Genomic DNA, 57,671 nt, shown 5'->3' on the forward strand with positions numbered 1-57,671 from the left:
TTGCTGATTAGGCAAGTCCTCTTGTCAACAGGGTTTGAGATGCGCTGACCCTGTCAGTATCTTGTTGTTTAACACAGTCAATGTATGTTAGTAGTTCTTGATTCTCAGCTTCGGTAATTTCTCCATTCTCTTTTTGCTGACGCAGATCAGAAAATCTATTTTGTTCTTCCAGAGATAACCGACGTTGAATAATTTGTAATAAAGCTAAACAATAAAGCCAGCAGACAGAATAACTCTATCTTACTGGCTAAAGAAAATAGGGGAATGATCACGAACCACAGAGGACACGAAGAGATTAGCTTTAGACTAGTTTCAAATCGGGATACTCTGCCAAAATATCATCAGTTGTGAGAGTATCGCCTTCAGCTTGGGGAGTCCACAGCACTTCAATTGCTAAAAGTTGCTCACCACTCATTCCCCCAATTAGCCGCAACGCTTGACGCAAATCATCAGCACTGTTGATTTCGGGAATTTGCATTTTTCCTAATGTCGCCGCTAATAAGGTGACAATCAAATATTCTCCAGGCCCTTCACTGATTAAACGGGTGGGGTTGTCTATGTCGTCAGCAGTGGGTAAAGCATCTTGATTCAAGGCTGCTTTTAGCTGATTGTTGACATTAGATAGAGTTTCTTCACTAAACTTGCTGCGTTCCGCTAATGACAAGCGGTTAAACTGACTTTCAGCCCCAGTTAATTTGACTTGCTCGGTTCCACCACCAGCATATACCCAGTATTCTGGATGACGAAGTAAGGCTAAACTGGCTTCTTGCAAAATTTCTGCTCTTCCTTGGGGGGAGTTAGTATCAGCAGATTCGGCGATTTTGTTGAGTTCGCTTTGCAAACCACGCGCTTGTGCTAATAAACCCACTTGTAAACGTGTGACAGACACAGAGGGATTGCTGCTGTAACCAACGTTGTCGCCTTCTCCATTATCGGTGACACGGCGGAAGGTCTGCATGAGGAAGTTGGCGATCGCAAAGAAAATTAAAATGCTGAATAAACCCCCAAAACCGCCACCAATACCCCAAAAGGGAATCAAGAACGGAAAGCCAAAGCCACCACCACCAGGATAATAACCGCCACCACCAGGGGCGTAAGTGCGGGGTGTATAAGTACGGCTAGAAGGCGCTCTGAATGAGCCTCCACCAATTCGACCACCACTGCGGGCGGCTAATGCTCCATCCGCATGGCTCAGTGCTAAAGTTAACACCAGTCCGAAGACAAAGGCAATTTTCAACAGGGGTTTGAGAGTTTGTTTTAGTTTGTTACCCATAAGACAGGTGCTTAAAATGTTACTATTTATGATTCTTTACTCAGATCGGACAAAAGTTGTACCGTCTGGAATCATGCCACATTGGCATGAGTTTTTGGTTATTCATCTTTTTTGGCTACATTTCTAATTTACCGCGTCTAATCAAGATCAGACAGTCAGCCCAGGGTGGATTTCTCTAGTAGATAACCGTACATCAGCCATACTCACATAGCCTAAGTGGTGTAATTACAACGGCTCCCATACACGGGTATTCACTATAGGACTCTTATTTGATTTCTGTTGGCGTAGTCTTATAACTGAAAAAGCTCTTTCCCATTCCCTACTCCCCACTCCCCACCTAAGTAGTTCATCAGATAACTTGATGCTGATCATTCAAACAGCACAAATTCCGCAAAATTATTGAAAATCCATGATATTTGCCATCCTATATTTTTGGCAATTTGGCATCACAGCTACAGAGATTTAGGATAGTCTAGGAACATCAGCAATATTGAGTAATATTTGTGGCAGTTTGTTAGTTATAACTTTGATTATAATTTGGATTTTATCATTATTTTTTGTTGATTCAAGTTTGATGTAAGTTAACAAACACTTCACAGAAATAATAAACAATTACCCCTACTTAATGTTCTAAGATATTAGTAAGATATGTATCATGATTGCGCTCAAATAGAGGTAGAAATTATTTTCCTGGGTATATCCTACAGAGTAGTAACCATGTATAGCAGGGAGCAGGGAGCAGGGAGCATAGAGCAGCCTTGAAAATCCTTAATTGCAAATTTTTCATGCTCTGTTTGTCTCCTACATTCCTTTGCAGTTGCTATATATAAATATCTCGGAATTGTGTGTATTAATTACAAAATTGGCAAAAGGGAAATTATTACAAAGAATTATCGCCCCCTCAGAGATAAGATATATAGCCAGCGTGATTTGAGGAGCTAATACGTTGCTAAAAAACCTGAAACATACCAAGATTGCCAATTTCCACTTTCCAGGTTTACTTCCGTGGTAGCAGATATTTTTGGGATATCAAATAGAAGTTAAGTATTACTCAATGCTGTACCTGAATTTCAGTATTAAGACTTGCATCTTACCGGAATTAAACTTAGAGAAATTAGCATGGAAAACATCTCAAAAATACCAACAAAAGTCCGAGAGCAAACCACCTCTCCGGACATTCTCGTAATTTCCCAGTTCTTCCTCCCAAAAAAGGCCGTAATTGGGGAATATCTCTATAATCGCTGTCTGCAAGATCCAGAAAGGGTAGTCGTTTTAGCGGCTGGTTGTGCTGGCGATCAAATATTTGACCAAGAGCAACAATTTCCCGTATATCGCTGGCTCAACTCTCGATACTGGCTGGGGGGTTGCTTACAGCCGATGATGGATTTTGTTTGCTCATTTCTGTTAGCTATTAAACTCTATTTTCGCTATCATTATCGTTATATTGAGTGGGGTCATGGTTATCACTTTCCGGTGTTATTGTTATTGAGCTATATCCTCCCCATTCGCTTTTTTATTCATCTGCATGGTAGCGATATTCTGAATACTTTACACAATCCTCTATGGCGATCACTCTTAAAATTGACCCTGACACGCGCCGCCGGAATTGTGTGTAACAGTTACGTAACTCAAGATTATCTCCGCAAAACTTTTCGCTTACAAACTCCTACCCATGTCATTCAACCTGTGGTCAGACCAGAAAAATTTGGTCTAGACAAAAATCAAGGTAATTTTGATGATTTACGTCAACGGGTGCGACAAGCGTATAATATTCCAGAAACATCAATCGTGATTCTGTCGGTAGGAAGATTAATTAAGCAGAAACGCTTTCAACAGGTAATTGAAAATTTACCCCTACTGCTAACTAATGGAATTGACGTTCACTATATACTCTGTGGACAAGGTAAATGGGAAACGCCATTAAAAAATTTAGCCCAGCGCTTGCGGGTAGATAAGCGGGTACACTTTACAGGATATATACCCGATAGTGAATTAGCTGGATATTATGCAGCCTGTGATTTATTCGCTATGCTGACTTCCTTAGATAATCAAGAATATATTCAGGGTTTTGGGATTGTTTATTTAGAAGCCAGTTACTTCGGTAAACCAGTGATTGCTTCTCGTTTAGGTTCGGTGATTGATATAGTGCGCCATGAAGAAAATGGGATTTTGGTAAATTCCCAATCTGGTTACGAAGTTTTTCAAGCTTTTAAACGGTTGTGTAATGACAAACAGTTAAGGGAAAAACTCGGTCGCAAAGGTAAAGAATTAGCGAGACGGAAAACCCTGCACCGTTCCATTTACCTCTCTGAACCTCTCCCTGATGGTTTGTTGAATTAACCACCACCAACAATGGTGACAATTTCTAGGCGATCGCCTGATTTTACCTTTGTTTCTGACCAAAATTGACGGTGTAAAATATCACCGTTATACTCCACTGCAATTAAACGGGGATTAAAACCCAACTGTTGGAGTAAATCTGGTAAAGCAGTTTGGGATAAGCAACTCCGATTTTCCCCATTTACCTGGAGAGTAATTTTATCAGACATCTTCAAAATAAGAATTAATCAACTGGTTATGGTTTAATGCGGTGCATCTGAGAAAGCAAATATTGTGTGACTAAAGTCGGCTGTTCAGCTTCGATGATAGCTCTTACCACCGCTACACGTTCCGCTCCCGCCTCGATGACATCGTTAATATTATTCGCATCTATACCCCCAATGGCAAACCAGGGAAGAGAGCTATTTTGGGCAGCATATTTGACATATTCTAAACCGGCGGCGGGCTTATCTGCTTTTGTGGGAGTTTCATAAACTGGACCGACACCAATATAGTCTGCACCCTCAGCAATGGCTTTTTGCATTTCTTCAGCATTGGTAGTGGAACGCCCGATTAAACGCTGATGTCCCAGTAATTGTCTAGCCATAGCAATGGGCATATCTTGCTGTCCCAAATGTACCCCATCTGCATCCACCGCCAAAGCTAAATCAACTCGGTCATTAACGATAAACAAAGCACCATAGGAATGACATAATTGCCTTAATTTTGTCGCCTGTTCTACCCGCACAGTATCATCACCAGTTTTATCCCGGTACTGTACCAGAGTTAATCCACCTTTAAGGGCTGCTTCTACTGTTTTGAACAAATTTTCTGTGGGAGAAGTCACTAAATATAAATGCGATCGCCACAACAATTGATGGCGCTGGTAGCCCATTAAACTACTTTCTAAAGTATAAACACGATAGCGCATTTGCTTAAAGGCTTTCCCCATATTGGGATGATAAAGCTTACCGTATTCTTCCAGCACCCGCATGGCTTCTTGCACACGACAAAAATTAGCTTGTAACAGTGCTTTGATACTAGAGCGTTGTTCTTCCTGGGGATGAGTCAATTCTGTACCCGGATCACCTGGGGTATCTCGCGCCGCTCGCAATTCAGACGTATGCCAATGCGCCAACTCTTGACGTAAGTATTTACATTCTCCCAACAATTGCGCGTTATTTAAGCCAAAGCGACACCATTCTTCAATAATTCGCAAGCCTTCACGGGCGCGGTCTAAATTAGCATCTAAAATCCGATAAACAACTTGCTGTATTTGTGCTTTTTGGCTGTGTGGCTCTACCATGACAACAACCCTATTAGGACTTTCGTTAAATGACGTAATATCAACACTTTTAGACATTTTGATTAAAAATTTCTGGTACGGGGATGGGAAAAAGAAGTAAAAATTGACTATATCTAAGTAGCTGATTACATAGCCGATCAACATTGAGGGACGACTTTATAATATAGCAGGGAACAGGTAACAGAATTGAAAGTCTCTAATTATCAGGATTTAATTATCGGTTTTTGTCTTCAGAGACCTCATCACTGCTATATATCTGAAAGTAGCAAAGAACTATATATAGTAATCCGCTTTGATTTTTTAACTTACTTGCGTAGGTGGGGAGTGGGGAGTGGGGAGTGGGAAAAAGCGATTTTAATTTGTACTAAGTTGCTTCAGAAAACAAATATAAATCCTATATAATATTCTCAATTCAAATAAATATATGGTAGCTACGACAATAATAAAAATTCCCGTGTTCCCCTTGGTTTTTATTATCAGTCATTGCAGCCTAAAATTTCCTGCTTTTTGGGAATAACCACTTACTCAGAGGAGAAACCAGAAACAATTATCCACTATCGACATTCTACTCTCTCAGCGAATAAAACTTTAGTATAAGGATTTTATGAAATTGATTAATTCCATTATGTATTCTCAATATCGTCAAGTAGGTAGCCGAGCAGTTTGTTCCCTGTTATCTCTCACCCTGGGGTTAGGAATCGTCGGTATCACTTCCGGTAGAGTGTTGGCTCAAATACCATCCCCAGCGCATCAAATCGCCCAGACTGAAGGTAGGGTTACTGAAGTTAAAATGTTATTTGTCAACCCCAGTACGGGAAATAACACTTCCGGTAATGGTACTGAAAGCGCTCCTTTACAGACCATTACTCAAGCGTTGCGGGTTGCTTCTGGTAATACCATGATTATGCTCGCTCCTGGTACTTACAGTGCTGACACTGGAGAGGTTTTTCCTCTCAATCTTAAACCAGGGGTTGTGATTCAAGGCGATAGCCTCAGCAAAGGACAGGGAATTACAATTAGAGGCGGTGGGAGATATCTGAGTCGCAGTTTTGGCGGTCAAAATGTCACTGTTGTCGGCGCAGATAAATCTGAGTTAAGTGGGGTAACGGTAACAAATTCTAATCCCCGTGGTTATGGTTTGTGGATTGAATCCAGCAATACTGTAGTTACAAACAATACATTTACTGGTAATACTCAGGATGGGGTTTCTCTGGCTGGTAGCAGTGAGGCGACAATTAGACAAAATCACTTTCATCGCAATGGGGCGAATGGGATTACAATCGGTGGTTCTTCCCAGGCGGAAATACTAGAAAATGTCTTTGATCAAACAGGATTTGGCATCAATATTACTCAAAATGCGGCTCCTTTAGTGGCGCTGAATCAAATTCAAAACAACCGCTCTGGAATTGTAGTCCAAGCCAATGCTCGCCCGATGTTACGCAATAATTTAATTCAAAGTAATCGAGAAGATGGGTTAGTGGCGATCGCCCAAGCAATCCCCAACTTAGGTACTATTGCTGAACCAGGTGGTAACGAATTTCGTAATAATACTCGCCATGACATTAATGCTGCTGCGGCTAGTCAAATAATTCCGGCTGCGGGTAACAACCTTGCCCAAAATCGCATTGCTGGTAAGGTAGATTTCAACGCTCAAACCGCACCCACAGCCTATAAACCGCAGCCTTCCACCGTGGCTAATCGACTGATGTCAGAAACTTCACCAAGTCGGGAAGTTACCTTCTCTGCATCCACTCAGCCCCAACAAGCTAATCAGTCACAGATCAATTATGTCAACACTGATCCCAATGTAATTGAATTTACTGCACCTCAAGCATCCTCTCCCTTTAGAGAAACACCTCTGTCACCAGCTGCGAATCAGAATACTCCCCCAACTCAGACCACAGCAGCTAGGCCAAGTTCTGCTCTACGTTATCGTGTCATCGTCAATGTGGCTAATGATCGGGAACGAAATTTAGTCCGTAATTTAGCACCTGGGGCATTTCCTACTACCCGCCAAGGTCGTGGAGTGATGCAAGTGGGAGTTTTTAGCGATCGCACTAATGCCGATTCCATTGTTAGAGTCCTCAATAATAATGGTTTGAGAACTACACTTGAGCCATTAAATTAATACTTCCCAAAGCATAACTTAGTGTCTTGGTGTCTGAGGAATTAATTATTTTTTCACCACCAAGGCACAAAGTAAATTAAACCTAAACTTTTTGGTTCAGGGGACAAGGCATAGTAATTTTTCCTGCCCAATCTGTCAACGTATTTTCATCTTGATAATGGCGAGGAGTTGCCAACAATAAGCGCCATGCTTCTTGGGCATCTAATAAATTATATTTCTCGGCATAATCAGCTTTTAACAACTCTCTAACCATCACATAATAATCAGAGTTCATCCCTGGAAAAATATGATGTTCTGTATGGTGGGAGAAATTAAAATGTAGCAGGTCAATAAATTTATAAACCCGCAAAGAGGTAGAATTTACCAGGGGGTCATTAATCTCGGTCATTGGACACATCAGATGATTTGTATAAATATAAAACATCAAGCCTGCATGACCAATTCCGATGGGTAAAAAGTATCCAAGTATGAGTTTTAAAGGGTCAAATTGTAGATATGCTACAATAGCTAGATGGATTAGTGAAATCAACAGTAACTCACCTGCGATCGCCCGCCGATCTTTAGCACTAACTGTAAATGCTGCCGGCACATAATCGACGGATTTATGATTAAAAAATAGCACCGAAGTCAGAGTCCGAATATTATGTCCACCCCAAGCAACTGTCATTCCCAAAATTAAACATAGGGGATTCACTTCTAAAGAAGGCACAACTAAATTATTAAACCATTTACCCCAGTTTTTCGGCTGTGTTTCTAAGTAATTGCGATCTGGATCACCCAAGCCATTAGTGTGATGATGATGCACCCGGTTATGAACCGACTTCCATAGGGTTGGGGGCATCCACAACATTGTTAGTCCTGGAAAACTGAACAAATAAGCTAGTTTTGAGTTTTTAATCACGCCACCGTGCATCAAATCATGGGAACTACATCCCACAGACATGACGCTATTAGCCATAATAATAGTTAGGGGTAAATATAACCATAAAAGATAGACAGGCCAATTATCTAAATGAGCCGCTATCATCCATCCCAGGATTAAAATTGCTATATTAATTATCAGAATAATTAACTTACTGGGATCGGGTGCAAATGCTTCAGGTGGAAGCTGAGAACGTAATGATTTCGCGTATGTTCCCTGATTAATTAGTCTCTGCTCAGTATTCAAATTCATGGATAATTTTTTTTGCAATAATCAAGCTAGATGCTTATTCACAGTAACATAGTCTGTATCCATGAAAGTATATTTAGTCTTGTGAATTTTATATGCATTCTCATAGTAGGATAATTTCAGTTTTAAATATGCCGAAATCAAAATTTCACAATGGTGAAAACTTTGGTTTTAATCAACCAAATCTATATTTATTCATAATTTCCCTACACCCTACACCCTCTCACTGTTCATCCGACATCGCTTTCAGTTTTAAGGTAAACGAATCAGAGTGTCCGCTCGTTGCTGGGGTAAATTGTCCAATGGGTGGATGATTAGCTGATGGTGGGAGTAATTTTGTCTGCTGTTGAGTTTGTGGTAGGGGGGAACTTCTCTGAAGATAATGTTGTGAATTGACTCTCGTTTGGGTCTTAGTCGCAGTGGCGACAGTGGCAGATGCTAAGAGACGTTGTACTGGTTTCTCCTCGGCTTCGGCATTCATCACTTGTCGGTTTGCCCTTTGAGTTTGCCGATAACCATTGCCCACGGTAGCAGGTAAGGAATGGGCGATCGCCGGTTCAGGAAGAGATGCTGGTATTTGCGGCTTAATGGCAGGTAAAACTGGTGCTGCTGGAGTCAGGCTTTCAGGAAATTTGCTACAAATCAAGCGTTCAAATTCCATATTGAAATGATGAATTACCTGTCCTCGTCGCTGCCAAAATGCTAAAATTTGCTGCACAGAAATTCCTTTATAGCGACCTTGATATAAGGCTTCTACCACTGCTAGGTGCAACCAATTGGCGGGATATTCTGTTTGCCAACTTTTAACTAGCTCACTGGCAGTATGCCCACTGAGATCAAAACTATAGTGAGTTAAGAGAGCCGTTGCTAATTCGGGAAAGGACTGGGAGGCTATTGTTAACATGGGATTATTGGCTTCAGACGAAAGGTATAAATTATTTACCCCGCGCTTATAGCCTATCGTGTTTTGAGCTATAGGATTAGTGACCAAGATTCCAGGCTGATAAACAGTGTATTTCATTTTACTGGGTTAGTTGGTAACTTAGTCAACAATATAAGCGGAATTAATCTGAGAAGTGCGCTTGGTAGCAACTAATGCCTGATAAACCATTGCGGCTACTTCACCCCTTGTTGCTTCACGCGTGGGTGCAAGTTGTTTGGGATCTGGATAATTGACTACTATTCTTTGTTGTGTCGCAGTTACCACTGCTTGACGAGCATAATTAGGAATTGTTTGACTATCAGTATAAGTGAGTACAGGATTGTGATCTGCTGTGGGCAAGTTAAGTCCATTTACTAGGGAGAGAATTACCTGTAACTTTTGCACATTTTGATTGGGGCGGAAGGTGCGATCTTCAAATCCACTCAGAAAACCGCCTCTAGTGGCAATTTGTAGGGCTGGATAAGCCCAAAAATTTGGGGACACGTCTGTAAAATTTAGTGGTGGGCGTTGGGGTGCAGGATTAAAGGCTACTGCTACTAAGGCGGCATATTCGGCGCGCGTCATGGGTTTATTGGGCTGGTAGCTACCATCAGCAAAACCATTAGTTAAATTCATGCTGGCTAACCCCCGGATAAATGGTTCTGCCCAATGTCCGGTAATGTCGGTAAATCCGGGGATATCTGCATCGGGGCTAACAATATAGGGTGATGCGATCGCCTGTTGGGGAGTTGTGGCTACTAAGGCTTGATAAATTAATGTTGCTACTTCTCCACGGGTCATATCTCGCATTGGTTCTAGTTGTTCTCGTTGGGGATAGTTCAGCACTAGCAAGTTTTGGGTGGCTACTGTCACAGCATTAGTACCATAACTGGGAATTTGAGCGCGATCGCGGTACACGTTTAATACCTGGGGATTTCCCCCTCTCAGTTGTAACCCATTGACTATAGATACTATGGCCTGGACTTTGGTCAAATTTTGTCCTGGGCGAAAACTACCATCAGGAAACCCACTAATAAAACCCATTTCCGCCGTTTGCAAAATCGCCGATGTTGCCCAAAAACCGGGAGGGACATCTGTAAATTTAATCCCAGGATTTTTTCTAGGTAACTGAAAAGTCTTGGCAATAATTGCCGCATATTGAGCGCGGTTAATCGGTGCATCTGGGGCAAAAGTCCCATCAGGGAAACCGCTAATTGCACCCCGATTCACTAATGCGGCTACAAATTCGGCTGTCCAATGTCCCGCTAAATCAGCAAAAATACTACTGCTACCGGATATCCGCCCAGGATTTTCTTCTAGCACAGCCAGAAAATCCACCCTTCCCTGCACTTGGGTAGGATTCAACTGATTACCGGCTGAAACTAAGGGCTGTGATGTGGTGTTGTGGATATCGAAGCCGCCATTATTGAGAAAAATATTACCCGCAGCATCTTGGTTATTTCCTAAATCAGGAATAGCATTACCATTGACTAACATCCCGCCTTGGCTATTTTTAGTAATCACATTCTGTCGTAGTACCGGTTTAGCGTTGCGAGACAGTGCGATCGCCGAACGGTTATCTGATATGGTGTTATTTGCGATTAATGGCGCTGCATCATCACTAATAGCTAAGGCTAAAGGGTTATTTTGAAAGCGATTTCGCCGCACTTCTCCCTTGCTATGACGTGCCATCATTAACCCACTGGCGGCATTTTGCCTAAACAGATTATCTACAATAGTGGGTTTAGCATTCCCAGTCACAAATATTCCTTCTCGACCACAATTAATTAAAGTATTATTAGCAACATTTGCAATGGCTGACTCAATCCAAATTCCAGTACCTCTAGCCCTGGGATTACTCACAGTCACACCCAAAACACTGCTATTACCTGCCAAAACTAATGTCACACTTTGCATACCAAAGCTAGGACTTTGATACTCACCACTCCCAGAAATTAAAATTCCAGTACCTTTGTTAGCTTCATTACCTATGACTGTCACCCCCGCAGAAATGACAATGGGAAACACTTCACCATTAGCTGTGCTATAAGTGCCAGATGTCAACTGAATAATTACGGGTGTTTTAATAGTTTTTAAAGCATGGGTGAGACTTTTAAACGGACTCGACCGCGAACCAGCATTGCGATCATTCCCCTGCACAGGATTGACATAGATTGTGGTGGGGAGGGTAGAGTTAACCATTGATTATTGTGTTCTGCGTTCCCTGTAAATATAGCAGGGGGCAGGCTTAAAACTCCTTAATTACAAGGGTTTTATGATTCATTTTTGTCCTAACCACCTTGGCGGGTGCTGTAAGCAAAAAATAAGGAGAGCTACTTACGCAACTCTCCAGATCATTAGGGTTCTACTACACACACAATAGCTTTTTTGGTGTGAGGGGTGTAACCTACTTTTCTGCGTTCTTTGTAAAGATTTGATGAAATTTTGCAAAAAACTCGGTAAAAATCTAACAATTCAGTTTTTTCTCGACTAATTCATTCGTTAGTTTTGGGTCAGCGCGTTTGTCAGTTTTCTTCAAAACTTGACCGACAAAGAAGCCTTTTAACTTTGTATTACCAGCGCGATACTTTTCTACTTCGTTGGGGTTAGCGGCGATCGCCTCATCCACGATTGGTTCTAGTACAGTAATATCAGTGATTAACTCCTGACCTGCAAAGGCTTTCTCTGGAGAAATACCATCCAGCAAATCTGGCAGCTTTTGTTTAGCTTGGGCATTACTAATTTTACCAGATTCAATCAGAGTAATTACCTTAGCTAAATTAACCGGAGTCAAACCGATTTCAGTAATACTCAGCTTTTGCTTATTGAGGTAAGCGGCGATATCTTGAGTAATCCAGTTAGCAGCCGCTTTAGCATTTGCGCCAGCTGCAATCGCCTGTTCAAAATAATCAGCCACAATACTGTCTTCTGTCAATACCCCTGTATCGTAAACCGATAAACCCAAATCATTTTCATAACGATGGCGTTTTTGGGCGGGAAGTTCGGGAAGTTCCTTGCGCCATTCCTCTAATTGATGGCTAGATACCACAATAGGTGATAAATCTGGTTCCGGAAAATAGCGATAATCACTAGAACCTTCCTTAACCCGCATACTACTGGTGCGTTGCGCGCCTTCTTCCCACAAGCGAGTTTCTTGGATAATCGGTTCCCCCGCTTCTATGGCTGTAATTTGGCGTTCAATTTCGTAATCTATCGCCCGTTGAATAGCGCTGAAGGAGTTCATATTTTTAATTTCCACCTTCACGCCAAACTGTTCTCGCCCCACTGGACGCACTGAGATATTCACATCACAGCGTAGAGAACCTTCTTGCATATTGCCATCACTGACACCGAGATAACGCACAATTCTACGGATTTCTTGGGCGTATTCCGCCGCTTCTTCACCAGAACGCAAGTCAGGTTCCGAAACAATTTCCACCAATGGCACACCTGCGCGATTGTAGTCTACCAGAGAATAGGTAGATCCAGACAAACGGTCACTTCCCGCGTGTACCAATTTTCCCGCATCTTCTTCCATGTGCAGACGAGTTACACCAATACGTTTACGACTTGGGTTCCCCTCAGCATCTAGCAATTCAATTTCTAACCAACCATGTTCAGCAATGGGGAGGTCATATTGAGAAATTTGGTAATTTTTGGGAAGGTCAGGATAAAAATACTGTTTCCGGTCAAATTTACTATACTTAGCGATTTCGCAATTCAAAGCCAAGCCGGTTTTTACAGCATATTCCAAGACTTTTTCATTCAGTACAGGTAAAACCCCAGGTAAACCCATACACACAGGGTCAATGTTAGTATTAGGGTCAGCACCGAAAGCTGTAGAGCTATTGGAGAAAATCTTGGTATTGGTACTCAGTTGACAATGGGTTTCTAGACCAATAATCGCTTCGTACTCAGTTTTTACAGTCGTAGCAGCAGTCATACTATATTTTTCGCTATTTAGTCTAATTTTTAGTTTAGGTTACTATTTTAGCCCGTCTTTAGCCTTCTCTAACCGTTGTAATTACCATACTTTTTTTAGTGATACCCCACAGTTTATGAATAGCAACACGCGCTTACAAAATATTTTAGCTGACACACCTGTGGGTCTAGTCTTACCTGCCATCGCCCAACAAAATCTGCCTAACTGGTGGTTAGCCGGGGGTGCAGTACGAAATACAGTTTGGTGTGCCGTATTTGGTGAAAAATGTCGTTTATTCATCAAAGACTTTGATATTGCCTTTTTTGATCAATCAGGAAACCGTTCCCAAGAACTAGCAGCAAAGGCACAATTAACCGCACAATTTCCTCATTATGAGTTTGATGTCAAAAATCAAGCTAGTTTTGCGCGGTGGCGTTCTGGACGCACAACCTACAACAGTACAGAAGATGGGATTGCCAATTGGTTACACACCGCCACTACTGTGGGTGTCCGAGTCGATGCACAAGGGGAATGGCAATTTTTCACCCCCTACGGCTTAGATGATTTATTTGGGGGAATTATTCGACCCACACCAGCATATATCAATAACCCCGATGCTAAAAATAAAGCCTCTGATTTTCTGGATAAATGTCCTGAACTCAGGTGTATTTAGAAATTTCCTTTGCTTCCGAAAATACGGGTGATTTCACCTACCATTATTAATAACACTATCTTCTCACAAAAGATTTATAATTTTGTTATAAATCTGATTAGTAGGACTTAATAGCCCATGCAATTTTAGATAAGTTTGTATTTAATTGAACAGAGAATACTGTGCCATTAAAATAAATCCTCTTTTTCTATGAAATTTTCTGTTGAAAACAAGATTAGAAGCGTTTTTGGGCTGGCTATGCTGATTTTAAGTATAGTTGGTGGTTTTTCTTTTTGGAGCGCCATACAGCTTAGTAAAACAGTTGCCAGCACTGCCGATAGTCAGAGAGTAGCTGAAAAATTAAAAGACTTGTCATTACAAATTGAGGCTGCTGACAATGGCATAGCTGATTACGTAATTACGGGCGAAAAACAATATTTACAGCCGTATTTATTTGTGGTTGAGAATATTCCTCCACAGTTAGAAGCTTTATATCAGAAGAGTAATAATCATCCTAGCTTGCAGCAACTAACAACTCTGGAAACTTTAATCAATAAACAACTTGCTGTAAATAAAGAAATCATAGCTGTAAGAGAATTACAAGGTTTTGTGTCTGCACAAAAAATTATGTCACTGGATGGAAGTCAGAAACAGACAAGTGCTATCCAAAAGATAATTAAGGAGATGCAGCACCGGGAAAATCAACAATTAAAGCAATATTTATTGGCAGTAGGAGCAAATTCTCAGACTACGAAAAATGTGGTATTGATCAGCAGTGTACTAGCGATCGCCCTCATCCCTTCTGGTATCTTTATTATTGATCGAGATATTGCTTACATGAACCGGATCAAAGCAGCACTACGTGAGAGTGAAGAGCGCTTTCGGCGTGCATATAATGATGCTGCAATCGGTATGGCATTGGTAGCACCAGATGGACGTTGGCTGTCTGTAAATTCTGCCTTATGCGACATTGTGGGTTATTCTGAAGCAGAGTTATTAAATATTACCTTTCAAGCAATTACTCATTCTGAAGATTTAGATACGGATCTCAATTATGTGCAACGCCTCCTGTCCGGTGAAATTCGTAGTTACCAAATGGAGAAACGATACTTTCACAAGCAAGGTTATATAGTTTGGGTGCTTTTAAGTGTGTCTTTGATGCGTGAAACTCCAACCCAATCACCATACTTGATAGCTCAAATTCAAGATATAACTAAACAAAAACTCGCACAAGAAGCTCTGCACGAGAGTGAGCGACGATTCCATGCTATTTTTAATCAAACATTTCAATTTATCGGTCTGCTAAAACCAGATGGGACTTTACTAGAAGCTAACGAAACAGCCCTAAATTTTGCCGGGATCAAATCGGTAGATATCGTCAATCGTCCGTTTTGGGAAGCGCGATGGTGGACAATTTCCGCCGCAACCCAAGCGCAATTACAAAAAGCGATCGCATCTGCGGCCGCAGGTGAGTTTGTGCGTTATGAAGTAGACGTACTGGGTGCAGAAGATACAATCACAACTCTTGATTTATCTCTTAAACCAGTTTTTGATGAAACGGGAAATGTGGTGCTGATTATTCCCGAAGGTAGGGATATCTCGCGGCGAAAACAAGCAGAAGAAGAGATGAGAAAGGCGAAAGAAGCCGCAGAATTGGCGAATCAAGCCAAAAGTATGTTTTTAGCTAATATGAGTCATGAATTGCGGACTCCTCTCAACTCGATTTTGGGTTTTACTCAAGTGATGAAACGCGATCGCTCTTTGACTCCCAAACACCAAGAATATCTCCAAATTATTAGCCGCAGTGGTGATCACTTACTGGGTTTAATTAATGATGTTCTCGACTTGGCAAAAATTGAATCGGGATACATCACTCACGATCACCAGAGGTTTAATTTACATTTACTATTACAGTGTGTTTTCCAAATGCTGAAGCCAAAAGCCGAAGCCAAAAACTTGCAATTCAATTTTTACCGTGATCCTCATGTACCCCAGTATGCGATCGCCGATGAGAAAAAAATTCGCCAGGTACTGATCAACTTGCTCAGTAATGCGATTAAGTTTACAGAAAATGGTAGTGTAGTTTTGCGTGTGCAACCGAGTAACAAGGAACCGCAAACCAATCAAATCCTCTGGCTATCCTTTGAGGTAGAAGATACGGGAGTGGGAATTGCTGCTACGGACATCCAGACTATTTTTCACCCCTTCTTTCAAACCCAATCTGGTAAAAATATTACAGAAGGTACAGGTTTGGGACTCAGCATCAGTAATAAGTTAATTCAATTTATGGGTGGTGAAATCACTGTTAAAAGTAACCTGGGTCAAGGTAGCAAGTTCACGTTTGATATTCCCGTGGGTTTAGCTGAAACTGACTTAGTATTGTCGCCAAATCACTATGATCAAGTAACTAAATTAGCACCCGGACAGCCATCTTATCGCGTTTTGATTGTCGATGACCAAGCAGAAAACCGTTTACTTTTAGTAGAATTATTGACTGATTTGGGTTTAGAGGTGCGTGAAGCCACCAATGGACAGGAAGCACTCACTATGTGGAAGCAGTGGGAACCCCAGCTAATTTTAATGGATATCCGAATGCCGGTGATGGATGGTTACGCAGCAACTAAACAAATTCGTGCTACCCCAAAAGGCGCAGAGACTATTATTATTGCACTTACAGCATATAGTTCGACGAGCGATCGCACCTTGGCAATCAATGCAGGTTGTGATGATTTTGTTACCAAGCCGTTTTCCGCAGAAGTATTGTGTGCTAAAATTGCGGATTATTTAGGATTACGGTATGAGTAACTTAAGCCCTAATTAGTTCCTTAAAACTTTTATCATCGGCAATTTCATCAAAATCAATGTCAAATGCCGCATCTTCTCGATATCTGGGATTCAGTTCAATTGCTTGTTGCAGATTTGCTAAAGCTAATTTCAGTTGTCTTTGCAGCGCATAACAAGCGGCTTTATTATAATAAGTGCTGGCATAGTTGGGATTAATTTCTAATGCTTTGTCAAAACTAGCGATCGCCTGATCATCCTCTCCTAATCTTACCAAAGCATAACCGCGTTTATCCCAGACTTTGGCAGAATTTGCATTAATATCAATAGCTTTGTCAAAACTGGCGATCGCATCTTCATATCTTTCCAATTCTATCAAAGCCAGACCCCGATTCAACCAAGCCACCGGATCATCAGGTTTAACTTGAGTCGCTTTGTCAAAAGAATCGAAAGCTTTTTGCTGTTGTCCTAGTTTACCAAAAGCCACACCGCGATCGCACCAAGCCTGATGATAATCTGGCTGAATTTCAATCGCCTTTTCATAGGCTGCGATCGCATCCTTGTAGCGTTGCAATCTCCCCAGAGTTAAACCCTGTTTTAACCAAGCAACATGATTCTCAGGATTAGCTGCTACCACATTATTATATAGTGCGATCGCCTCCGCATATTTTTTGGCAGCAAACAACTCATCTCCCCCTTGGAGATCATCATTAACTAACTCTTCAGCTTCTAGCTGAACTTCCTCAACTTCCGCCTTTTCCGGAACAGATAGCGGCGCACTATTCGCCAACTCCTGCAAAATTATATGTTTCCGTTCCTGAGCATCCAACTGTAACTCCGAAAGTTGAGATACAAAATCCGTCTCCAACCTTTCCAACTTTTCCAAAATTAGCAGCTTTTGTTGTTGAGCATTCAACTGTAATTCCGCAAATTGCGCCGTAAACTCCGAACCCGACACTTCTAAATTTGCAATAATTAGCTCTTTGCGCTTTTCCGCATCCACCTGTAACTCAGAAACTTGAGCTTCAAAATCAGATTTTAACGTAGTTAAACCTGCCAACACACTCTCTTTGTGTGCCTCTACCTCAGAATTTAACTCAGCTATTTGAGACTGAAACAAATGCTTTAACTCCCCTAAACCTGCCAAAGTTTTATCCTTCTCAGCTTCAGCATCTCCTCGCACACCAGCCAAGCTAGCCAAAAACCTCTCTTTCTCTTCCCTAGTCTCCGACTCCAAAACCGCAACTTCTGATTTAAATAACCTTTCTAACTCTCGAATATTCCCCAATATATCATTCTTCTCTGCCTCAACCTCCCCCTGTAAACTTGTCAAATTCGCCACAGTCCTCACCTGTTCCTGCTCACTTTCAGACTGCAACCTAGAAAGCTGTAAAATAAGTTCTTGCCGAGATTTTTCCACATCTTCTAGAGTTGTATGCTTGTGTTGTCCCACCTCCATCTGCAAATCATCAAGTTTCTGGATAAAATCAGACTCTAAATTTTCTAACCCCGCTATTGTTCTATCTCTTCTTTGTTCTGCTTCCAACTGCAACTGAGATAATTTCGTTACCAATTCCGACTCTAAATTTGCTTGTATCTCTTGAATTTTGGTTTCTAAATCTGCCAAAATATCATCTCTCGACTGCAACAACTCAGATGTCAAATTAGCTAAATTTTCTTGTTCTTTTGTAATATTTTGTTGCAAAGTTAAAACTTCTTGCGCCAATTCCCGATTCATCTTTTTCGATTCTTGAATCAGGTGTTCAGCATCTTGCTTCACAACTCGCAACTGATTTTGTAAATTTTCCACTCCTTCCAGCTGTGCCATTGCCCTATGGACAATCTCACGAATTGCCACCCTCCGCAACAGCCAGAATAAAGCAATCACCGCCACAGGAAACAGACTCAATATCACCAACCAGACATTAAATAAAACAGTTGTACTATTCAATGCAGGCTCTACCACCGCAGGAAGTGGCTCTGGAATCAGTTGTTGTCCCTGTAACTGAGCCAAATTTTCCGACTGCTGATTCCTCCCTCCAACTTCAACGGATAGTCTAGGTTGTCCACCAGCAACATCAGCAAACAGCAGCAATGGCGAAAAGACAACAGCGCTTTTCAACACTAAAGTCAGGAGAACTTGATTTTTGCGCTTCATAAGAACCATCCTGATTCTGGAGTCAGTTGTGGAAATGGCTTGCCCATATCCAATCTATACCAAATTTCATAGCCCAGGATATAAAAACCATAGTGACGATTGTGTTAAATTAGTATAGAAAAGAATTATCTGCAATATTGAATTGAGAGGAAACCATTATCGTAGTTAAAAAACAACTAATCAACTCCCAAATTAAGTCCAGTCAAGTCTACTTGATTGATCATGAGAACAATAACCGTGGTCTCATTGACACATCTGAAGCCCTAGCCTTAGCTGAAAGCGTAGAACTGGATCTAGTTTTAGTCTCCGAAGGTAAAGATGCACCAGTTGCCAAGATTCTGAACTATGGCAAACTCCAGTATCAAAAGAAAAAACGTCAGACCCAGAGTTCTAGACCCACTGTGAAAGAAGTTAGGTTCCGTCCTAACGTCGGTGCAGCTGACTATAATTTACGCATTGAACAAGCAGCTCAATGGTTGAGCAAAGGCGATTCAGTCAAGTTCGCTATTCGCTTACGTGGTAGAGAACATCAACATCGAGAGCAAGCTGGAGAAATGCTAGACCGTATCGTTAGCGCTCTCAGTGAAGTAGGAAAAGTCCAGTCCTTAGATAAACGCTCACTGATTGTTCAAGTTATTCCCGCTTAAATTAATTTTTCAGGGCTGTTGTATCCGTGACCAAAATTGTTGGTCTTCAGTAGCCCTGAGACATAGCGCTGGGGTTCCTATTCAGGTTCCGCAACGCCAAATTGAAACCTCTGGGGTGGCTGATATTAAACAGCTGACCCAGAGAAATTATTCTTGAGGTTCTTCAACAATGGGTTCAGATTCGCTTTCGGGTTCAGCTAGAACAGGAGGCGCAACTTTTACCGGTTTTGGCCCACGGGCTAGAGCCGGATTAACCTTTTGCCGAGTCTCCTCTTTAAAATTAGATTTTTTGTCACTGTTAGATGAGCGACGAGCAGGTTTCGAGCTTTTACGATCAGATTCCACCGGGGATAAAGCATCTCCATTTTCGGAACTGTCGCCTGTAACTGCTGGGGACTGACGTTCCGATTTCTTGATTGGGCGTTCCACCATTGTTAATTTTTATAAACTTATTCGTATATTACATCGGTTTGTTGACAACTGGCGATAAGTAGGCTGCTAATGAGTGCCAGAAGACTTAAGGCGATGAGCAAAAATAGAACCAATTACAGAAGTTAATCATATTTTAATTATCTACTATGTACAGATAGTTAGCTTGTGTGTAATCTTAAGAATATTAGGATTTATTCGGTGACAGTATTTGTTTTTAGTATTGACAGGTTTTCCCTTTTGGTCTTGACAAATTTAATTCTCCGCAATTTAAATCTATACTCAGTCATAATTTTGGAGACTATCCGATGTCGATTTACGTAGGCAACCTTTCTTACGAGGTTACAGAAGCAGACCTTAGTGGAGTATTCGCTGAATATGGCACTGTTAAGCGGGTTCAAGTACCTACTGACCGTGAAACAGGCCGGATGCGCGGCTTTGCTTTTGTAGAAATGGATACAGAAGCTGAAGAAGCAGCCGCCATCGAAGCTCTAGACGGTGCTGAATGGATGGGTCGTGGACTCAAAGTTAATAAGGCTAAACCCAAAGAAGACAGAGGTTCCTTTGGTGGTGGCAACAGAGGCGGCGGATATGGTGGTGGCGGTGGTGGTGGACGTAACCGCTACTAAACTTTAAACACGAAAATTTAACTTAGGGAAGAACAAAAACTAATTAACCAAGATTTCTAGGTGGACTGACTGCATTGAGTCTTATTATATTGCCTGTGTATTAACGACTTCCCGTTTACCCATGCAGAATTTCCCCCTAAAGATTGGACATTTTTTTTAGTTGTGATTCCCTAACCACCCCAGAAAGTCAGATATTAAGTCTGGCTTTTTTGTGTAAGGGTGATTGGCTAAAGTCTTAGCGCTCATCTTGTGAACAACATTTGTCAAATGCTACCGTCTACAAATCAACATAGGAGTTCAAGGTTTCTCTAACTATGAAGCGTAGACACAAAGTAGCTTACTGTTTGACATCACTAATCAGTTTCAGCTTAATTTCTAATTCTGCCATTGTCGCTGCACCACCCAGAAACCCAGACAAAACCGTCAACTGTGAAATTTTAGTTGTAGGCGGTGGACTTTCCGGCGTAGCTACAGCTTATGAGGGGTTACTAGCAGGGCGCAGAGTTTGCCTCACAGAAATCACCGATTGGTTGGGGGGTCAAATTTCTGCTCAAGGGACATCTGCATTAGACGAACGCCCCACCCAGCGCAGTCGGCAATTTTATTCTCGCGGCTACTTAGAATTGCGAAATCGCATTGAACGCAAGTATGGTCAGCTTAACCCTGGGGAATGCTGGGTAAGTGACTCTTGTTTTCTACCTCGTGATGCTCATACCGTCATGACTCAGATGCTGAAAGATGCAGAAAAGAGGGGTAGAGGCAAGTTAGAATGGTTTCCCAATACGGTGATCAAGGATTTAGAAGTTACACCTTCCACTGTTGAAGGCGGTGGACAATTAATTAGTAGTGCAGTTGCAATTCAATATCAGCCAGCCCCAGACGCACCACCACTTAACACCCTCACTCTAGCTCAGACAATTGAAGATGCTTATCGCTACGAAAACTCATCTCAGTTTACTAAAAATATTATTCGCTTATTACCCCAAAACACCGCCGGTAATGCTCCTAAATGGTATGTTGTAGACGCTAGCGAAACCGGGGAAATTATCGCCCTAGTTGATGTTCCCTACCGCCTGGGTATTGATCCTCGTTCCCACCTAGAACCTTCTTCTTCCAGCACCCAAAATAATCCTTATTGTACCCAAGGCTTTACTTACACCTTTGCAATGGAGGCCACCAAGGAACCCCAACCCCAAGAACAGCCACCATTTTATTCACAGTACGCCCCATATTTCAGCTACGAATTAGAGCGACTGGCAAACTTTGACTTAGTTTTTACCTATCGCCGCATTTGGAGTCCCCAACAGGGAGAACCAGCAACTTTCCGTGGGGTGAGATTTTCCACACCCACACCAGGGGATATTTCCATGCAAAACTGGACTTGGGGTAACGACTATCGTCCAGGAACCGCGCAAGATAACCTAGTTTATACTCGCCAACAGTTACAAGCTACCGGACAGTTGCAATCAGGAGGATGGATGGGGGGACTGCGGACAGAAACCCTCCGCAAAGGTGAAGAAAATGCCCTAGCTTACTATTATTGGCTAGTAGCGGGGACTACAGATTCCCAACTAGGTGAAGGTTTCAAACAGCAACACCCAAATAATCGCTTTATATCGGGCTTAGATTCCCCTATGGGAACAGCCCACGGCTTATCTAAATATCCCTATATGCGGGAAGGAAGACGCATTATTGGCCGTCCCAGTTGGGGTCAACCTGGAGGTTTTACCATTTGGGAAACTGATATTTCTCGCCGCGACTACAACGATGAGTATTACCGAAATACACTTCCTGCTGCTATGTACCGCAGGTTACAAGCAACACTGGCTGGTTTAGAAGCCGTATCTGTAATTACAGGTAAAAAACCACCTGAACAAGTCATGCGGCGAACACGTTCGACTATTTTCCCCGATTCTGTAGGTATTGGTCACTATGCCATAGACTTCCATCCTTGCATGGAGAACAGCCCCCCAGAAGCCCCTGGTAACAGAGAACTTCCCGGAGAGAGGCGAGGTGCTGGTCAAGCATATCCCTTCCAAATTGCCCTCAGAGCCATGATTCCCCAGAACATCGATAATTTGATTGTAGGGGGTAAAAGCATCGCCACCAGTCACATTGCGGCGGCTGCTTATCGGGTACACTCATTTGAATGGTCGGCTGGTGCTGCGGCGGGAACTACTGCGGCTTTTGCTTTGAAAAATCAAGTAGCACCTTACCAACTGGTAGAGAATTTACCGAAACCAGCACCACAATTAGAAGCCCTCAAGCGTCTTTTAGAGCAAAATGGCAATCCTACAGCTTTTCCTGATACTTCCATTTTTAATGAAGACTGGGAAAACTGGCGTTAGTTTTAGGGAGTAGGGAAAAGAGACAGGGGTGCAGGGTGCAGGGTGCAGGGTGCAGGGGGGAGAAGAGGGGTGTGGGAGGTGTGGGAGGTGTGGGGAGGGTGGGGAGAAAGATTTTTAGTCCTCAATACCCAGTTCCTAGTTTCTAGTCCCTAATTCCCAGTCCCCAATCCCCAGTTCCTAGTCCCCAGTCCCCAATCCCCAGTTCCTAGTCCCCAGTCCCCAATACCCGATCCCCAGACAATATACTAAACTAGTTATTTGTAGTGTAGTTTTGTAAAATTCTGTTGGCTTTCTGTTTTATGGTTACAAGACTTTCAGCAGCTGTATATGGAGCAAGTACAGCCCCAACTGTAGCTCCCGGAAAGACTACTCAAGTTACCCGCAAGATTTATCCCAATTACAAGGTGATTGTTTTAAACGATGATTTTAATACTTTTCAACACGTGTCTGAGTGTTTGATGAAGTATATTCCGGGAATGACCGGTGATTTGGCTTGGGATTTGACAAATCAGATACACTATGAAGGTCAAGCTATTGTTTGGGTGGGTCCCCAAGAAATGGCGGAACTGTATCATCAACAACTACGTCGAGCTGGTTTAACAATGGCTCCTTTAGAAGCGGCTTAATTATCATGGGTAAACCTGCTAAAGACGGGTCTGGCAAAGATGGCAGATTAGTCTGGAATCACTCAACTCATATTTCTGGTCTGATCCCAATTTTAGAACGTCTCTGTCAGCAGGATGGGATTCAAACTGTCACGCCTGGGGTAATTGGCCGGTCGAAGGGTCATTGTCCCAAAATGCAGCTGCGGGTATCTGTACCTATTCGTGGTGGTTACAAAGTTATTGCTCGTCATGGTAAGACCGTACAAGAGGTTTTTATCCTGACCACTTTAGACCAGGATAAATTTAAAGATTCGATTGCGATCGCCATGAAAATTAAATCAGTTTAATAGTCTATCTTCCATCATGCATCGATTGTTGACTATTCTTGCACACGGCGGATAGAAAATTTATGTAATGGCAGACTGAGAACGCAAGAAAAAGTTAAAAAATACGACAAAGCAATAGTGATTTTTACAGACATGAGTACAGTTTCCCACTCAGGTAAAATCAACTTTTCTAGCCCAAAGGCGAAACAGTACACTAGCCAGTAAGAAAAACTCATTCTAAAGAGAATTTTCTCTGTTTCTTCTAGATTATCTTTTGGCTGTTTGCCATCCCAAAGTAATAGCAGACCAGCAATACAAGCAACAAAAGATACAGCAACTACAAATTCGTGGCACATCAAATTGATTGAATTCATTTGCATAGATCCAATACTTTCCCGTTGAGATTCAGTCTAAAGGAATAATCTCACAATCCCCAAAATATATTTACAAACTGCAATAGATGCCTGCAATTTGCTTTAAGTAATGCAACGAAAGTTTGAGTTAGATTAATCTGACTAATTTTGATAATTTTTACTTTAAATTAAATAGTTTTGTAAAGCTAGCTTATAAAACTTATACACAGTTAATATGAAGCTGTATAAAAAAAAGGAAATGGATTGATCTCCAATTTAATATGAGATTTACACAAGACTGTAAGGATTCATAATTTTAACTGGTGTCAATTAGATAAGTCATAGTTCCACATTCCTGCCTGTGTCTCTATCACGTTCAAACAATGAGGCGATATCATCTTCGGTAGATTCTTCATCTATAAAACGTAGTCGCTCAAATAAAGGTAGTTCTTTTTTTTGTTGCTGCAAGTAATTAGATAATATTTTAATGACCGCTTCCTGTGGATTTTTATAGTGACTGACTGCGATAATTTCATTAATTAGTTCATCATCTATTGAGATAATAGTCATCGCTTTGCCCTCCGTTATGTAAAATCTAATTTATGCAATCTGAATAATTTTTTTAAGCTGATTGCATACTTGTAGAAATCAATCGTGTTTTTATTTTACGCATGGATGTAGTTTCTGGCTATGAAATAGATACCCTCTCTGAACCCCTCTCGCCTACTAGATATTATTGATGTTCACAAGCAGCAATACTTACCCAGGTACTAGAACCATCAAGCCAGTGTTCTTTTTTCCAAATGGGTGCATTATGTTTGAGAGTATCAATAGCATAAGCACAAGCGTCAAAGGCTTCACTACGATGGGGACAACCAACTGCTACTAATACGCTGATTTCTCCTACTTGCAAACGCCCGACGCGATGATAAATTACTACCCGATTTACATCAGTCCAGGAGGAACGAATATCAGCAGCTATTTGGTAAAAAACTCTTAACGCCATTGGTTCATAAGCTTGATATTCTAAAGCAACTACAGGTTGTCCATCGGTTTGATTGCGAACCATCCCACTCATTACCACCACCGCCCCGTTAGCTGCGTCGTTAGCTTTAGCGTAGATTTCTTCTAGGGACAATGGCGCAAAGGTGATGGCAAAACTATCTTGAGTTTTTGGTTTAATTGCAGAGGCTAGTGTATTGGACATAATTGATTTTCTAGAGATAGAGCATTTCCTAATTTAATAAAGTACAAAATTATCTGCGTTTATCTGCGTTCAATTATTACTGCTTTGAAATCACTTGCATGAGAATTGCTATACTGAGGATATATAAAAAGTTGTTTAATCTTAGAAGTTTTTGGGACGTCTATTATTAGATAAATTTACATTTAGAGTATACAGCAGCTTGACCACAATACTGATGTTGATCATCGAAAAGATTCCAGAGAATACCGTCGTCGATTTGAAAGCGTTTACCTGTGCTGGTGATTCGCACACCAGAAAAATAGCTAAAGCCTTTATTTGCAGCTTCTGCTAATAACCGATCTCGTTCTTCCTGTACTACTGCTTCAGCTGTTTTTCGTGAAGGTATGCTGGTAAATTGCTCCCAAGACATTTCCCATTGTTCTAAAGCTTTGCGGTTTCCGTAATTAAAAATCGGATTTGCTTGTGTACCGTGACTCGCTAAAATAAACGGCGCTTCAAATAACCGTTGGGCTATTTCTGCGGATGAACCACTCACATCCAACAAAGAATATCCTAGCCAATGCTGAAAACTGTGAAGAATGTGTTGACTGTGAATGATTATAGTCTCTTGCTGCCAAGGAAATTCAATGATGCTATTCATGGTTAAGGTAATTACAAACTTATACACTAGTTCTGAGGATAGCTTACTGGCGATCGCGCATATTGGATTATATACAGGATTCTCTCAGGCTGATTATAAAAACAGGTGTAATCTCCTTTAAGTTTTTGTAATATAATTTCAAAGTTTTGATACTAATTTAAATTTTACTGTTATTAATGGAAAATATGGCTTTTTCATACTATGGAGGGATAGCAAAAATCACCAATAATATCTTCCTTCTGGATAATTTAAACTTTTATGATAATTATGCTCAAAATTATGAGAATTTCTGCCTAGAGTTTAAATTATGTTACATAAGTGGAGTGCTTACTTTAACTGTATGCTAAAGTATATTCAAATATCTAAAAATATGTTTATTAAATATTCTTTAGATGTTGACATTACATCCCTAAAAATTGATGCTTGATTTCAATGCCTTAGCTGAATTTTCCCGCTCCAATTGCATAAGCATTTGTGCGTTTCTTGTGCCAGCCAACATCATTACTTCATTGGTAACTGTTATCCTGACAGTATTGCATCGCCCAATGCATCAAGTATGGAAAGCTGCGGGATTGGCCAGCATTTTTGCTGTAATCATGATCTTCCATGTCTTTACTTGGTTTATGATTGGGGTGGTGATGTTGCCTACATATATATTACTTTCTCTGGCAATCAGTTGTTTGCTGACTAACTTTGTCGCTATTCTTTGGCACAACCGCTACATTCAAAGTCAAAGTCAGCCTCAAACTTTAATTCTCTGCACCTCTGCGCCTCTGAGTGAAGAACATTAATTAAACAATGCCTTTAATAGTGTATGCTGCCCAATAATAAGGATGACTGTAAACTATTGTGTCGGGCGGCATTTTGCTAGTTCTATATAAATATGTAGCTAAATAAGCCTTAAGTGTTAAATCTTCAACATCTAAATTATTTAATAAGTCTTCATACCACTTTGTGAGTTCAAATGCAGTCAGTTCTTGCAGCCATGATGTAGCCTCAGCTAAGGCGATAACTGGTGATTTATTTAGCTGTAGTCTTCTGTAAAATTCAATCATGACTAAAGTGTTAGCAGGTGATTCTACTTCCCAGAGGGTAGTTACGACGTGGGGGACTCCTTTGGATACAAGACTATTGGCTAAATCTACATATTCGCTGGTAATGGGATATTTTTTATTGTTGTTATTTTCATGGGCGGAGAGATTTACTAATTTGTAATTATTTAAGTTAGTTAGGTAGATTTCTTCTAAGGTAAGTTTCTCTTGATTTAGTAATAGTAATGCTGATTTTTTGGGATCACTGAGATTGTGATGCACACGCCCGATAAAATGCAAGATATGATATTCTGGTAAGGCGGTTAGGACTTGATTTTTTGTAGCATGATCTCCTGGGATAATGCGGGAATTATTAAACATTTCGCTGATAATTTCCGAGGCAAATTTAGCGAGTGTGATTGAGGAGTTGTTTTCAATACTCAGGAAGTTTTGCTGACTTAATGGGGATATAGTTTGAGGTGTGAGAGATAAGCCTTTCTGTACACTAGGTAAGTAGCTAATGTTTAAGTGATGGGAGGGCGGATTTAGGGAAAACAGGCTATGAAGAGGTAGTTGATGTAAGTCTCGGTGGGGAATTAATATCAGTTGGCTGATGTCTTCCAATTCTTGGGTAATGGTGGCAATTTGCAGAATCTCTTGGAGTTGCGCGAGTTTTTCTGCCATTTGGACTCGCCAAATATGCTGAGTTTTGCTGTGTTTATCAGGGTTTTGATGCAGATATGTTTGGTATTTTTGATGCCAATCTTCTAGCCAATTTTCAAATTCAATTAACCGTCTGACACCTTCTGGTAAAGGTAATTCTTCAGAGTCTATTATGCCGATATCTTGGATGGGTGTAAAGAGTAAGATGGGTGATGGGGCTTGGTCTTTGATGATGAATGTATGTAAGGAGACTGGGCTAATATGCCAGTAAATTATTGCTGTGTGGGGATTGAGGAGTTTTTGAACTGAACTGTAGTAGTGTGAGTAAATCTGTTCTTGCCAATCAGATAATAGCCAGGTGATGCAGGAGTTTTTGCCTTGTTCTGCCATTTCCCAGGCTTCTACTAGGTCGCCGGACTCGACTGCTAAATCAACTTCTAATTGACCAATTCCAGCAAATTTCAGGGCTAGTTGTTTTTTATTGGTATCAGTACGGGGTGATTGGGTGAGGAGTTGGGCTAATAAGTCTGCGGCTTGTTGTTGTAGTTGTTGTGCTTGTGCTGTGTCACCTAAACCCAGGTATGTTTTGGTGAGAGATTGCAAAACTTCTAAGTGCAATTCGCTAAAGTCTTCTATGGTTAGGGTTGATAGGGCTTGCTGATATTCTGCTATGGCTTGATGCCAATAGTAACGGGTTTGGGGGGATTTTTTGCCCTGTTCGTAGTGTGTATTCCCTGTGGCGATGTGTAGTCTTCCCCAACCTTCTGGGTGGGTGTCTGGGTAAAGATGTTTTAATGCTTCTGCATAGGTTGCTAGTTGTCCTGTATAGCCGGTTTGCTGTAGGGCTGAATTGCTGTTTGGGGTGGGTAGATGACCTATGGCTGTTCCTCGTCCCATCCAGGCTTCCCAATAGTCGGGTTTGATTTCTAAGGCGTTGTCGTAGGCGAAGATGGCTTGGTCAAATCTGTCTAGGTAAGATAGGGCTAAGGCTTGGTTGTACCAAGCTAGGTGAAAGTCGGGTTTGATTTCTATGGCTTTTTGATAGGAGGCGATCGCCTGTTCTCGTTCTCCTAAGTTTTCTAAGGCGATACCCCGGTTATACCAAGCTAGGTAGAGGTCTGGTTGCTGGGCTAGTGCTTGATCCCAGGAGGCGATCGCGTCAGACCAATGACCTAAAGTAAATAACACTACACCCCGGTCAATCCAAACTTCATGGAAATCGGGTTGAATTTCTATGGCTTGGTCGTAAGAGGCGATCGCATCGGTAAATTGTTCAACTACAGCTAAGGCGATACCTCGGTAATACCAGTTGTCTGCATTTTCTGGTTCTAGATGTAAGGCTTGGTCATAATTGGCGATCGCTTCGGGAATTTGTCCTAATTTTAATAGGGCTAAAGCTTTGCTGGATAAACCTTCTGGATGTTGCGGTTTAATTGCTATGGCTTGGTCAAAACAGGCGATCGCATCGGTAAATTCTCCTAACTCGCCGTAAATTCTCCCCCGATGACACCATGCTTTGTAGTGATGGGGTTTGAGTGTGATGGCTTGGTCGTAAGCGGCGATCGCCCCTGTAAAATCTTGTAAATGAAATAAAGTTAAACCCCGATTAAACCAATATTCCGCCACATCAGGATTAATTTCTATAGCTTGATCATAAGCGGCGATCGCTCCCTGTAAATCACCTGTTTTCGCTAACTGAAGACCATGATAAAACCAATCTTCCCCCGCATCCTGGTGATTAACCATAGTAGGAGACAGATTAGCAGCTAGCTGTTGGACTAAACTGGTACTTTGATCCAACCTCACCAACAACTCATCCAAGGTTTCCGCCACATTAGGTTGTAAATTCACCAAGGACTGATACCAATTACCCGGAGAAGATGTAATTACTGTTGGCGATGCTAATGGAATCATCTGATTTTTTTCTACTTCTGCAACTGGCTTTTCCGGGGGTGTAGCTACAATTGGCGCAGTAGTTGCAGTTGCTGGAACTGCATATTCCCAAATTACTTCTGCTGGATTTTCCGCAACAGGATCAACTTCAGGTGCTGGTGGTTCATTCCCTAACCATTCACCTAAGTCTGTAACTAAGTCCTGTCCTGGAGAATCTAAAGGATCATTGACAATTTCCGACTTTCTAGATTCTTCTTGATAGGGAACACCCAATTTCCCAGTCAATAACCGGATACCAATATCATAAGAGAGTTCACCCACTGTCCCAATGCCCAATTCCCCCAATTGCATCATCTTTTGGGCTAACTGATGATTAGGGGATGGTGATAACAGCAATTTTTCCCCAAATATCAGCAGCCAATCGATCCAGCGATCAACACTAATCCGATCCTCCATGCGTTGGAGATATTCGATCGCCCATTGTTGTCCTCTTCCTTGCTGTACCCCAGTCAACAACTCGTTAAATAAAACCTCCAGATCCGCATTAGTTAACTGAGGGAGTGGTTGTTCTACCTCTAACTCCCTAGAAGCCTCAAAAGAAAGACTCTGATGATGATCAACGGGATGGTTTAAAAACTTGTTAAGCCTCTGGAATAGCTGCGTGAGCATCTGCCATAATTGTGGGTTGGGTCTCTCCTTGATTGTAGCGATCGTTGTGTCAAAAAAAAATCAGTAATTCAGAGACGTGATGAATAAAGTCGCCATGATCAATGTGGGAAATAAAAGGGAATCACCCCATAAATCCCGCCACACAATACTCAGAGACTCATAAACAAAAGCCATTCAACACTTAAGTCTGGTCTGTATTGGATGCACTGGGCGAATGATATTGATTGATCAGTTCCTGAATAATCTTTTCTGGATCATCAGTTTCAATTCCCAGTTGTTGGGAAATTTGCTGACGTAAATTCTGATCTTGCTGCAACATGACAAACAGCTGATCCAGAGTGACAGTTTGGGTTGTTCCCTCTGCGGGCAAATTTTCATCCTGACTGACTTGTTCTGGGACTGGATGGTTTTCTGGGAGGGGTGAAGTTGTGTTGACTGCATCTGGTCCGTCATATTCCCATATTGGTTCCCCTTGATTGCGTCTCAACAACTGCATTCCAATATCTAAGGACACATTTCCCACTTCACCAATACCAACTTCCCCCAGTTTCACTAAACGAGCTGCTAATTCATTATTAGGTGTAGGTGAGGCTAATAATCTTTCGCCAAAGCGCCGTAACCATTCTACCCAACGTTCAGTAGAGACACGATCTTCAATATTATGTAGCCACTTTTGCGCCCAATCCTGTCCTCTAGCCTGATACACTCCTTCTACCAGTTGATTGAAGAGAAATTCTAAATCAGTATCGGTTAAAGGTGGTGCTGGTTTTTCCGCACTATGATCCCTAACTTTGGCGCGAGTGGGTTATCCGCCAAACAAGTTACGAAAAAGACCTTTTAACCATTGAATGAGCCGCCTAAACATTTTGGTTGCACCCTTGAGTATTGTTTACTAAAATTTGTAGACTGGAAAGCTTGTGTTTTTTCTAGGTTATGACAGATACATGACTGATGTACAAAAAGTTTAGAATAGTCCCATCCCACACTCGACCGAGTGCTACTAACCAAAGTTGAAAGGCACTGAAGTCTTCCATCCATGTCTTACGAACCCCTCCACCATAAATATCGCCCCAAGAGTTTTGCTGAACTGGTGGGACAAGAGGCGATCGCTACTACCCTCACCAACGCGATCCGCACAGCTAAAATTGCCCCAGCCTATTTGTTTACAGGCCCCAGAGGCACGGGAAAGACTTCTAGCGCCCGGATTCTCGCTAAATCTTTAAATTGTCTCAACAGTGACCAACCCACTGCTGAACCCTGTGGAGTGTGTGATGTTTGTCAAGGCATTACTAAGGGTTATTCTCTCGATGTGATAGAAATTGATGCTGCTAGTAATACTGGTGTTGATAATATCCGTGAGTTGATCGAAAAGGCGCAGTTTGCCCCGGTACAGTGTCGCTACAAGGTTTATGTGGTAGATGAATGTCTGACTGGAGATTCTCTGGTTTTAACTGATCAAGGACTCGTCAGAATTGATAATCCTAGTATCAAGGGTAAGAAGGTGATGAGTTACAACGACTCATCAGGCGAGTGGCAATTCAAGCAAGTTGTCAGGTGGTTAGATCAAGGAGAACGTCAAACCCTGGTTATCAAGACGAATAACCGAGAAATTAGATGTACGGGTAATCATCTAATCAGAACAGATCAGGGATGGATAGCAGCAAAAGACGTAAAAGAAGGAGCGAAGATACTATCTCCTGTGAATGTGGGTGCGGTACCCTCATTTATAAATTTGGTGTCGATGGACGCATCCGGCGATTCGTTAGCGGACACCAGTTTAAAGGCAATACATCCGGGCAAAAATCTTATAACCTGGAATCTATTCTTCAACAAGCTGAATTATTTAGACCTTTCTGTGCTTGCGGGTGTGGCGAAAAGCTTAATATCCCCACATTTTTACAAAAAAAAGGTAGGGGAATTGGCAGCATCCAGTCTCACTGGAAAAGACATCCATACAAAAAAGGACACGGAAATTGGGAACTCAGAACAGAAAAGTTTCTTGCCAATGCTGCGGTTTTACAACCCGATGCCCTTGGACTTATCTATGGAACCTTACTGGGAGACGGCTCCATCTCTTACCCTAATAAATACAGCCGATTCCCCAGATTGTGCTGGACACACGCACAAAAGCAGCAAGAATGGTTGGAATACAAAGCCAAGCGCCTTCAAGAATTACGTCCACAACTGCGAATTGTCATTAACAAAGGGTACGGAAACACCTCAGTTACCTGCAACACCGTTTGTCATCCCCAACTCAAAGATGTCTTTGAAGTTGTCAAACCAAATGGGGATCAAAAACTTGTCTCTATGGACTGGCTTAATCGAATTACCCCAGAGGGACTGGCTTGGTGGTTTTGCGATGATGGATCACTCAGCCTTACTCCACAAGGCAGTCCACAGATTCAATTGCATACTGAAGGATTTTCTGTCACAGAAAATCAACTCATTGCTACTTGGCTTACCTCAATGGGATACCCAGCCGCAAGTAAGTTTTACACCAGAAGTAGTACAGGACAGAAATACTACTACATCTGGATGGGGGCAAGAACTAGTAGACAATGGTTGGCAGACCTCAAACAATATTCAATCCCCTCAATGGATTACAAGTTTGGAGACGGTCGAATCTGTTCACCTCGCTGGAGTTGAACGAGTCTATGACATTGAAGTGGCAGATAATCACAACTTTGTGGCAAATGGGCTTTTGGTGCATAATTGCCATATGCTCAGTACGGCGGCATTCAACGCGTTACTAAAAACATTAGAAGAACCACCGAAGCACGTAGTTTTTGTTTTAGCGACAACAGACCCGCAGCGAGTCTTACCAACGATTATTTCACGCTGCCAAAGATTTGATTTTAGACGTATTCAGTTGGAGGCGATGGTTAATCATTTAAGTGCGATCGCCTCTAAAGAAAGTATTAATATTTCTGCTGATGCTGTCACCTTGATTGGGCAAATTGCTCAGGGAGGATTGCGAGATGCAGAAAGTCTACTAGATCAATTAGCTTTGACTGTGGGTGAAGTGACACCTGACAAAGTTTGGGATTTAGTCGGTTCGGTGAGTGAACAAGACTTAATTGCCTTATTGAATGCGATCGCACAAAATCGAGCCGAAGGAGTTTTAGATTGTAGCCGGAAAATCCTCGATAGTGGAAGAGAACCGCTAATTATTCTGCAAAATCTCGCCGCTTTATACAGAGATTTGCTCATAGCCCAAACAGCAGCTAATCGCCAGGATTTAGTTACTTGTACTCAGCAAACCTGGACAGCGTTGCTGGAATTGTCCCAAAAACTCGACATGAGTACAATTTTGCGGGGACAGCAACACCTACGCACAGCAGAAGTGCAAATTAAAAATACTACTCAGCCCCGCTTATGGTTGGAAGTAACACTACTAGGATTATTGCCGAGTGCAAATGTTCAAACCCAAGCTGCAAGCACACCTCAGCGAGTAAATGCGCCGACTGTAGCTCCAAATTATTCCCCAGTTGCTGCTGCACCACCTCAGCCGACAAATCATAATCAGACGGTTAACCCAGTATCTGCACCTCAGCCGACAAATCAAAATCAAACGGTTAACCCAGTATCTGCGCCTCAGCCGACAAATCAAAATCCGGTTCATCCAACTCCAACCACACCAGAACCTCAAACTCAAGCACCAGCACCTGTAAATAGTGAACCAGCACCACAGGAAGTTACTACACAATCAGAGTATGACTTAACTCAAGTTTGGCAACAGGTGTGTATAAATATTCAGATGCCTTCTCGACAAGCTTTACTGGGTCAAATGTGCGAGATTTCAGAGTTTACCGGGAACGTGGTTCGGATTGCTGTCAAAGGCGCTTGGTTAGACACGCTTAAATCTGATCTACCAGTTATTAAGGCTGCTTTCCAACATATTTTTCAACGCGAAATTCAGGTTTATCTGGAAAAAGGAAATTCTTCTACTTCTAAATCAACAAGAACAAATCCTCAACCACAAAATCCTCCTCCCGTTCAGCAACCACCAGCACCCAACTATAATCAGCAAGTTCAATCCTTTGCACCAGCTACGCCAACACCAGCAGCAACACCAGCCAAAAACGAATCAACGACAAGTACAGCTAGAGTACAAACCTTACCCCCGCAACAAACACAAAGGCCTCTGGCTGAATGGGAAACTGATGAAGTGGTAGTTGCAGCCAAGCGTCTAGCGGATTTCTTCAATGGTCAGGTTATCCGCCTCACAGACGATGCAGTTGATTCGCCTGAATCTATAGCTATATCTGATGGCTTGGATGAACCAGAAATAGATGATGATTAAATTAGGATTTATGCTTAAGATTCTTTTTGTTAATACTTTGAAATTCTTTTAGAGTTTTAACTATTTTCTTAAAAGTCTTTATTCTCACCCCAAAGCGGCGTTTAAATGCTCTTGGTTTTAGTTGTTGGATGTATTTATAGTTCATTTTTTCATCACCTCAGATTCTGATAATGACAGAATGTGATTTTATCTTTTTTTGGTGATGTTTTTTCTGTCAGACGTTCCGCGATGACAACTATCGCTACAAATACCCCAGACATCAATTTAGTTATCTCATCCCATTAAGATTAAGAAAATTAACCATCATAAAACAAAATCAATTCTGCAAGAGATCTATTAACCAACTATTATCTCGTATATCTAATCAGGAAATACTAGATATCTTGACAATAATTTTAACAATTGCACCCGATGAGAATGTAAAAAGAAATGATTTCCTGGTAGCATTTCCATAGAAAAATTACCAGTTGTATGTTGTTTCCATGCTGCTAATTCTTCTGGGGTAACTTCCGTATCTTCCAAACCTCCCAATGCTGTGATTCCACAGGATAATGGTGCTGATTCTGTATAAATATAAGTTTCTAAAACCGCAAAATCTGCCCTTAAAGTTGGTGATATCAGTTCCATTAATTCTCTATTTTCTAAGACTGATGCTGGCGTACCATTATAACGGCGTAATTCTTGGATAAAATCTGGCTGTGGTAAATTATGAATGGGTGGCTTTGTTTCGGGAATATGAGGCGCAGTTGCACCAGATATGAATAAATGTAATGGAGTTAAATCATGTTTTTGTTGCAAATAACGTGCTAGCTCAAAACATATTAAACCACCCATGCTATGACCAAAGAAAGCAAAGGGTTGATTTAAATTTGGTAATATTGCTTGGCTGAGTGCATTTATTAAAGGTTGTAGATGATTAAAAGGTGTTTCAATTAGCCGATTTTCTCTTCCTGGTAACTGCACTGCACAAATCTCTATTTTGTGGTTTAATTGTTTGTACCATTCCCGAAAAATAGATGCTCCACCTCCAGCATAGGGAAAGCAAAATAACCGTAATTTTGCTTGGGGGTTTGGTTGAGGAAATATTAGCCAAGGATTTTGGGTTTTAATAAAGTTCATCATCAAAGGTGGTAATTTTTTATGCTGATTTACAAATAGGTACTAGAAGAATTGTTTGATGTCTCCCCTTATTGGGCTAGGGTATATAGCAATTCCCATTCAAGTGAGGTACAAGCAGTAATAATTAAACGCAGATGAACGCAGATAAACGCAGATAAACGCAGATAATTGTGTAGCTTCTTAGACTAGGAAATGCTATACACACAAGTCGGTAAATTCTCTTTTTTGTTATAACACCCCACCCCTAGCCCCTCCCCGGAAGTGAGGATAGGAACTGGATTTACATCTTTGCTGAATCAAAGTATGAAATGCCAAAATTACCATTATTTTTCTTTGTACTTTTGGGCTTTTGCGTGAGGTAGATACAAATATATTATATTTAGGACTTACGCAAAAATTGCTGAAAAGCTTAATTTATCGTTCGCGTAGCGTGCGCGAAGCGCATACCGCCAAGTCGCCAAGAACTCGTAGAGTGTGCGTAAGTTCTAATATTAAAGATGGTTTTTTTCTGGTTTCTGCTTTCTGGGTTTGATTAATTTTAACCATTCTCTAAAAGGTAAAATGGCTGCTTCCCAAAGATGATTATGAGTTTCTCCTGTTGTTAGTCCGGTTGGGGGAAACTCTCCCTTTTGCGGATGATAATAAGAGCCAAAGATAATGTCCCAAATGGGAAAAAATACGGCATAATTTTTATCAATGTGTTCTGGTTGATATGAGTGATGGATTCTGTGGTGTTGTGGACTAGCAATGATAGGGGATAATTTGCCTGATCCTAAGCGTAAGTTCATGTGAATAAACTGTAACCACAAAATTTCTATGAATGCTAATAAACCAGCTTGTATGGGTTGAATATTAAATAATAATGTCATAGGCAGGATTATAAACAAGAGAACTAATGGCTCTTCTAACCAATGTACTCTTCTAGAACTGGTGACATTTAAGGAAACTTCGCTATGATGAAATTTGTGCTGTTCCCATAAAAATGAATTGGTATGTTGACATCGGTGGAACCAATAATAAAAAAAGTCAACAATCAAAAAGTAAAGTATGATTCCAAAAAATGTTTCTATCCCATTTCTTGGTTCTGGTAAGGTTAAATAGGCTCCACCTAACCAATTACGTGTTAATTCTACTAATGTGGCAATACCAATAGCATTCATTAAAAATGCCAATAAAGTATAGACAATGTACCACTTTAAGTTAAAAAGAATATGACGAAATGGCTGGTTTGGCTCGGCTGGTCGCAATCTTTCGATGAGAAGAAATACACCATACATTAGAAGTCCTTGCAGCACATATTTCACGAAGATGGAGATATTATCAATCCATTCCATAATTAATAACCCTATTTTTTGTGTGGGGAATACGGCGGAATACGGTTCATTTAAAGAACCACACTCTTTGTTAAAGTCATGTCTTGACGTTAGAGTAGTGCTATTATTTCTTAATATAGCAACTGACAAACTTTTTCTGTGGGACTAATGATTTTACTAATTTACCACAAGTATACTAAGTTAGTTGCAAATCTATCTCAATTTATGCGGTGAGATATATGATTAATTGGAGTATTTTTTTGGCTGCACTTGGCAGTACAGGGATTGAATTTTTAGAAGTGGTGGCGATCGCCTATGCTATTGGTAGGTCTGGCTATGTGAGAGAGGCTATTTGGGGTTCCCTCGTCGGCTTAATCTTAGTCTTATCTGTGGCGATCGGACTAGGAAATGGGTTACAATTTTTACCACTACAACCATTACAAATCCTGATTGGATCATTGCTGTTGTGGTTCGGCTGGGGATGGGCAAAGAAGTCTGTACGCAGACTAGCAAGCGGAAGACGAGCAGGCTGGATTGACGACGATGTATTAGAAAAAGAAGGTATTACATTAGACCAAGAATCTCCAGGATTTAGCAAACTCAATTTCTTGATTATGACCAAAAGCGTGGCTCTGGAAGCCTTGGAAATTGTTGTCATTGTCATCACTTTAGGTTTAGCAACCAGTGCATGGTATGAGGCGATCGCAGGTACAGGCTTTGCTTTATTATTATCCTTAGTGGTGGTAATTTTCTTACATCAGTATTTGTTAAAACTGCCAGAAGTGTTAATCAAACTAGGTGCTGGAGTCATGCTCAGTGCAATGGGAACCTTCTGGTTAGGGGAAGGTATAGGGCTAGAATTTCCCTTAGATGAATTTTTTATCTTAATTTTAATCGCATTTTATGGTTTCACGGCGGGAATTTCCGTGTATTGGCTCAAAAATCAACTGGTGACATGAAAAAATTAAATGATGATTGTCGCTACTGCTCCGTAGTTTCTCAAGCTAACCGCGAAGATCCCATTGGTACAGCCGGGACAGTAGATGAATGGTTGCTGGTGGAAGTACCCCAACCTTGGAAAACCGACCTTTGGCAAGAAAAACCGCAGTTTCAACCATTGCTGCAAGTTGTAGAAAAGTTAGCATCTCAACCTTTACGATACTTCAAAACTAGACTATTAGCGATCGCACCGAATAAAATTCACACTCATCCAGAACTTGTCCGCATTTTCCACTACAAACGTCCAGCCAAGTTATTTGCTCAATACACCAAGCAAGAATATTTACTTCCCCTCGCTGAAATCGCGCCCCTTGCAGAAGCTATATTATTTCAACCCCGTCAACTCATCCACTTTCAAACCTACCAACAACCAACAGCAAACATTCGGGAAATTCTCATCTGTACCCATGCTAACTATGACCGAGCTTGTGGAAGATTTGGTTATCCCCTATACCAACAACTACAAAAAAAATATGCCACAGCTACAGAAAATCTGCGAGTGTGGGAAACTAATCATTTTGGCGGACATCAATTTGCTCCCACATTAATTGACTTTCCTAACGGACAAGTTTGGGGACATTTAGAACTTGATATTTTAGATTGTTTAATTTATCGTCAAGGTGATGTTTCTCAATTGCGCCCTTTCTATCGTGGGTGGACGGGTTTAAGCAAATTTGAGCAAATAGCAGAACGGGAAATTTGGATGCAGCAGGGGTGGAACTGGTTGGAATATCCCAAAAGTGGGCGCATATTAGCCCAGGAGCCAGGAGGAATCGTAAAAATGCTCCTGAAACCTATTTTTAACAACCTTCCCTTCCCCAAATTAAAGCTTTTAGTTGCACGTTGGAATGAGCAAGCAACATGGGCTAAAGTTGGAATTAATTACAATGGGGGTGAATACTCAGCCCTCGTCAAACAAACCGGAACAGTGACAACAAAACTCAAATCCGGCGATGATGTCCCTTTGACAAGGGTTAATCAGTATGCTGTGGAAAAACTGCGAAAAATAGATTAAATTTTTTCCACACTCAAACCCGACGCAATAACCGCCTTTTGGCACAAATCTAAAGAAGGATCACCGGCTATTACCAGTCGCTGCAAATTATGTGCGATCGCAATCATATCTTCTTGTGGCAACCAGGGAAACACTACCAACTCTCCTGGCTGAGAAAACATCGTAATTAGTTGCTCTAAAGTATTTGTTTGGAAATCCGCAGGTTGAAGCACAATCAATGTTCTAGCTTCCTCAATCAGCCACTCATGATCCCAATCATCCGCAGTCACAGCCACAGCCAAAGCAATAAGAGGAATATTGGCAAAAAACTTTGGTGAAGCCGTATCTCCATGAAATATCAAATGCTGCTTACCTAAGCGTAACCATTGACTACTACTTGGGTTCGCAGTAATTTCTTGAACTTTTTGCTCAATAACATCACTATGATTAGTAGTTTTTGGGCAATTAGGGATAATAGAGATAATTTCTGATGTGGGATTCAGTGGTAATTCTTCTGGTTTTTCAGCTACTTTTTCTTGTTGATGCTTAATATTGTGGACTAATTCTTTATGGGTGATGCGCTTACCTGTTTTCGCTTCTTGTAAATATTGCTCCCGCAAATTTTCAGGTGTGGAAGGCGCAGCTAAGAGATAAAGAGCTGAAGTAGCAATATCAATTTGTGCAAGATTTGCACGATTCCCAAAAGTTTCGTACACGTTAATAAAATTATAAGCCGTGCGACGACTCCAACCAAATTCGGCTTTTAGCCAAGTTTCAAACTGGCCATGCTTCAATTGAGCGCGCACCTCCGCCAAACTTTGTCCAATCTCCCAAATATCTTGAGCAGTTTTTCGTAACTGTTCTCTAATTTCGCTGGTGCGTTGTTCAACAAGCGATCGCTGTTCGGGAGTGAGAATGCCATAATCAAAACTAGCTAAAATATTCTCTTTCGGATTCTGACGCTTTGAATTAATCATAATTATCAGTTTGTAAATCCATTAAATAAACATTTCACCTACCTTAGCTCGCTGACAGGATAAAAAAGCACAAGTTTATATTACTCAGTTGCAGCTACAATCACTATGTTACAACAATTTTCATGTATTTAGACCACACTCAAGTATTTCTCTCTGCGCCTCTGCGCCTCTGCGTGAGATAAGAAAGATTTTGCAAGCAGCATTTTTAACAGAGTCTTCTGTGCCTATTAATTCAGGTGACAACAAAAAGACTTGACAAAGTAGACTATTTATTGATTTATTGAGAATAATTACTAAACAGAAAAATAGATTCTAAGCAATATTTGCCAAAAAACATCGGTGTAAATGAATACCTACAACCAACATTTTTTTCACTAGTTTATGAAAACCCCCTTGCTACCATCGGTAAACAGTTCCTTGTTAGAAGTTGATCATGTTTTTATCTGTCTGGAGACAGCACCGGAAGTAGAATTTTTTGCGAAACATGGACTAACTGTTTCTCGCACTTCTGTCAAACAACCGGAAAGAGGTACAGCCTCGCAGATTATTTTTTTTGAGAATTTTTATTTAGAGTTTATCTGGGTTGAGGATGAAATCGCTGCGGAAATTTATGCAGTTCGTACAGGGATAGATTTTTTAGGGCGGACTTATGACTATAACAATAAATATTCTCCCTTTGGGATTGCTCTACGTCAGCAATCTGGGAGAAAACGCTTTTTAGAAGAGTATAAAATTAGCTATTCATCGCCCGGAGAATCAGAATTATTACTGAGTTTTTCCAGTGAAAATTTAGTCACTCAAACCGAACCGTTGTGTTTTGTCATTCCTGATGCGATCGCTCTCCCTACACTAACAAGAAATTTTCCCCATTTACAATACCAGTGGATGTCCCATAGCTTGGGGCTAAAAAAAATGACAGGAATGGAGATTTCTAGCACTTGTGAAAATGCTTTCACTCAACCTTTGGCGCTGTTATCACAAGATGGCGTAGTGCAAATTGAGTATGGTTCACCTTGTATACAATTAAACTTTGATAATTGTGTAAAACGAGGTGTCATAGATGCGCGCAAAATTGATATACCTCTGATATTGAAATTTTAAATACAGAGGTTATGATCTCATGGGTTTGAGAAATCGTCAAATATGGCAGCAACTATGGCAAATTGTCCAACCATACTGGTTATCTCGTTGGCGTGACCAAAAAATAGCGATCGCTCAGTTAATCATCCTGATAATTTTATCATTGGGCAGTAGTTACTTCATAATTTTTGAAATTTTCCAACGTGGTGAACTCACATCTTCCTTAGCAGCGCAAAACGTCAATAGATTTTATCAAGCATTTTGGTTTTTTAGTGGCGTTGTCATAATTAACATTATATTTATATCCCTAAAAAACTATATTCAAGCCCAACTCAGCCTTGACTGGCGCAAATGGGTTACATCTGACTATCTCCAAGAATATTTTCAACAACAAGCTTTTTATCAATTGCAAGCTAACTCTAACATTGATAATCCAGATCAACGTTTAGCTGAAGATATAAAAAATGTCACCCAAACTTTAGTAGCATTATTTGTAATTTTACTAGATTCGTTAGTGCAGTTAATTGGTTTTATCGGCGTACTGTGGTTGATTTCTCCCATCCTAATGTACTTTTTAGTAATTTACGCCGGACTTGGTTCCCTGGTGACAACATTGGTATTTGGCAAAGTTTTAATGGGAATAAACCTTGAGAAACTAAAGCGAGAAGCTGACTTTCGCTATGGTTTAGTTAGAGTTAGAGAAAATGCCGAATCTATCGCCTTTTACGGTGGACAAAACCAGGAATCACAACAACTTAAACAAAAATTTATCCGCGTATTTGCCAATATAAAACGTTTAATTCGTTGGCAATTTCAGCTAAATGTTTTTCAGAATAGTTACCAGTTGCTCACCTTTATTTTACCCTTTGTTATTCTAGCACCGCGCATATTTGACCGTGAACTAGAAATAGGTGCTGTCACCCAATCGCAAGCAGCCTTTGAAAGAGTAGGATTAGCACTGGGATTAATTATTACTCAATTCAATCAAATCAGTGTCTTAGCCGCAGGAACTCAACGACTGACAGAACTTAAAAACGGCATAAAAAAATTATCCTTCCCCCCCCCAGAAGGTAAAATTAAAATAGTAGAAAATAGCTATATTACAGTTAAAAGCCTGACTTTAGAAACTCCCCAACAAGGCAGTTTAATTAAAGATTTATCCCTAACTGTACAGCTTGGTGAATCATTAATTATTGTTGGAGTTAGCGGTGTAGGTAAAACTTCCCTATTGCGTGCTATTGCTGGGTTATGGGTACATGGAAAAGGCACAATAGAACGCCCACCTAATGAGCATATATTATTTCTTCCTCAACGTCCTTATATGCCTTGGGGAAGCTTACGACAGCAATTAATTTATCCGCTTACAGAAACTAATATTCAGCCTGAAATCCTGCTAAAAATTCTTCAAGAAGTACACTTACCGGATTTAGCCGCACGTCATGGAGGTTTAGATGCAATAATTGATTGGTCAAAGGTATTATCTTTAGGAGAACAACAAAGACTCGCCTTTGCTCGGTTGCTAGTAATTCAACCAAAATATGCCATTCTGGATGAATCAACCAGTGCCTTAGATGTAGAAACTGAAGCTAGTTTATACCAAAAGCTGCAAACAACATCAATCACTTATATTAGTGTCGGACACCGTAACGAGTTGTTGAATTATCATCAATTTGTCTTAGAACTAGCAGAGCAGCAAAAATGGCAATTATTGGCAAGAACAGATTATGCTAATGTGAGTTAGCGACAGCGTAACCCACCATCTTATACTCATAATCTATAGCAACCGCCAAGGAGGTTAGGACATAAGCTGATCATAAAAGTTAGACACCGAAAGGCTTTTACCCTACTCCCCTGCTATATATTAGAGTTTTCGTGAAATGTTATTACTACGGCAGTTTAGGCGAATTGTAAAACTTTATTGGTTATCATCACAAAAATGGAAAGCGATCGCCTCCTTAATATTACTGTTATTTCTCTCATTAATTAGCACCGCCATCATGGTAGGCGTGAGTATTTTTTTGGGAGAATTAGAATCATCCTTAGCAGCACTAGATAAAACGCGATTTTTGCAAGCAGTTCTGATCTTCGTGGGAATATTACTAATTGGAGTCCCCATACTTTCCCTGAAAGTATACGTGCAATCCCAATTAAGCTTATCTTGGCGACAATGGTTAACAGAATATTTTCTGAATCAATACCTACATCAACGGAATTTTTACGAGCTTACCATAACGGCGGACATTGATAACCCCGACCAGCGCATTGGTGAAGATATCGAAAATTTTACCCAACAATCAGTTTATTTTGCCGTTGTTCTATGGGACTCCATTTTACTGCTAATTGCCTTCTCTGGAGTCCTGTGGCGCATCTCTCCGGCATTAATGGTGTTTTTAATCATTTACGCCATTGTAGGCACAGTAATCACCACAATCGTCTTTGGGCGAACTTTAGTAGGAATTAACTTTGAACAACTCAAACGAGAAGCGGATTTTCGCTATGGCTTAATTCGTGTCCGAGATCATGCAGAGGCGATCGCATTTTATCAAGGAGAAGCAGTAGAATATCAAGAACTGTGGCAACGTTTCTTACGTGTCTTTAGTAACTTTACCCACCTAATTCGTTGGCAATTCGGCTTAGACTTATTTCAAAACAGTTATCAATACATCACATTTTTGCTACCAACATTTATTTTAGCTCCTCAGATTCTCACAGGCGAATTAGAACTAGGCGTATCAACACAAGCGGGAGTAGCCTTTCGGAGTATCTTAATTGCATTAGGTTTAGTCGTCAGCCAATTTGAGCAACTAAGTAACTTAGCCGCAGCAGTAACTCGGTTAGATGAATTACAAAACAGCCTCAAAGAATTACAAAACCCCACCCAGCTAAGTCAACCACAACTTAACACAGTGGAAAGTTCCGGTATCAGTTTTGAGAACGTCACCCTACAAACCCCCGATTATCAGAAAATTTTAGTACAAGACTTATCCTTTAGCATTTCCCCTGGACAGTCTCTATTAATAACTGGTAAAAGTGGTGTAGGTAAAACCTCACTATTGCGTGCCTTAGCGGGACTTTGGCAAGCTGGTACAGGAACCATAACTCACCCAGAACGTTCCAACTTACTGTTTTTACCGCAACGTCCCTACATGATTCTCGGCAGTTTGAGAGAACAGCTACTATATCCCCAACTTAATCACAACATACCAGAAAATCGGCTTTTAGAAACTTTACAGCAAGTCAATTTAACAGATTTAGCAGAACGCTTTGGCGGCTTAGATATAACTACCGACTGGGGAACAGTATTATCAATGGGAGAACAACAAAGATTAGCCTTTGCCCGTTTACTTTTGCAATCTCCCCAATACGCAATTTTAGACGAAGCCACCAGCGCTTTAGACGAAGCCAATCAAACTTTACTATATCAAGAACTACAAAAAACAGAAATCACCTATATCAGCGTTGGACATCGAAGCTCCCTGCGCTCCTTCCATCCCTGGATATTAGAACTGAAAAATAGTAATAATTGCCTAAAACCAATTAAAACTCCGCGTTCTTCATTGTAGGGGGGTTGGGTTACTGGAATTAAATTATTTAAACGAACCACAAAGGACACAAAGGACACGAAGTAAAGAGGGTTTGAGAGAGTTCTTGCGTAAGTCCTAAAAATCAAACATTCACATCCCCCACTAGACTTACTAACAAAAATTTGCAATAATAAAACTCTAACTCTCCGCGCATCTGCGCCTAGTGCGTGCAACAAATCCTCTCATTCAGCACACCGAGATGACATCCTCTGAACCAAGCATCAACCAGGAACTAAAAAACCGCATAGCCGCACTACCGCCAGAAAAACGAGCGTTATTTGAGCAACTTCTTCGCCAAAAAACTAATTCGGGCAAATTTTCTCCGCAACAAGCTATTCCCCGTCGTCAAGAAAATACTGAATTACCTCTTTCTTTAGCACAGGAAAGACTGTGGTTTCTCGATCAAATCGATCCTCACAATTGTGCATATAATATTGCTATTAGTTGGCAATTAACTGGAAACCTCAACATTCCGGCTTTATTCGCCAGTTTACAAAAAATTATTGACAGACACGAAAGTTTAAGAACTGCTTTTCCATCCCAGGAAGGTAAACCCTATCAAGAAATTTTCTCCAGGGTTAACTTAGAATTACCAGTTATTGACTTACAAAGTTTACCACCACAACAGCAAACACTAGCGGCTGAGAATTTAGCCAAACTAGAAGCTAGTCAACCCTTCGATTTAACTCAAGCGCCTCTGATGCGGGTAAAATTAATTCGTCTCACACCCCATCAAACTACTTTACTGCTGACGTTACATCATATTATTGCTGATGGTTGGTCACGAGGAATTTTATTGCGGGAGTTGGCGATTTGTTACCGTGCGTTGATCAAGGGTGAAAAACCATCTTTACCAGGATTACCGATTCAGTATGCAGATTTCGCTCTGTGGCAGAGAGAATGGCTACAAAGCGAAGAAATACAAATACAATTGGTTTATTGGCGACAAAAGTTAGCTGCATTACCAACTTTAGAAATACCAACAGATTACCCACGCAGCGCACTACAGAAATTTCAGGGAAAAACTGAGTCTTATTTATTGCCAAAAAACCTGTTAGAATCACTCAAAAATTTGAGTAAGCAGCAAGGCGTAACTTTGTTTATGTTGTTGCTAACAGCTTTTAAAATTTTATTACATCGTTATTCTCAACAAGATGAGATTGTTTTAGGAGTACCCAGTGCTAACCGCGATCGCCAAGAAATAGAAGGGTTAATTGGCTTTTTTGTCAATACTTTAGTATTAAGAACAGATATATCTGGAAATCCTACCTTCCAAACTCTCCTCGAACGGATACGCACAACCGCCGCAGACGCTTATCAGTATCAAGAAATTCCCTTCGCCAAAGTGGTAGAAGCACTGCAAATAGAACGGGATTTAAGCCATAATCCCCTTGTACAAGTGATGTTTCAGGTACAAAATGCAGCGTACCAATTACAAAATGATACCCATTTAGATTTACAACTACCAGATTTAGAAATTCAGCAAACTTGGGTAGAAACTGGCGCAACCAAATTTGACTTAACTTGTCATTTGGTAGAACGTTCCGAAGGGTTGCTGGTGGTGATGGAATATTGCACAGATTTATTTGAACAGCAAACTATCACCAAGATGATTCAACATTTGCGGGTGTTACTAACCGCAGTGGTGGAAAATCCCAGCCTCAAAATTACTGAAATCCCCATTCTCACCCCCGAAGAAGAACATCAAATATTGGTGGAATGGAATCAAACTCAGGTAAATTATCCCCAAAAGTGGTTACATCAACTATTTGAGGAGCAAGTTGAACGTACACCTGATCATATTGCTGTTTGTTATCGAGAACAAACCCTAACTTATCAAGAACTTAACAGCAAAGCCAATGAACTCGCCTATCATTTACGCACATTAGGCGTAGGTTGTGAGTCTTTAGTGGGGATTTATTTAGAGCGATCGCCAGAATTAATTATAGCCTTACTAGCTGTTCTCAAAGCTGGAGGTGCTTATGTACCACTAGATAGCAAACTACCATCAGAACGTTTAGCCTATATGCTTCAGGATGCCAAACCTGAAATTTTACTGACAATGGCTGCATCTGTGGCAACATTACCAAACTATGAAGGCACTGTACTGTGTTTAGATGAAGATTGGCAAATCATAGCTCAAAACTCAAAAAACAACCTCAATCACATTGTCACAGGTGAAAACCTCTCTTACATAATTTATACATCAGGCTCTACTGGTACACCAAAAGGCGTAATGCTTACCCATCGAGGATTAGCAAACTATCTACAATGGGCGATTCAAACCTATCCAGTAGATTTAGGTGTGGGTGTACCCGTGCAATCAGCCATTAGCTTTGATGCCACAATTACCAGTTTATATACACCCTTACTTGTAGGAAAATCAGTAATATTGCTACCAGAAGCCGAGGAAATAGAAGCACTGAAAAACGCCCTCAGTTCTGCAAGTAATTATAGTTTAGTTAAGTTGACACCTGCCCATTTAAGCATACTGTCTGAACTTCTACCTCAATCTAGCTTTTCACAGGATTTAGAAAACCCCTCTCCAAACCTCTCCCCTACAAGGAGAGAGGCTTTAAAAATTCCCCCTTCCCTAGTAGGGAAGGGGGTTAGGGGGTTAGGTTATTCAGATCAAGTGCAAACTGGATATCCTCAAGCATTCATCATTGGCGGAGAAGCACTAACCGAACAGCATTTAGAATTTTGGCGGAGTTATTTCCCCCAAACAAAGTTAATTAATGAATATGGTCCGACAGAAACCGTTGTGGGATGCTGCATTTATGATGCGACACAAAAAAAATCAAGCAACGGGAATGTACCTATTGGTCGTCCTATTGCCAATACTCAACTTTATATTTTAGACCAATATTTGCAACCAGTACCTGTAGGCGTTCCCGGTGAACTCTACATTGGTGGTGCTGGAGTCGCCAGAGGTTATTTAAATCGCCCCGAATTGACAGCAGAAAAGTTTATTCGGGACTGGAAATGGGGAAATTACCTCTTCTTCCCCACTCCCCACTCCCCACTCCCCACTCCCTTATACAAGACAGGCGATCGCACTCGCTACCTCCCAGATGGTACAATTGAATATCTAGGCAGATGCGATGACCAAGTAAAAATTCGCGGTTTTCGGGTAGAATTAGGCGAAATTGCGGCAAGTCTGAAGACTCATCCCTCGGTGCAAGAAGCGGTAGTAGTGCTGCGAAAAGATCGCCCTAATCAATCCCAGTTGGTTGCTTATCTTGTCGGGCATCAACCGTCGGAGTTCACAGATTTTCGGCAATATTTAGCCACAAAATTACCAGCTTATATGCTACCGTCAGCCTTTGTGTGGCTGGAAAAATTACCATTGACAACCAACGGGAAAGTTGACAAACAGCAACTTCCACAACCCCCAGCTAAACCACAGTCAGAACAAATCGCACCACGTAACGCCATAGAAACAACACTCGTACAAATATGGGCAGAAATTCTTGGTTCTAGCGTTGGTATTCATGATAACTTCTTTGAGCGTGGGGGAGATTCCATCCTGAGTATTCAAATGGTAGCTAAAGCCAATCACGCAGGGATGAAATTAACACCCAAGCAATTATTCCAACACCAAACCATCGCTGAACTAGCCACAGTAATTGAAATTGCACCTACAACCCAAGCAGAACAAGGGATTGTGACGGGAATAGTCCCCTTAACGCCGATTCAACATTGGCTATTTGAGCAAAATTTGCACAAATGGGATCACTTTAACCAAGCTGTTCTCTTGGAGGTAGCAGCCGGCTTAGAAGCAGATTATTTGAGACAGGCAATTGAGGAATTAGTATTACATCATGACGTATTGCGTTCTTGTTTTACAACTACCTTAGATGGTACATGGGAACAAAATATAATTCCCAGCTTGGAAGATGAGGGTATGCTGACAGTTATTAATTTACAAAAATTACAAAAAAAACAACAAACCCAGCAAATTGAATCAATAGCATCGCAACTCCAAGCTTGTTTAGATTTAGCCACCGGGAAATTATTTCGGGTAGCCTTATTGGAACTGGGAAATGGTGAACATGATCGCCTCTTATTTATCATGCACCATTTGGTAATTGATGGAATTTCATGGCGAATTTTGCTAGAAGATTTAGTCACAGCGTATCAACAGCTAAAAACAAATCAAACTCCTGTAAAATTACCAGCAAAAACTACATCTGTCCCCGCATGGACGCAAAGTTTAGTAAATTATGCAAAATCTGAGAAAATAGAGTCAGAATTAACAACTTGGTTAGAACTTCTCCCCAAAGAATCAGTCCCATATCAACTTCCCCAACTTGTCACAGAAAAAGAATATAACACTGTTGGATCTGAAGCGGAAATTCAGGTTACACTAGATAGCAGTCAAACCCGCGCCTTACTAGAAGCAGTACCCAAAGCCTACCATACAGAAATAAATGATGTATTATTAACAGCTTTAGCACTGACTTTTAGACAATGGACAAAACAAAATTCCTTGCTAATTGACTTAGAAGCACATGGACGAGAAGATTTATTTGCTAACACAAACATTACTCGGACAGTCGGTTGGTTTACAACAATTTTCCCAGTATTTTTAGAGTTAAAAAATACCAATGACTTGGGAGTAAATATAAAATATGTTAAAGAAAAACTGCGGCAAATTCCCGAAAAAGGTATTGGTTATGGAGTTTTGAGATATTTAAGCAAAAATAAAAATCTGTCCCAGACTTTTCAAGAACTACCACAATCTGCTATTAGTTTTAATTACTTGGGACAAATAGATTTATTTTCCTCTCAAGGTTGGATTCTGGGACTAGCGAAAGAATCCACAGGATTATCATCCCATGCTCTAAATGAGCGTCGATATGTATTAAACGTCAATACTTGGATAGCTCAATCTCAGTTACAAATTCAGTGGCGATACAGTCATAATTTACATGAAAAAGCCACAATTGAATATTTAGCCCAGCAATTTATTAAAACACTACAAGCAATAATTCAACATTGTCAATCAGTAGAGAATGGTGGTTACACACCATCTGATTTTGCAGGTGCGCGTTTGAATCAGCAACAACTCGACAAATTTTTAAACAAGCTTCAGCCCAAAAAAAGGTAGTGAAAGTGGAAAGCAGCATCATTGACATCTACGAACTTTCTCCCATGCAAGCGGGAATGTTATTTCATACCCTGTATGCTCCCAATTCGGGGGTATATTTTGAACAGCGTAGTTGTCTGATTCGCGGTAATTTGAATTTAGCAGCTTTCCGTCAAGCTTGGCAGCGTGTAGTTGAACGTCATTCAGTGCTGCGGACTGCTTTTCACTATTCAGAGTTAGAAAAACCGCTTCAGGTAGTGTATGATTATGTGGATTTGCCTTGGCAAGAGTTAGACTGGTGTGATTTTGAAGCTACTGAACAAGAAGCTAAATTAACTGAGTTTTTAGAGAGAGACTGTAATTGTGGTTTCGATGTACAGCAACCTCCCCTCATGCGTTGTGCTGTAATTCGCTTAGAAGCCAATAAATACCAATTTATCTGGAGTCACCATCATCTACTTATGGATGGTTGGTGTAATGGGATTTTATTAACAGAAGTCTTTACCTTATATAAAGCACTTTGTCAAGGGCAGTATTTAATATTACCACCTCCTACACCTTACGGTAGTTATATTCTCTGGCTTCAGCAACAAAACCCAGAACAAGCAGAAAGCTATTGGCACAAGCATCTTCAAGATTTTACAGCACCGACAGTTTTGGGGATTGGGGATTGGGGACTGGGGACTGGGGACTGGGAAGAAGTAGAGGAAAGAAAATCCCTACTTACTACTTCTCACTCAGCACTCCTCAGTCAACAAACTGAAACATTACAAAACTTCGTCCGTCAGCATCGTCTCACCCTCAACACTTTAGTACAAGGGGCTTGGGCGTTACTATTAAGCCGTTATAGCGGTGAAAATGATGTTGTATTTGGTACTACAGTTTCCGGTCGTCCTCCAGAATTACCACAGGTAGAAAGCATTGTTGGACTATTTATTAATACTTTACCTGTACGTGTCGATGTAGATGGTCAAGCAGAATTAATACCTTGGCTTCAGCAATTGCAAGGGGAACAGGTAGAAAGAGAACAATATAGTTATAGTTCTTTGGTAGATATTCAAGGGTGGAGTTCAGTTCCTCGTGGTACACCTTTGTTTGAGAGTTTGTTGGTATTTGAAAATTATCCAGTCTCTATAGAATCAGTCATCAAAAGTTTTGATCAGACTCTTCAAATTGAAGATACTCAAGGATTTGAAAAAACAAATTATCCTCTTGCATTAACAGTAATTCCTGGTGAGCAGTTGTTGTTTAAAGTTAGTTATGATATTTGTTATTTTGATGCAGAAACAATTTCTCGCCTTTTAGGAAATTTGGAAACTTTGCTAATATCAATGGTGAAAAATCCTGAGCAAAGGCTTGCACAAATATCAATTTTAACTGACCAAGAACGGAAATTAATATTAGAAGAGTGGAATCAAACTACACAAATATATCCAAATCTGTGCATTCATCAGCTATTTGAGGCGCAGGTGGAAAGAACACCTGATGAAATTGCGTTGGTTTTTGGTGAGGAATGTTTGAGTTATCGAGAACTGAATAATAAGGCTAATCAACTGGCTCATTATTTGCAGCAGTTGGGGGTAAAACCGGAAACTACTGTGGGAATTTGTTTGGAACGTTCCCCGGAAATGCTCATTTCTATGTTGGGGGTTCTTAAGGCGGGTGGGGTTTATTTACCTTTAGATCCGGCTTATCCTGATGAGCGGGTGAGGTGGATTTTGGATGATGCAAAGGTGGGGGTAATGCTCACGCAGAGACGTAGAGGCGCAGAGGAGGAAGGGAGGGTTGTTTGTTTGCAGGGAGATCGGGAGGCGATCGCTATACAATCTATTGAGAATCCTATCAGCGATGTCACAGCAGAAAGTTTGGCTTATGTGATTTATACTTCTGGTTCTACGGGTAAACCGAAGGGGGTGATGGTTGAACAGCGATCGCTCACTAATCTGATTACAGCTTTACAACAGCAGTTAGGAGTCTCTTCTACAGACCTTTGGTTAGCGATTACTACTATTGCTTTTGATATTGCGGCTTTAGAGTTATTTTTGCCTTTAATTGTCGGTGCGCGAGTTATTTTGACACCACAAACAGCTTTGGTTGACCCCTCGCAGATAGCAGCCATCATTGAACAGCAGCAAATCACTGTGATGCAAGCTACCCCGGCTACTTGGCGTTTACTTATCGCTAATGGTTGGACTGGTAAAGCAGATTTAAAAATTCTCTGCGGTGGGGAAGCTTTGGATCAGTCTTTAGCACAACAGTTGTTATCATCTGGTCAAGAGGTGTGGAATCTCTATGGACCAACGGAAACCACTATTTGGTCAGCAGCACAAAAACTTTCTCATGATCAACCTGTTACCATCGGTCATCCCATCGCCAACACCCAATTTTACATTCTGGATCAACATTTACAGCCCGTTCCCATGGGCTTACCCGGAGAACTTTACATAGGTGGTGCGGGAGTAGCCAGAGGTTATTTAAATCGCCCCGAATTAACAGCAGAGAGGTTTATTAATTGGGGACTGGGAATTACCTCACTCAACACTCTTTATAAAACAGGCGATCGCGCTCGTTACCTCCCAGATGGTACAATAGAATACTTGGGTAGATTAGATTTCCAAGTAAAAATTCGGGGATTCAGAATTGAATTAGGTGAGATAGAATCTGTACTCAGCCGACATTCAGAGGTACAAGCGGCTATTGTAGTTGTGACAGAAGATACAACTGGCGATAAACGGTTAGTTGCTTATATTATCTCAGAAAATCCAGAAATAACGGATTTGCGACAATTTTTGGCAAAACATCTACCAGATTACATGATTCCTTCTCAATTTATCACCTTAGATGCACTGCCACTCACTCCCAACGGTAAAGTTGACCGTCGTGCATTACCAAAACCACAATTCCAAACATCATTAGAGGTAATTGCACCACGTACACCCACAGAAGAATTATTGCTGAATATTTGGCAAAATATATTGAATTTAACCTTAGTGGGAATTACAGATAATTTCTTTAATTTGGGTGGTCATTCTTTATTAGTAATTCGTCTGGTTTCTCAAATTCAACAGGTGTTTGGGGTGGATATTTCTTTACGACAAATATTTGAAAATCCTACCATTGCTGAATTAGCAACATTAATTGATTCTTCTCGATTAAATACATCTCCGTCTTACTCAATTACTGTCAGGGAAAGTACAGATAAAATATTGCTTTCCTTTGCTCAACAACGTTTGTGGATGCTGGCGCAAATTGAACCTGAAAACCCATCCTACAACGTAGCGGCTGCTTTACGGCTAAGTGGTGATGTGAATGTTGATGTCTTAACACAAAGTTTGCAAGAAATTATCCAGCGTCATGAAGTTTTGCGTACCAGTTTTATAAATGTAGACGGTCAAGGAATAGCTGTCATTGCAACAGAAATAAATATAGATATCCCAGTTATAGATTTAAGTTTTCTTCCCCCATCTCAACAGCAACAACTCGTCCAGCAAATGGCGCGAGAGGAAAGTCAACAACCTTTTAATTTAGAAATAAGTCCACTTTTACGAGCCAAATTATTATATTTAAATCCTCACGAATACATCCTATTATTGACCATGCACCACATTATCACTGATGGTTGGTCAATTAATATATTCGCGCAGGAAATGGCGAGTATATATCAAGCCTTTTCTCAAGAAAAATCTTCTCCTCTACAACCATTAAAAATTCAGTATGCTGATTTCGCTGCTTGGCAGAGGTCACAAAATGATAAATTTAACTATCAACTGGAATATTGGCGACAACAATTAGAATTAGCACCAGAACTATTAGAATTACCTACAGATTATCCGCGTCCGGCGATTCAAACATTTAGAGGTCAGCGTCACAGTTTTATTTTATCTAGTGAATTAACAGAAAAAATTAAACAACTCAGTCAGGAAACGCACACTACATTATTTATGGTAATGTTTTCAGCGTTAAGTATTTTGTTGCATCGCTATAGTCAACAAGAAAAAATCGTTATTGGTAGTCCTGTAGCAAATCGTCATTATCCTGGAACTGAGGAATTAATTGGCTTTTTTGTGAATACCTTCGCACTGTTAATTTCCCTAGAAGATAATCCCACAGTGGCGGAATTATTACCACGGGTGCGGGAAATGGTGTTATCTGCATATAGCCATCAAGATGTACCATTTGAGCAGGTAGTGGAAGAGTTAAAGTTAGTGCGATCGCTCTCTCACTCTCCCTTGTTTCAAGTTATGCTGGTAGTAGAAAATGCACCTACTCAGCCGATAGAATTTCTTGGTTTGAGTTGGAGTCCCCTAGAAATTGATAGCGGTACTGCAAAATTTGACCTCACCTTAATGATTGCGGAAACAGACGCAGGATTACAAGGTAAATGGGAATATAATTGTGATTTATTTACAGAAACAACAATTCACCGTTTTACAGAACATTTCCAGAATATTTTGCTAGGAATGAGTTCTGAACTAAGTCAAAAAATCTCCGATTTACCTTTAATGAGTGGGGGAGAACTTCAACAAATTATCAATTTTGGTACTTCGCCAACAAATCCTATAACTCATTGTATACAAGAATTATTTGAGCAGCAAGTCGCAAAATTTGGTGATGAAATTGCAGTTATTTGTCAACATCAAAAACTTACTTACTCAGAACTCAACACCAAAGCCAATCAACTTTCATATCATCTCAAATCTTTAGGAATTAAGCCAGAAATAGCCGTAGGAATTTGCGTTCACCGTTCCCTAGATTTTATCATCGGTGTTTTAGCAATCCTCAAAGCTGGTGGTTTCTACGTTCCCTTAGATCCTGCTTATCCCCAAGAACGTCTAGAATTTCTAATTGAAGATGCTCAAATACAGGTACTACTCACCCAACAGCAGCACATCCCCCAATTACCCAATTTATCCATCTTCTGCTTTGATACAGACACCGTAGAACAGTACCCCACAACCAACCCAGTCAACCACACCACACCCGAAAATCTCGCCTACGTCATGTATACCTCTGGTTCTACAGGCGTTCCCAAGGGTGTGTGTATACCCCATCGTGGTGTAGTGCGACTCGTCAAAGATTGCAATTATATTAACTTGAGTGCAGATGAAACCTTACTTCAAGCCGCACCAATAGCATTTGATGCGTCTACATTTGAAATTTGGGGAGCATTATTAAATGGTAGTCGTTTGGTAATTTTATCTAGTCAACAACCCACATTAGCAGAAATTGGACAGGCTATTATACAACATCAAATTACTACACTTTGGTTAACAGCCGGCTTATTTCACCTGATGGTAGATGAACATCTTGAAAGTTTGAAATCGGTTCAACAATTAATAGCTGGTGGTGATGTTTTATCTGCGATTCATATTAACAAATTTCTGCAAACTCATCCTGAATGTCGTGTAATTAACGGTTACGGCCCTACTGAAAATACTACCTTTACCTGTTGTTATAGTGTGACTGATATCTGTGAGGGGAATACCGTTCCCATCGGTCGTCCTATCAATAATACTCAAGTTTATATTCTCGATAAGCACCTCAACTCCTTACCTGTAGGCGTTCCCGGTGAGTTATATATTGCAGGTGATGGACTAGCACGTGGTTACTTAAATCAAGCAGATTTAACAAATGAAAGGTTTATTAGTCAACAGTCAACAGTCAGCACTTTATATAAAACAGGCGATCGCGCTCGTTACCGCCCAGATGGTAATATTGAATACTTAGGCAGATTAGATAACCAAGTAAAAATCCGGGGATTTAGGATTGAGTTGGGTGAGATTGAAGCCGTATTAAATCAGCATCCAGCAGTACGGGAATGTGTGGTTATTGCTCGTGAAAAACAACTCATAGCCTACTTTATACCTTTAGATAATACACCTGATAATCTGCGAGAATTTTTACAACAACGTCTTCCTGATTATTTAATTCCTCACTTTTTTGTTGCTTTAGAAAGTTTACCTCTGACAGCAAATGGTAAAGTAGATAGACAAAATTTACCAGCACCAGAAATTACAAGTTTTCCAGATGGAACTGTACCACGTACTGATATAGAAGCTAAGTTAGTAGAAGTTTGGTTATCAGTTTTGAATTTGTCTCAAGTGGGTATTTATGATAATTTCTTTGCGCTTGGTGGGGATTCAATTCTGGCTATTCAGTTGATATCTAAGGCTAATCAAGTAGGATTACAATTAACGCCTAAGCAGCTTTTTCAATATCAAACTATTGCTGAACTTGCAGCAGTTGTTAGTGTTAATAAATCTTCTTTACCGCCGCAGGGTGTGGTTACTGGTGCTTTGCGGTTGACTCCGATTCAATATTGGTTTTTTGAGCAAGAGTTGGTGAATCAGGATCATTTTAATCAGGCGGTATTTTTAGAGTCTGCGGAGAAGTTAGAATCTGAGATTTTAGCTGAGGTGGTTAGAAGTTTGTTGTTGCATCATGATATGTTGCGGTGTCAATTTGGATTTAAGAGTTTTCTCACGCAAAGGCGCAAAGACGCAAAGGAAGAAATAGGAGGAGAAGTTGTTGAGGTGGGGGATGTTCCTCTGGTTTTTTGTGATTTGTCGGGTTTTTCTGGGAGTGAGCAAGATAGAGTTATTCAAGAATTTGCTGGTGAGTTACAAGCTGCTTTAAATATTGGTCATGCTCCTTTATTGAGGGTGGTACATTTTGATTTGGGTAAGGTGTCTAGGTTATTAATTGTTATTCATCATTTGGTTGTTGATGGGGTTTCTTGGCGGATTTTGTTGGCGGATTTTCAAGCTGCTTATCAACAAGCTTTGGCGAAACAGACAATTATTTTACCTGCTAAGACTACTTCGTTTTTAACTTGGGCAGAAAAGTTATATGATTATGCTGGGTCGGAAAGTTTAAAACAGGAACTAACATATTGGTTATCAAGTAAATATGCAGAAGTGAAGCGATTACCGATTGATTATCCTGATGGTGATAATCAGGTGCTTGATGTTGAGACTGTGACTATAAAACTTTCTGCGGAAGATACTCAGGCGTTATTAACAGAAGTTCCGGCGGTTTACAATACACAAATTAATGATGTTTTATTAACGGCTTTAACTGCTACTATATCAAAATGGATAAATAATGATTTGGTGTTCGTTGATTTAGAAGGTTATGGTCGTAATTTTCCGGGTGAAGATATAGATATATCTCGCACTGTGGGATGGTTTACAGCAATTTATCCCTGTTTGTTATCAAAAGAAAGTGATGATTGGGGAGAAATGCTTAAAGGTATTAAAGAACAATTGCGAGCAGTACCCAATCAAGGATTTGGTTATGGAATACTCCGGTATCTTGATGATAGTGAAACTCGGCAAAAATTGCAAAATCTCCCCCAAGCGGAAATTAGCTTTAATTATTTAGGACAATTAGATTTAGGTTTGGAACATGGAAAATTGAAATGGCTACCCTTACCTGGAATTACAACCCAAGATAAACAACAAACTCGACGCTATGCTATAGAAATTATTGGATTTATCCGCGAAGGTAAATTACAGTTTGATTGGATATATAGTCAGCAGCAGTATCAACAGAAAACTATTTCACAATTAGCAAATAATTTCCAGCAAGGATTACAAGCAATTATCAATCACTGTCGTTTACCTAATGTGGGAGGTTACACACCTTCTGATTTTGAGTTAGCAAGTTTAAATCAAGAAACTTTAGATTTAGTCATGGGGATGATTAGTTTTGCACCGGAGGGTTTGCAATGAATACAACTCTAAATCAAAAAATGATTGAAGATATTTATCCCCTCTCATCTTTGCAGCAGGGTATGTTATTTCATAGTCTGTATGCGCCTAACTCTGGTGCTTATGTGGTACAGGTAAGTTATGAGTTACATGGTAATTTAAATATTGCGGCTTTTGAGGCTGCTTGGCAAGATTTAATCAATCGTCATCCTGTTTTACGCACAGCTTTTGTTTGGGATAATTTAGAAAAGCCTCTACAAGTAGTTGGGAAGCAAGTAAAATGTCATATTAATCATCTTAATTGGAGTGATTTTTCAGTTCAGCAACAACAGGAAGCTTTAAAAGTTCTCCTACAAAAACAGCGCGAACAGGGATTTAATTTATCCCAAGCACCTCTGATGCAAATGACACTTATTCAGTTAACAT

Annotated in this window: 36 protein-coding genes and 2 pseudogenes (1 of these 38 running past the window's edge); 19 read left to right on the plus strand and 19 right to left on the minus strand. The window is 40.7% G+C overall.

Annotation, left to right across the window (positions count from 1 at the left end):
* Positions 1-301 precede the first annotated feature (301 nt).
* Positions 302-1,273 (minus strand): DUF1517 domain-containing protein, encoded by a 972-nt coding sequence (locus tag ACM0OP_RS00915; RefSeq protein WP_414526510.1) that lies wholly within the window; start codon positions 1,271-1,273, stop codon positions 302-304.
* 1,119 nt (positions 1,274-2,392) lie between these two features.
* Here ACM0OP_RS00915 and ACM0OP_RS00920 point away from each other — a divergent pair.
* Positions 2,393-3,613: a glycosyltransferase family 4 protein gene (locus tag ACM0OP_RS00920; RefSeq protein ID WP_414526511.1), complete on the plus strand. Its 1,221-nt coding sequence runs from the start codon at positions 2,393-2,395 to the stop codon at positions 3,611-3,613.
* On the opposite strand, the gene thiS is transcribed toward ACM0OP_RS00920, so the two are convergent.
* On the minus strand, positions 3,610-3,822 hold the full coding sequence (gene thiS / locus ACM0OP_RS00925; protein ID WP_414526512.1) for a sulfur carrier protein ThiS: 213 nt from the start codon (positions 3,820-3,822) through the stop codon (positions 3,610-3,612). The genes ACM0OP_RS00920 and thiS overlap by 4 nt on opposite strands.
* Positions 3,823-3,848: 26 nt before the next feature.
* The gene (locus tag ACM0OP_RS00930; protein ID WP_414526513.1) at positions 3,849-4,955 is read right to left on the minus strand and encodes a thiamine phosphate synthase; all 1,107 of its coding nucleotides are present in this window, start codon (positions 4,953-4,955) and stop codon (positions 3,849-3,851) included.
* Between the two features lie 547 nt (positions 4,956-5,502).
* Here ACM0OP_RS00930 and ACM0OP_RS00935 point away from each other — a divergent pair.
* Positions 5,503-7,026 (plus strand): DUF1565 domain-containing protein, encoded by a 1,524-nt coding sequence (locus tag ACM0OP_RS00935; RefSeq protein ID WP_414526514.1) that lies wholly within the window; start codon positions 5,503-5,505, stop codon positions 7,024-7,026.
* Between the two features lie 82 nt (positions 7,027-7,108).
* Here the strand turns inward: ACM0OP_RS00935 and ACM0OP_RS00940 are convergent, their stop codons facing one another.
* From ACM0OP_RS00940 to gatB, 4 genes are all read right to left on the minus strand, one after another.
* A complete protein-coding gene (locus tag ACM0OP_RS00940) occupies positions 7,109-8,200 on the minus strand; it encodes a fatty acid desaturase family protein (protein ID WP_414526515.1) in 1,092 nt (363 codons plus the stop codon).
* A gap of 220 nt (positions 8,201-8,420) precedes the next feature.
* Positions 8,421-9,101, minus strand: a complete 681-nt coding sequence (locus ACM0OP_RS00945; RefSeq protein ID WP_414526516.1) for a hypothetical protein — start codon at positions 9,099-9,101, stop codon at positions 8,421-8,423.
* Between the two features lie 138 nt (positions 9,102-9,239).
* On the minus strand, positions 9,240-11,321 hold the full coding sequence (locus tag ACM0OP_RS00950; protein ID WP_414526517.1) for an S-layer homology domain-containing protein: 2,082 nt from the start codon (positions 11,319-11,321) through the stop codon (positions 9,240-9,242).
* 265 nt (positions 11,322-11,586) lie between these two features.
* A complete protein-coding gene (gene gatB / locus ACM0OP_RS00955) occupies positions 11,587-13,062 on the minus strand; it encodes an Asp-tRNA(Asn)/Glu-tRNA(Gln) amidotransferase subunit GatB (protein ID WP_414526518.1) in 1,476 nt (491 codons plus the stop codon).
* A 115-nt stretch (positions 13,063-13,177) separates the two neighbouring features.
* Here gatB and ACM0OP_RS00960 point away from each other — a divergent pair, with 115 nt between their 5' ends.
* Both ACM0OP_RS00960 and ACM0OP_RS00965 read left to right on the plus strand, forming a co-directional pair.
* Positions 13,178-13,714, plus strand: a complete 537-nt coding sequence (locus ACM0OP_RS00960) for a nucleotidyltransferase family protein (protein WP_414526519.1) — start codon at positions 13,178-13,180, stop codon at positions 13,712-13,714.
* A gap of 189 nt (positions 13,715-13,903) precedes the next feature.
* Positions 13,904-16,498, plus strand: a complete 2,595-nt coding sequence (locus ACM0OP_RS00965; RefSeq protein WP_414526520.1) for a PAS domain S-box protein — start codon at positions 13,904-13,906, stop codon at positions 16,496-16,498.
* A gap of 1 nt (position 16,499) precedes the next feature.
* Here the strand turns inward: ACM0OP_RS00965 and ACM0OP_RS00970 are convergent, their stop codons facing one another.
* Positions 16,500-18,632, minus strand: coding sequence for a tetratricopeptide repeat protein (locus ACM0OP_RS00970; RefSeq protein WP_414526521.1), 2,133 nt, complete (start codon positions 18,630-18,632; stop codon positions 16,500-16,502).
* A gap of 179 nt (positions 18,633-18,811) precedes the next feature.
* On the opposite strand from ACM0OP_RS00970, the gene infC reads away from it, so the two are divergent.
* Entirely contained in the window at positions 18,812-19,279 is a 468-nt protein-coding gene (gene infC / locus ACM0OP_RS00975) for a translation initiation factor IF-3 (protein ID WP_414526623.1), read from the plus strand.
* A gap of 147 nt (positions 19,280-19,426) precedes the next feature.
* On the opposite strand, the gene ACM0OP_RS00980 is transcribed toward infC, so the two are convergent.
* Entirely contained in the window at positions 19,427-19,711 is a 285-nt protein-coding gene (locus ACM0OP_RS00980; RefSeq protein WP_414526522.1) for a hypothetical protein, read from the minus strand.
* Between the two features lie 305 nt (positions 19,712-20,016).
* Here ACM0OP_RS00980 and ACM0OP_RS00985 point away from each other — a divergent pair, with 305 nt between their 5' ends.
* The 4 genes from ACM0OP_RS00985 (at position 20,017) to ACM0OP_RS01000 (ending at position 23,637) form a co-directional block, all read left to right on the plus strand.
* Positions 20,017-20,337 (plus strand): RNA recognition motif domain-containing protein, encoded by a 321-nt coding sequence (locus ACM0OP_RS00985; RefSeq protein ID WP_414526523.1) that lies wholly within the window; start codon positions 20,017-20,019, stop codon positions 20,335-20,337.
* Between the two features lie 314 nt (positions 20,338-20,651).
* Positions 20,652-22,685 carry an FAD-dependent oxidoreductase gene (locus tag ACM0OP_RS00990; RefSeq protein ID WP_414526524.1) on the plus strand — a complete coding sequence of 678 codons (2,034 nt, stop codon included), beginning with the start codon at positions 20,652-20,654 and terminating at the stop codon, positions 22,683-22,685.
* A 299-nt stretch (positions 22,686-22,984) separates the two neighbouring features.
* Positions 22,985-23,311, plus strand: coding sequence for an ATP-dependent Clp protease adapter ClpS (clpS, locus tag ACM0OP_RS00995; RefSeq protein ID WP_414526525.1), 327 nt, complete (start codon positions 22,985-22,987; stop codon positions 23,309-23,311).
* A 5-nt stretch (positions 23,312-23,316) separates the two neighbouring features.
* A complete protein-coding gene (locus ACM0OP_RS01000) occupies positions 23,317-23,637 on the plus strand; it encodes a DUF2103 domain-containing protein (protein ID WP_414526526.1) in 321 nt (106 codons plus the stop codon).
* Positions 23,638-23,669: 32 nt separating this feature from the next.
* Here ACM0OP_RS01000 and ACM0OP_RS01005 read toward each other — a convergent pair whose 3' ends face one another.
* The 4 genes from ACM0OP_RS01005 to ACM0OP_RS01020 all read right to left on the minus strand — a co-directional run bounded on the left by ACM0OP_RS01005 (position 23,670) and on the right by ACM0OP_RS01020 (position 25,816).
* Positions 23,670-23,996 carry a hypothetical protein gene (locus tag ACM0OP_RS01005; RefSeq protein WP_414526527.1) on the minus strand — a complete coding sequence of 109 codons (327 nt, stop codon included), beginning with the start codon at positions 23,994-23,996 and terminating at the stop codon, positions 23,670-23,672.
* Between the two features lie 312 nt (positions 23,997-24,308).
* Positions 24,309-24,539 (minus strand): type II toxin-antitoxin system VapB family antitoxin, encoded by a 231-nt coding sequence (locus tag ACM0OP_RS01010; RefSeq protein ID WP_414526528.1) that lies wholly within the window; start codon positions 24,537-24,539, stop codon positions 24,309-24,311.
* A 163-nt stretch (positions 24,540-24,702) separates the two neighbouring features.
* Positions 24,703-25,176 (minus strand): molybdenum cofactor biosynthesis protein MoaE, encoded by a 474-nt coding sequence (locus ACM0OP_RS01015; RefSeq protein ID WP_414526529.1) that lies wholly within the window; start codon positions 25,174-25,176, stop codon positions 24,703-24,705.
* Between the two features lie 166 nt (positions 25,177-25,342).
* Complete coding sequence (locus tag ACM0OP_RS01020) at positions 25,343-25,816, minus strand: MEKHLA domain-containing protein (RefSeq protein ID WP_414526530.1); 474 nt, start codon at positions 25,814-25,816, stop codon at positions 25,343-25,345.
* A gap of 419 nt (positions 25,817-26,235) precedes the next feature.
* Between ACM0OP_RS01020 and ACM0OP_RS01025 the strand changes: the two genes are divergently transcribed.
* On the plus strand, positions 26,236-26,607 hold the full coding sequence (locus ACM0OP_RS01025; protein WP_414526531.1) for a hypothetical protein: 372 nt from the start codon (positions 26,236-26,238) through the stop codon (positions 26,605-26,607).
* Here ACM0OP_RS01025 and ACM0OP_RS01030 read toward each other — a convergent pair whose 3' ends face one another.
* Positions 26,608-30,072 carry a CHAT domain-containing protein gene (locus ACM0OP_RS01030; protein WP_414526532.1) on the minus strand — a complete coding sequence of 1,155 codons (3,465 nt, stop codon included), beginning with the start codon at positions 30,070-30,072 and terminating at the stop codon, positions 26,608-26,610. It abuts the gene before it with no gap.
* 181 nt (positions 30,073-30,253) lie between these two features.
* A pseudogene (locus ACM0OP_RS01035) lies at positions 30,254-30,937 on the minus strand (hypothetical protein).
* A 171-nt stretch (positions 30,938-31,108) separates the two neighbouring features.
* On the opposite strand from ACM0OP_RS01035, the gene dnaX reads away from it, so the two are divergent.
* Positions 31,109-34,375, plus strand: coding sequence for a DNA polymerase III subunit gamma/tau (dnaX, locus tag ACM0OP_RS01040; protein WP_414526534.1), 3,267 nt, complete (start codon positions 31,109-31,111; stop codon positions 34,373-34,375).
* A 25-nt stretch (positions 34,376-34,400) separates the two neighbouring features.
* Here the strand turns inward: dnaX and ACM0OP_RS01045 are convergent.
* The 3 genes and pseudogenes from ACM0OP_RS01045 to ACM0OP_RS01055 form a co-directional block, all read right to left on the minus strand.
* Positions 34,401-34,520 (minus strand): annotated as a pseudogene (locus tag ACM0OP_RS01045) (IS5/IS1182 family transposase); the annotation flags it as partial.
* Between the two features lie 215 nt (positions 34,521-34,735).
* Positions 34,736-35,494, minus strand: a complete 759-nt coding sequence (locus ACM0OP_RS01050; protein WP_414526624.1) for a thioesterase II family protein — start codon at positions 35,492-35,494, stop codon at positions 34,736-34,738.
* 491 nt (positions 35,495-35,985) lie between these two features.
* Positions 35,986-36,828 carry a sterol desaturase family protein gene (locus tag ACM0OP_RS01055; protein WP_414526535.1) on the minus strand — a complete coding sequence of 281 codons (843 nt, stop codon included), beginning with the start codon at positions 36,826-36,828 and terminating at the stop codon, positions 35,986-35,988.
* 218 nt (positions 36,829-37,046) lie between these two features.
* On the opposite strand from ACM0OP_RS01055, the gene ACM0OP_RS01060 reads away from it, so the two are divergent.
* Positions 37,047-37,766, plus strand: a complete 720-nt coding sequence (locus ACM0OP_RS01060; protein WP_414526536.1) for a COG4280 domain-containing protein — start codon at positions 37,047-37,049, stop codon at positions 37,764-37,766.
* Positions 37,763-38,821, plus strand: coding sequence for a sucrase ferredoxin (locus ACM0OP_RS01065; RefSeq protein ID WP_414526625.1), 1,059 nt, complete (start codon positions 37,763-37,765; stop codon positions 38,819-38,821). The genes ACM0OP_RS01060 and ACM0OP_RS01065 overlap by 4 nt, the downstream gene beginning before the upstream one ends.
* Here ACM0OP_RS01065 and ACM0OP_RS01070 read toward each other — a convergent pair.
* Complete coding sequence (locus ACM0OP_RS01070; protein WP_414526537.1) at positions 38,818-39,777, minus strand: DUF3102 domain-containing protein; 960 nt, start codon at positions 39,775-39,777, stop codon at positions 38,818-38,820. The genes ACM0OP_RS01065 and ACM0OP_RS01070 overlap by 4 nt on opposite strands.
* A gap of 381 nt (positions 39,778-40,158) precedes the next feature.
* On the opposite strand from ACM0OP_RS01070, the gene ACM0OP_RS01075 reads away from it, so the two are divergent.
* The 6 genes from ACM0OP_RS01075 to ACM0OP_RS01100 form a co-directional block, all read left to right on the plus strand.
* Positions 40,159-40,878: a VOC family protein gene (locus ACM0OP_RS01075; RefSeq protein WP_414526538.1), complete on the plus strand. Its 720-nt coding sequence runs from the start codon at positions 40,159-40,161 to the stop codon at positions 40,876-40,878.
* Between the two features lie 19 nt (positions 40,879-40,897).
* Positions 40,898-42,598, plus strand: a complete 1,701-nt coding sequence (locus ACM0OP_RS01080; RefSeq protein ID WP_414526539.1) for an ABC transporter ATP-binding protein/permease — start codon at positions 40,898-40,900, stop codon at positions 42,596-42,598.
* A gap of 136 nt (positions 42,599-42,734) precedes the next feature.
* Complete coding sequence (locus tag ACM0OP_RS01085) at positions 42,735-44,420, plus strand: ABC transporter ATP-binding protein/permease (RefSeq protein ID WP_414526540.1); 1,686 nt, start codon at positions 42,735-42,737, stop codon at positions 44,418-44,420.
* A 220-nt stretch (positions 44,421-44,640) separates the two neighbouring features.
* Positions 44,641-49,554, plus strand: a complete 4,914-nt coding sequence (locus tag ACM0OP_RS01090; RefSeq protein ID WP_414526541.1) for a condensation domain-containing protein — start codon at positions 44,641-44,643, stop codon at positions 49,552-49,554.
* A 44-nt stretch (positions 49,555-49,598) separates the two neighbouring features.
* The gene (locus tag ACM0OP_RS01095; RefSeq protein ID WP_414526626.1) at positions 49,599-57,266 is read left to right on the plus strand and encodes an amino acid adenylation domain-containing protein; all 7,668 of its coding nucleotides are present in this window, start codon (positions 49,599-49,601) and stop codon (positions 57,264-57,266) included.
* Positions 57,263-57,671, plus strand: partial view of a non-ribosomal peptide synthetase gene (locus ACM0OP_RS01100; protein WP_414526542.1) — the beginning only. It continues 2,831 nt past the right edge of the window; only the first 409 of its 3,240 coding nucleotides appear in the window; the start codon lies at positions 57,263-57,265; its stop codon lies off the right edge, out of view. Before ACM0OP_RS01095 ends, ACM0OP_RS01100 begins: the two co-directional genes overlap by 4 nt.

The organism is Nodularia chucula CCY0103 (assembly GCF_963923915.1).
Taxonomy (GTDB): Bacteria; Cyanobacteriota; Cyanobacteriia; order Cyanobacteriales; family Nostocaceae; genus Nodularia; species Nodularia chucula.

Excerpts from the sequence above, each read along its gene's own strand:
- ACM0OP_RS00915 (WP_414526510.1), bottom strand. The coding sequence starts at position 1,273 with ATGGGTAACAAACTAAAACAAACTCTCAAACCCCTGTTGAAAATTGCC.
- ACM0OP_RS00920 (WP_414526511.1), top strand. The coding sequence starts at position 2,393 with ATGGAAAACATCTCAAAAATACCAACAAAAGTCCGAGAGCAAACCACC.
- thiS (WP_414526512.1), bottom strand. The coding sequence starts at position 3,822 with ATGTCTGATAAAATTACTCTCCAGGTAAATGGGGAAAATCGGAGTTGC.
- ACM0OP_RS00930 (WP_414526513.1), bottom strand. The coding sequence starts at position 4,955 with ATGTCTAAAAGTGTTGATATTACGTCATTTAACGAAAGTCCTAATAGG.
- ACM0OP_RS00935 (WP_414526514.1), top strand. The coding sequence starts at position 5,503 with ATGAAATTGATTAATTCCATTATGTATTCTCAATATCGTCAAGTAGGT.
- ACM0OP_RS00940 (WP_414526515.1), bottom strand. The coding sequence starts at position 8,200 with ATGAATTTGAATACTGAGCAGAGACTAATTAATCAGGGAACATACGCG.
- ACM0OP_RS00945 (WP_414526516.1), bottom strand. The coding sequence starts at position 9,101 with ATGTTAACAATAGCCTCCCAGTCCTTTCCCGAATTAGCAACGGCTCTC.
- ACM0OP_RS00950 (WP_414526517.1), bottom strand. The coding sequence starts at position 11,321 with ATGGTTAACTCTACCCTCCCCACCACAATCTATGTCAATCCTGTGCAG.
- gatB (WP_414526518.1), bottom strand. The coding sequence starts at position 13,062 with ATGACTGCTGCTACGACTGTAAAAACTGAGTACGAAGCGATTATTGGT.
- ACM0OP_RS00960 (WP_414526519.1), top strand. The coding sequence starts at position 13,178 with ATGAATAGCAACACGCGCTTACAAAATATTTTAGCTGACACACCTGTG.
- ACM0OP_RS00965 (WP_414526520.1), top strand. The coding sequence starts at position 13,904 with ATGAAATTTTCTGTTGAAAACAAGATTAGAAGCGTTTTTGGGCTGGCT.
- ACM0OP_RS00970 (WP_414526521.1), bottom strand. The coding sequence starts at position 18,632 with ATGAAGCGCAAAAATCAAGTTCTCCTGACTTTAGTGTTGAAAAGCGCT.
- ACM0OP_RS00980 (WP_414526522.1), bottom strand. The coding sequence starts at position 19,711 with ATGGTGGAACGCCCAATCAAGAAATCGGAACGTCAGTCCCCAGCAGTT.
- ACM0OP_RS00985 (WP_414526523.1), top strand. The coding sequence starts at position 20,017 with ATGTCGATTTACGTAGGCAACCTTTCTTACGAGGTTACAGAAGCAGAC.
- ACM0OP_RS00990 (WP_414526524.1), top strand. The coding sequence starts at position 20,652 with ATGAAGCGTAGACACAAAGTAGCTTACTGTTTGACATCACTAATCAGT.
- clpS (WP_414526525.1), top strand. The coding sequence starts at position 22,985 with ATGGTTACAAGACTTTCAGCAGCTGTATATGGAGCAAGTACAGCCCCA.
- ACM0OP_RS01000 (WP_414526526.1), top strand. The coding sequence starts at position 23,317 with ATGGGTAAACCTGCTAAAGACGGGTCTGGCAAAGATGGCAGATTAGTC.
- ACM0OP_RS01005 (WP_414526527.1), bottom strand. The coding sequence starts at position 23,996 with ATGCAAATGAATTCAATCAATTTGATGTGCCACGAATTTGTAGTTGCT.
- ACM0OP_RS01010 (WP_414526528.1), bottom strand. The coding sequence starts at position 24,539 with ATGACTATTATCTCAATAGATGATGAACTAATTAATGAAATTATCGCA.
- ACM0OP_RS01015 (WP_414526529.1), bottom strand. The coding sequence starts at position 25,176 with ATGTCCAATACACTAGCCTCTGCAATTAAACCAAAAACTCAAGATAGT.
- ACM0OP_RS01020 (WP_414526530.1), bottom strand. The coding sequence starts at position 25,816 with ATGAATAGCATCATTGAATTTCCTTGGCAGCAAGAGACTATAATCATT.
- ACM0OP_RS01025 (WP_414526531.1), top strand. The coding sequence starts at position 26,236 with ATGCTTGATTTCAATGCCTTAGCTGAATTTTCCCGCTCCAATTGCATA.
- ACM0OP_RS01030 (WP_414526532.1), bottom strand. The coding sequence starts at position 30,072 with ATGCTCACGCAGCTATTCCAGAGGCTTAACAAGTTTTTAAACCATCCC.
- dnaX (WP_414526534.1), top strand. The coding sequence starts at position 31,109 with ATGTCTTACGAACCCCTCCACCATAAATATCGCCCCAAGAGTTTTGCT.
- ACM0OP_RS01050 (WP_414526624.1), bottom strand. The coding sequence starts at position 35,494 with ATGAACTTTATTAAAACCCAAAATCCTTGGCTAATATTTCCTCAACCA.
- ACM0OP_RS01055 (WP_414526535.1), bottom strand. The coding sequence starts at position 36,828 with ATGGAATGGATTGATAATATCTCCATCTTCGTGAAATATGTGCTGCAA.
- ACM0OP_RS01060 (WP_414526536.1), top strand. The coding sequence starts at position 37,047 with ATGATTAATTGGAGTATTTTTTTGGCTGCACTTGGCAGTACAGGGATT.
- ACM0OP_RS01065 (WP_414526625.1), top strand. The coding sequence starts at position 37,763 with ATGAAAAAATTAAATGATGATTGTCGCTACTGCTCCGTAGTTTCTCAA.
- ACM0OP_RS01070 (WP_414526537.1), bottom strand. The coding sequence starts at position 39,777 with ATGATTAATTCAAAGCGTCAGAATCCGAAAGAGAATATTTTAGCTAGT.
- ACM0OP_RS01075 (WP_414526538.1), top strand. The coding sequence starts at position 40,159 with ATGAAAACCCCCTTGCTACCATCGGTAAACAGTTCCTTGTTAGAAGTT.
- ACM0OP_RS01080 (WP_414526539.1), top strand. The coding sequence starts at position 40,898 with ATGGGTTTGAGAAATCGTCAAATATGGCAGCAACTATGGCAAATTGTC.
- ACM0OP_RS01085 (WP_414526540.1), top strand. The coding sequence starts at position 42,735 with ATGTTATTACTACGGCAGTTTAGGCGAATTGTAAAACTTTATTGGTTA.
- ACM0OP_RS01090 (WP_414526541.1), top strand. The coding sequence starts at position 44,641 with ATGACATCCTCTGAACCAAGCATCAACCAGGAACTAAAAAACCGCATA.
- ACM0OP_RS01095 (WP_414526626.1), top strand. The coding sequence starts at position 49,599 with ATGCAAGCGGGAATGTTATTTCATACCCTGTATGCTCCCAATTCGGGG.